Source organism: Kamptonema sp. PCC 6506 (assembly GCF_000180455.1).
Classification (GTDB): domain Bacteria; phylum Cyanobacteriota; class Cyanobacteriia; order Cyanobacteriales; family Microcoleaceae; genus Kamptonema; species Kamptonema formosum.
This window is the reverse complement of sequence record NZ_CACA01000352.1, coordinates 1-40,380: the sequence shown is the minus strand read 5'-3', so window position 1 is coordinate 40,380 and position 40,380 is coordinate 1. Positions and strand designations below refer to the sequence as shown.

37 protein-coding genes and 1 pseudogene are annotated in these 40,380 nt (G+C 42.0%); 15 read left to right on the top strand and 23 right to left on the bottom strand.

What is annotated here, in order from left to right:
* The 3 genes from OSCI_RS25035 to OSCI_RS25025 all read left to right on the top strand — a co-directional run.
* Positions 1 to 1,485: hypothetical protein (locus OSCI_RS25035; RefSeq protein ID WP_007358002.1), on the top strand; the 1,485-nt coding region annotated here is incomplete at its 5' end.
* 336 nt (positions 1,486 to 1,821) lie between these two features.
* Positions 1,822 to 5,328 carry a DUF4347 domain-containing protein gene (locus OSCI_RS25030; protein ID WP_007358001.1) on the top strand — a complete coding sequence of 1,169 codons (3,507 nt, stop codon included), beginning with the start codon at positions 1,822 to 1,824 and terminating at the stop codon, positions 5,326 to 5,328.
* A 392-nt stretch (positions 5,329 to 5,720) separates the two neighbouring features.
* Positions 5,721 to 5,963: a hypothetical protein gene (locus tag OSCI_RS25025; protein WP_007358000.1), complete on the top strand. Its 243-nt coding sequence runs from the start codon at positions 5,721 to 5,723 to the stop codon at positions 5,961 to 5,963.
* A gap of 29 nt (positions 5,964 to 5,992) precedes the next feature.
* Here OSCI_RS25025 and OSCI_RS25020 read toward each other — a convergent pair whose 3' ends face one another.
* The 7 genes and pseudogenes from OSCI_RS25020 to kdpA form a co-directional block, all read right to left on the bottom strand.
* Positions 5,993 to 7,225 (bottom strand): cation:proton antiporter, encoded by a 1,233-nt coding sequence (locus OSCI_RS25020; protein WP_007357999.1) that lies wholly within the window; start codon positions 7,223 to 7,225, stop codon positions 5,993 to 5,995.
* Positions 7,226 to 7,412: 187 nt separating this feature from the next.
* Positions 7,413 to 8,591: a sensor histidine kinase KdpD gene (locus OSCI_RS25015; RefSeq protein ID WP_007357998.1), complete on the bottom strand. Its 1,179-nt coding sequence runs from the start codon at positions 8,589 to 8,591 to the stop codon at positions 7,413 to 7,415.
* Between the two features lie 43 nt (positions 8,592 to 8,634).
* Positions 8,635 to 9,231, bottom strand: coding sequence for a K(+)-transporting ATPase subunit C (kdpC, locus tag OSCI_RS25010; RefSeq protein WP_007357997.1), 597 nt, complete (start codon positions 9,229 to 9,231; stop codon positions 8,635 to 8,637).
* A 134-nt stretch (positions 9,232 to 9,365) separates the two neighbouring features.
* The gene (gene kdpF / locus OSCI_RS25005) at positions 9,366 to 9,635 is read right to left on the bottom strand and encodes a K(+)-transporting ATPase subunit F (protein ID WP_007357996.1); all 270 of its coding nucleotides are present in this window, start codon (positions 9,633 to 9,635) and stop codon (positions 9,366 to 9,368) included.
* 62 nt (positions 9,636 to 9,697) lie between these two features.
* Entirely contained in the window at positions 9,698 to 10,300 is a 603-nt protein-coding gene (locus OSCI_RS25000; protein WP_007357995.1) for a Uma2 family endonuclease, read from the bottom strand.
* A gap of 160 nt (positions 10,301 to 10,460) precedes the next feature.
* Positions 10,461 to 12,566, bottom strand: a pseudogene (kdpB, locus tag OSCI_RS32540) (potassium-transporting ATPase subunit KdpB).
* A gap of 66 nt (positions 12,567 to 12,632) precedes the next feature.
* The gene (gene kdpA, locus OSCI_RS24990; RefSeq protein WP_007357994.1) at positions 12,633 to 14,417 is read right to left on the bottom strand and encodes a potassium-transporting ATPase subunit KdpA; all 1,785 of its coding nucleotides are present in this window, start codon (positions 14,415 to 14,417) and stop codon (positions 12,633 to 12,635) included.
* Between the two features lie 575 nt (positions 14,418 to 14,992).
* Here kdpA and OSCI_RS24980 point away from each other — a divergent pair.
* On the top strand, positions 14,993 to 16,126 hold the full coding sequence (locus tag OSCI_RS24980) for a sensor histidine kinase (RefSeq protein WP_007357992.1): 1,134 nt from the start codon (positions 14,993 to 14,995) through the stop codon (positions 16,124 to 16,126).
* On the top strand, positions 16,089 to 16,775 hold the full coding sequence (locus OSCI_RS24975) for a response regulator transcription factor (protein WP_007357991.1): 687 nt from the start codon (positions 16,089 to 16,091) through the stop codon (positions 16,773 to 16,775). Before OSCI_RS24980 ends, OSCI_RS24975 begins: the two co-directional genes overlap by 38 nt.
* Here OSCI_RS24975 and OSCI_RS24970 read toward each other — a convergent pair.
* The 7 genes from OSCI_RS24970 to OSCI_RS24945 form a co-directional block, all read right to left on the bottom strand.
* The gene (locus tag OSCI_RS24970; RefSeq protein ID WP_007357990.1) at positions 16,758 to 17,516 is read right to left on the bottom strand and encodes an HIRAN domain-containing protein; all 759 of its coding nucleotides are present in this window, start codon (positions 17,514 to 17,516) and stop codon (positions 16,758 to 16,760) included. The two genes, OSCI_RS24975 and OSCI_RS24970, sit on opposite strands and share 18 nt — an antisense overlap.
* Positions 17,513 to 17,896, bottom strand: a complete 384-nt coding sequence (locus OSCI_RS24965) for a hypothetical protein (RefSeq protein ID WP_007357989.1) — start codon at positions 17,894 to 17,896, stop codon at positions 17,513 to 17,515. The genes OSCI_RS24970 and OSCI_RS24965 overlap by 4 nt, the downstream gene beginning before the upstream one ends.
* 56 nt (positions 17,897 to 17,952) lie before the next feature.
* Positions 17,953 to 18,015 (bottom strand): hypothetical protein, encoded by a 63-nt coding sequence (locus OSCI_RS31765; protein WP_234708826.1) that lies wholly within the window; start codon positions 18,013 to 18,015, stop codon positions 17,953 to 17,955.
* Positions 18,016 to 18,022: 7 nt separating this feature from the next.
* Entirely contained in the window at positions 18,023 to 20,260 is a 2,238-nt protein-coding gene (locus OSCI_RS24960) for a tetratricopeptide repeat protein (RefSeq protein ID WP_007357988.1), read from the bottom strand.
* A gap of 244 nt (positions 20,261 to 20,504) precedes the next feature.
* Positions 20,505 to 20,975, bottom strand: coding sequence for a GUN4 domain-containing protein (locus OSCI_RS24955; protein ID WP_007357986.1), 471 nt, complete (start codon positions 20,973 to 20,975; stop codon positions 20,505 to 20,507).
* Between the two features lie 2 nt (positions 20,976 to 20,977).
* Positions 20,978 to 21,634 carry a hypothetical protein gene (locus tag OSCI_RS24950; protein ID WP_007357985.1) on the bottom strand — a complete coding sequence of 219 codons (657 nt, stop codon included), beginning with the start codon at positions 21,632 to 21,634 and terminating at the stop codon, positions 20,978 to 20,980.
* Positions 21,635 to 21,665: 31 nt separating this feature from the next.
* Positions 21,666 to 22,730, bottom strand: a complete 1,065-nt coding sequence (locus tag OSCI_RS24945; RefSeq protein WP_007357984.1) for a thymidylate synthase — start codon at positions 22,728 to 22,730, stop codon at positions 21,666 to 21,668.
* Positions 22,731 to 22,840: 110 nt separating this feature from the next.
* On the opposite strand from OSCI_RS24945, the gene OSCI_RS24940 reads away from it, so the two are divergent.
* Positions 22,841 to 23,692: a TauD/TfdA family dioxygenase gene (locus OSCI_RS24940; protein WP_019487800.1), complete on the top strand. Its 852-nt coding sequence runs from the start codon at positions 22,841 to 22,843 to the stop codon at positions 23,690 to 23,692.
* 74 nt (positions 23,693 to 23,766) lie between these two features.
* On the opposite strand, the gene OSCI_RS24935 is transcribed toward OSCI_RS24940, so the two are convergent.
* Complete coding sequence (locus OSCI_RS24935; protein ID WP_007357982.1) at positions 23,767 to 24,840, bottom strand: hypothetical protein; 1,074 nt, start codon at positions 24,838 to 24,840, stop codon at positions 23,767 to 23,769.
* 308 nt (positions 24,841 to 25,148) lie between these two features.
* Between OSCI_RS24935 and OSCI_RS24930 the strand changes: the two genes are divergently transcribed.
* Positions 25,149 to 25,658: a DUF2808 domain-containing protein gene (locus OSCI_RS24930; RefSeq protein WP_007357981.1), complete on the top strand. Its 510-nt coding sequence runs from the start codon at positions 25,149 to 25,151 to the stop codon at positions 25,656 to 25,658.
* Positions 25,659 to 25,986: 328 nt separating this feature from the next.
* On the opposite strand, the gene OSCI_RS24925 is transcribed toward OSCI_RS24930, so the two are convergent.
* Positions 25,987 to 26,448, bottom strand: coding sequence for an SH3 domain-containing protein (locus OSCI_RS24925; RefSeq protein ID WP_007357980.1), 462 nt, complete (start codon positions 26,446 to 26,448; stop codon positions 25,987 to 25,989).
* Positions 26,449 to 26,947: 499 nt separating this feature from the next.
* Here OSCI_RS24925 and OSCI_RS24920 point away from each other — a divergent pair, with 499 nt between their 5' ends.
* On the top strand, positions 26,948 to 27,709 hold the full coding sequence (locus OSCI_RS24920) for an HNH endonuclease (protein WP_234708825.1): 762 nt from the start codon (positions 26,948 to 26,950) through the stop codon (positions 27,707 to 27,709).
* A gap of 12 nt (positions 27,710 to 27,721) precedes the next feature.
* Here OSCI_RS24920 and OSCI_RS24915 read toward each other — a convergent pair whose 3' ends face one another.
* The 7 genes from OSCI_RS24915 to rpmH all read right to left on the bottom strand — a co-directional run bounded on the left by OSCI_RS24915 (position 27,722) and on the right by rpmH (position 32,708).
* Positions 27,722 to 29,230 carry an AAA family ATPase gene (locus OSCI_RS24915; RefSeq protein WP_007357977.1) on the bottom strand — a complete coding sequence of 503 codons (1,509 nt, stop codon included), beginning with the start codon at positions 29,228 to 29,230 and terminating at the stop codon, positions 27,722 to 27,724.
* A 115-nt stretch (positions 29,231 to 29,345) separates the two neighbouring features.
* Positions 29,346 to 29,852 carry a YceD family protein gene (locus tag OSCI_RS24910; protein WP_007357976.1) on the bottom strand — a complete coding sequence of 169 codons (507 nt, stop codon included), beginning with the start codon at positions 29,850 to 29,852 and terminating at the stop codon, positions 29,346 to 29,348.
* 77 nt (positions 29,853 to 29,929) lie between these two features.
* Positions 29,930 to 30,403: a protein jag gene (locus tag OSCI_RS24905; RefSeq protein WP_007357975.1), complete on the bottom strand. Its 474-nt coding sequence runs from the start codon at positions 30,401 to 30,403 to the stop codon at positions 29,930 to 29,932.
* An 8-nt stretch (positions 30,404 to 30,411) separates the two neighbouring features.
* On the bottom strand, positions 30,412 to 31,557 hold the full coding sequence (gene yidC / locus OSCI_RS24900) for a membrane protein insertase YidC (protein WP_026103850.1): 1,146 nt from the start codon (positions 31,555 to 31,557) through the stop codon (positions 30,412 to 30,414).
* 133 nt (positions 31,558 to 31,690) lie between these two features.
* Positions 31,691 to 32,083: a PH domain-containing protein gene (locus OSCI_RS24895; protein ID WP_007357973.1), complete on the bottom strand. Its 393-nt coding sequence runs from the start codon at positions 32,081 to 32,083 to the stop codon at positions 31,691 to 31,693.
* Entirely contained in the window at positions 32,073 to 32,462 is a 390-nt protein-coding gene (gene rnpA / locus OSCI_RS24890) for a ribonuclease P protein component (RefSeq protein WP_007357972.1), read from the bottom strand. Before rnpA ends, OSCI_RS24895 begins: the two co-directional genes overlap by 11 nt.
* Before the next feature lie 108 nt (positions 32,463 to 32,570).
* Complete coding sequence (gene rpmH / locus OSCI_RS24885; protein WP_007357971.1) at positions 32,571 to 32,708, bottom strand: 50S ribosomal protein L34; 138 nt, start codon at positions 32,706 to 32,708, stop codon at positions 32,571 to 32,573.
* 273 nt (positions 32,709 to 32,981) lie between these two features.
* On the opposite strand from rpmH, the gene OSCI_RS24880 reads away from it, so the two are divergent.
* The 7 genes from OSCI_RS24880 to OSCI_RS28020 form a co-directional block, all read left to right on the top strand.
* The gene (locus OSCI_RS24880; protein WP_007357969.1) at positions 32,982 to 33,200 is read left to right on the top strand and encodes a hypothetical protein; all 219 of its coding nucleotides are present in this window, start codon (positions 32,982 to 32,984) and stop codon (positions 33,198 to 33,200) included.
* Between the two features lie 245 nt (positions 33,201 to 33,445).
* Positions 33,446 to 33,991: an RNA 2'-phosphotransferase gene (locus OSCI_RS24875; RefSeq protein WP_007357968.1), complete on the top strand. Its 546-nt coding sequence runs from the start codon at positions 33,446 to 33,448 to the stop codon at positions 33,989 to 33,991.
* A gap of 217 nt (positions 33,992 to 34,208) precedes the next feature.
* Positions 34,209 to 35,417: an AAA family ATPase gene (locus OSCI_RS24870; protein WP_007357967.1), complete on the top strand. Its 1,209-nt coding sequence runs from the start codon at positions 34,209 to 34,211 to the stop codon at positions 35,415 to 35,417.
* Positions 35,418 to 35,906: 489 nt separating this feature from the next.
* Positions 35,907 to 38,393 (top strand): PAS domain-containing sensor histidine kinase, encoded by a 2,487-nt coding sequence (locus OSCI_RS28025; RefSeq protein WP_007357966.1) that lies wholly within the window; start codon positions 35,907 to 35,909, stop codon positions 38,391 to 38,393.
* Positions 38,394 to 38,505: 112 nt separating this feature from the next.
* Positions 38,506 to 38,799 (top strand): TIGR03792 family protein, encoded by a 294-nt coding sequence (locus OSCI_RS24855; protein WP_007357965.1) that lies wholly within the window; start codon positions 38,506 to 38,508, stop codon positions 38,797 to 38,799.
* 481 nt (positions 38,800 to 39,280) lie between these two features.
* Entirely contained in the window at positions 39,281 to 39,403 is a 123-nt protein-coding gene (locus OSCI_RS32140) for a hypothetical protein (RefSeq protein ID WP_267879559.1), read from the top strand.
* Between the two features lie 113 nt (positions 39,404 to 39,516).
* Positions 39,517 to 40,380 (top strand): hypothetical protein (locus tag OSCI_RS28020; RefSeq protein ID WP_019487795.1); only part of this gene is annotated, 864 nt, incomplete at its 3' end.

Genomic DNA, 40,380 nt, shown 5'->3' with positions numbered 1-40,380 from the left:
ATGAACTTACCTGTAATTTTAGATATTGTCATCGGCTTAATTTTTATTTACCTCAGTTTAAGCTTACTAGCTACGGAAATTCAGGAACTAATCGCCACAGTTCTGCAATGGCGAGCTGAACATTTAAAGAAATCAATAGAAGTGCTGATCTCAGGTGGCGGCGATACTATAAATGATGAAGCTGAATTTAACCGAATTAAAGACTTAGCTAATCTAATTTACGACAATCCGATCGTTAACGATCTAAATCAAGAAGCCAAAGGCCCCCTATCTAAACTATTCCGCAAGATCACCCATCAAATCGGTGCATTGTACCGCCGGATTACCAAAACTGAAAATGTTTTTGGCGATAAATCTAGCGGCCCTTCTTACATTGCATCTGCGAGTTTCTCAAGTAGCTTGCTGGACACTCTCAGAATTTCGCCTTTAATCAAATCTATTACCGAATCTCGGTTAGAAAGATTTAAAGATCGACAGTTAGCAGAAGTCAAGTTTATTGTAGACAATTTGAAATTAGGAGAATCAATTCAGCCAATTTTAGACATGGAATTGACCTGGCTGCAAAAGGAATTTAATAAAATTGTAGAAGACTTCAATAAAAATCAGGCTCCTCTCAGCGATAGCATCGATAGAATTTCTGAGAAATTGGGTATATATGTTCAAAATTCTCAAGTTTATTTGCCTGAAAGCGAATTAGCTGGCAGAGATTTTCAGTGGCAGATGGGATTTTTGAAATCTAGTTTGGATAGTGAGTTTGACCGAAAAGTGCTGCTAGTTGAATTACAACCAAGTTTGAGTAATTTCTTCAATTCAATTAGGAAAACTAGAGAAACTCAAGAAACAGTGCAAGAGATTGTTGACGCTAAAGAAGATAGTCCAATTTATAAAGAAATTCAAGAAATAATTAATAGTATGCCAGAGTCTTTGAAAAAAAGCCTATATATTCTCGCAAAACGTGCCGAAAACGATACAGTACAGACAGACCAAAACTTTTCTAAATTTCAGCACGAAATCGAAGCTTGGTTTGACCGTTCTATGGAACGTGCTGGTGGTGTTTATAAGCGCAATGCTAGAGGAGTTGCTCTTTTAATTGGGACTACAATCGCTATTGCTACTAATTCTGATACATTATATATTGTGGGCAATTTGTCAACAGATTCTCTCCTGCGTGCTACTGTGAATAAGTATGCAGATGAGGTAGTTACGCGCAACTCTATACCAAATCGAGATAATTTCGCACAAATTCAAACAGATGTCAATCAAGCTTTAGAAAAATTATCATTACCTATTGGTTGGAATTCCAATAACCTCAAAAATCAAGAATTTGATGGTAGGGAATGGCCTTTATTTAGCAAAAGAATTTTTGGCTGGATTTTGAGCGGTGTAGCTATCTCTATGGGTGCTGCTTTTTGGTACGATCTTCTTAACAAGATTATCAATGTTCGTAATGTGGGCAAAAAACCACCATCATCGACTGATCAGTAGAAGGAAGAAGGAAGAAGGAAGAAGGAAGAAAAATTTAGTTATCTAGGAGAGAAGGAAGAATGTTTATACAGTCAGCTTTTTAGCCATCCTTATTTAAAGAAACCGGGTTTTTTGACGAAAATACTTCGTTTTCACCCACAAATTCTCTCAAAAACCCGGTTTCTGGGATGACCTGCGTAAGTCCTAATAGCAACTTACGGTGAAAGGAAAATAATCATACTTTGTGCATAGTGCCAACTGCAACTATGATGCGCTAGGGTGTTCTCTGACAAACGTGATGTCCTTACTCAACGAGGGCTGTATCTACCAGTAAATGCCCTTAATGGAGTATCCACAATGACCTATACCGTAGCTTCAGACAACACTCTGCCTTCAATTCAAAATCTCTCTACACACTCTTTAGTCTTTATTGACTCTGCTGTAAATGACTCCGAATTACTTGCTAGTGGGGTACTTCCAGGGGAACAGGTAATTATCCTCGATCGCAACAAAAATGGCATCGAACAAATTACTTCCGAAATCAAAAAATATGCCGCAAATTATGGCACAGTTGACACCGTTCAGATTTTGTCTCACGGTAGTCCCGGTTGTCTTTATTTAGGCAATTCTCAACTTAGTAGCGATACTATTGAACAATATCAAAGCCAGTTGCACCAGTGGAAATCTGCCCTAAGTGACAAGGCAGATATCATGCTTTATGGGTGCGATGTCGCCGCCGGAGTTGGTGCGGATTTTGTACAGCAATTAAGCCAAATAACCGGGGCTGACGTTGCCGGTTCTACTAATATAACTGGCAGTAGTGGTGATTGGAATTTAGAGTTTACTCAAGGAGAAATTGAATCATTTTCAGCTCTTACTCCAGAGGTAATGCAGACTTACCGAGGTAATTTAGCTACCATTGTTGTTACCAATACTAATGATAGTGGAGCTGGTTCTTTAAGGCAAGCGATCGCCTCGGCTGCGGTTGGAGATACAATTCAATTTGCCCCTAATCTTGCAGGGCAAACTATTACCATAACTAGCGGTCAGCTCGATATTCCCGTTGGCAAAAACCTAATTGTTGACGGAAGTGGAGCTGCTGGTTTAACCATCAGCGGTAACAATGCCTCTCGCGTCTTTTTTGTCAATGCTAATGTCGTTACTCCCTCAACTTTCAGCCTCAAAAATATCACCGTTGCTAACGGCAAAACAAGTGACAGAGGCGGCGCGATCGGCACAACTGACGAAGTAACTTTAACAGTAGAAAACGTTCAGTTCAACAATAATGTGGCCGATCTGGGTGGCGGTGCAATTTTTGCCAATTTCAATAATAACCTAACAGTAACGGGCAGTAAATTCAACGATAACATTGCAACAGCAGGCAATGATGAACGCGGTGCAGGTGCAATCGGTTTCTTGAGTGCCAAAAATCTTACTGTCACCAACAGCGACTTTACCAACAATAAAGGAATTAACGGTGGTGCAATTAACAGCCTTAACGGTAAGTTAACAGTTGAAAACTCGCGATTTATCAACAACGATACTAACTCTGCCGTTTTTGCTACAGGCAAACCTAATGACTTTTTAAGAGGTTATGGCGGGGCGATTTACACCGATCGTGCTAGTTCGACTGACGAACCCTCTGGGACAATTCGGATTACCAAAACTGTGTTTCAAGGTAACACGGCTAAGGGAGGAGGAGGAGGAACCCATCTGTTTACGGGAGCGCAAGATAATGTAATTATTGAAGACAGCTCCTACAGAGATAACAAGGTTGTAGCACTTGCTGGGGGAGAAGGTGGAAATGGCGGCGGTTTGTATGCAATTAGCAATAGCTTAAATAAGGGGCTAACTATCAAGAATACTACCTTTGCTAACAATACAGCCGAAGGTCAGGGGGGCGGTTTGCGGATGGATAAAGCGCCCACGACAATTAGTAATAGTACCTTTTCTGGCAACAAAGTAACGGGGACTGGGTTTAGCAATGTCGGCGGGGGAATGGTGCTTTATGGCTCTGCTACCATTACCAATACTACTATTGCTAATAATGATGCCGGATGGGTTGGTGGCGGTGTAACGGTGGCAAGTGGCGAACAAGTTACTCTCCAAAATACGATTTTTGCTAATAATACTGCACAAAATCAATTCAAGATTCAGCAAAATGCGGCTGGGAACTTTATTAACGGCGGAAACAATCTGCAATGGCCGGATAAGCTTACAAATTTCGGCAACGATCAAAATGTTTTCCCAGGAATTACTATTGCTGACCCAAAAATCGGGCCATTGCAAGATAATGGTGGTGGCATTTTTACCCATGCTTTGCTGACAGGAAGTCCGGCAATTGATACGGGAAATAATGCGACTGCACCTGCTACTGACGAGCGAGGAGTTAGTCGGCCTCAAGATGGTGATAATAATGGGAGTGCGATCGCAGATATTGGATCTTACGAATTTTCGCTAACACCTGCACCCACGCCAACGCCAGTACCTACGCCAGTACCAACTCCTGTACCAACTCCTGTACCCACGCCAGTACCAACACCTGCACCCACGCCAGTACCAACACCTGCACCCACGCCAGTACCAACACCTGCACCCACGCCAGTACCAACACCTGCACCCACGCCTGCACCAACACCTGCACCGACACCTGCACCAACACCTATACCAACACCTGCACCCACGCCAACGCCTGAACCCACACCCACACCCACACCCACGCCAACACCTGAACCCACACCCACACCCACACCCACGCCAGTACCCACACCCACGCCAGTACCCACACCCACGCCAACACCAACACCCACGCCAGTACCCACACCCACGCCAACACCCACGCCAGTACCAATGCCAGTGCCAACGCCAACACCAACACCTGGTGCTGACGATTGCATTTGCGATCGCTTCACCCTACCCAGTCTCAGCAGCAGCAATATTACCCCCAACACAACCGACAACACGCTTGCTGGCAGCAACTCTGACGACTTACTGATGGGTAATATCGCTAACGATGCGATCGATGGACTTGCTGGGAATGACACCATTTACGGCATGGGAAATAATGACAACCTCAGCGGTAGTAATGGCAGCGACGTGCTATTTGGCAATCTGGGAAATGATTACATAGACGGCGGCACAGATAGCGATACCGTTTATGGAGGCAAAGATGACGACGCTATAATTGGCGGCGATGGTAATGATTTACTTAGAGGGGATAGTGCTAACGATACAATTTTTGGTGGCATTGATAGCGATAGCATTTTCGGCGGTAAGGAAAACGATCTATTATTAGGTGAAGATGGAGATGATAACCTCTATGGCAACTTAGGTGCGGATACCATACTGGGAGGAAATGGCAACGATTTAGTCTTTGGCAATGAAGACGCTGATTTAATCTTTGGGGACATTGATAACGATACAATCTATGGAGGAAAAGATAATGATACCCTCTGTGGCGGTGACGGCAGCGACCTATTATTTGGGAACAATAATGACGATCTTATTGATGGGTGCAATGGTGACGATACGCTCTACGGAGGTAAGGGAAATGACATCCTCACTGGCGGTAGTGGCAATGACTTTCTCAGCGGCGATCTAGGTGATGACACTCTCACGGGTGGTTCTGGCAACGATGTATTTCTGTTAACATCAGGTCAGGGAATTGACATAATTATGGATTTCCAAAAAGGTCAAGATTTGATAGGATTATCAGGTGAGTTAACATTTGGACAACTCGCGATCGCCTCTGACAGCAATTCAACTTCGATCGCTATTGCCAGTAGCGGCCAAATTTTAGCTACTCTCAAAGGGGTGGCGGCAACGACGATTAGCGCTGAAGATTTCAAGCAAGTAATAATTTAGTTAGAGTTTAGGGTGTGTTTTCCAGCTATAAGCACAACAGCAATGCGGGCGATCGCGATCGTGGCTGTATATGCAGCCACTTTCTCGTATCGCCTAGCAATTACGTCTCCATTATAGTTAGGGACTAGGGGCTAGGGGCTAGGGGCTAGGGCAATAGAATCAATGGTTTCAGTCATTAGCGAGTGTCCTAATCGCCTTGACGGTTACTATATTTCCCTCTTCCCTCCTTCGCTTCTTCCCTCCTTCCCCTAGTCCCTAGCCCCTAGCCCCTAGCCCCTTCTTCCCCTAGCCCTAGCTATTAAATTCCGTATATTCCCTGATGTGCAAACCCTGGGTTATGTAGGTAGAATAAGCAAAATGCTTGCTTAAACTTCTCACAACATCATCTATCTATGGGTATAAAAATAAACCGACTCCTACTTTTTATTGTTGCCTGTAGCGTTACTGGAGTCATCCTGGGAGGCACTGCTAGTCAAGCTCAGATCGATCGCTGTCAAAGTGTTGAGACAGTAACTAGCGAGTGTCTAACCCAAGACCCTTTACTTAAAACTTTGGAAGGCATGAGTGTAGGCTTATTTGCTGGGGCTGGTGCGGCTGTTGGAGCTACCTGGCAAATGTGGCAGAAAGAAAGTTAACACTAGCCTTCTGCCTTCAGCTATATCGACTATTTAGCAGCAGGAACGCCTTTGACGCGGCGTTCGTACCAGTTCATCAGTGGGGTCGAACTAATCCCGTGTATAATCACGGAAATAGCGACAGTTGTGTAGGTAATCCAGGCAATTTTCTCTCCTAATTCTCCTTTTAAACCTTCACCAAAGGCATAGGTTAGATAGTAGAGAGAGCCGACTCCGCGAATCCCAAACCAGCCAAATAACCAGCGGCTTGCGGGGTGAAAAGATGTGCCAATGGTACTAATCCAGGCTCCTATCGGTCGGATTGCCACAATCAAAAGTCCAGCTACCAATAGGCTTTCCCCTGCAAATGCTAGCATAGGTTTTAATCGCAGGATGGAACCCAAAATTAAGATAGTTCCTATTTCCGTTAGCTTTTCAATTCTTTCGATGAAGTGCAGTTGTGAAAGCGGTTTTTCCGGGTTGTGGTAACTTTTTTGTATCACCATTCCCGCGACAAAAACGGCTAGAAATCCGTAGCCATTGATAATTTCAGTGAGGGAATAGGTTAGCAAAATCGTGCTCAGGGCGATGAAATCTTCCATCAATTCGTCAACTGGTCGAAACTGTTGAAGTTTTTTGTCAAACCAGCTAACGCTTTTGGCGACTAAAATGCCCATGATAATACCAGCAGAGATCGCCCAAATTACATCAATTATTACCCACTCTTTAAACCAGTTCTCCCAATTGCTATCTTTTAAGCAGTAAATGCCGAAATAAACAAAAGGAAAAGCTAGCGCATCGTTCAAACCGCCTTCGGAAGTCAAGCCAAAACGCAATTCATCTCTATCTTCAATGTGAGCTAATTGGACTTCTGAGGCTAATACTGGATCTGTAGGCGCGAGAATTGCTCCTAATAAAATTGCGGGCCCCCAGTCTAGATTCAAAAAAAAATGCCCGATAAAAGCCACAGCAAAAATTGAAATCGGCATCAGCAAACCTATTAGCCGCACTGTTGAATTCCAGGCCCACATTTTGAGCGGACGGTTCATTTTCAAGCCGCAACTAAATAAAGAGACGATGACCACAAATTCTGTTAAGCGCTCTATGAATTGAGCATCAGGTCGTAATTCTATGAGTTTGACACCGTAGGGGCCCAGTCCGATACCAACTACCAGGTAAATTAAAGCGTAGGACAGGGGCAATCGTGCAATCCAGCCAGAACCTAATGTTACGCTGAGCAGGAGCAAGCCAATAACGAGTAAATCGAGAATGTAAATATCCACAGGGGCACGCTCTCCAGTATTCCTCCAAGTGCATTTTTACTAAAAAGCCGCGAAAAATCATCTTTCTGAAGTAATGAAGTAAGGGATAGTTAAGTAAATCCTTCTTCCTTCTCTCCTAGATAACTAAATTTTTCTTCCTTCTTCCTTCTTCCTTCTTCCTTCACTTACAAGCTTTAAATCATTGAAATTAATATTCGACAGTTTTTTCAGTGGCGATAATGTGCAAGTCGATGTGTTTAAGCGATCGCATGATTTGTTGAGTCAACGAACCCCGTAACAACAATTTCCAACGCGACTGCTGGCTTTCACCGAGGACAATTTGGGTGATGCGGTACTCTTTGGCGACATCTGCGATCGCTTTAACCACATTCTGGCTATTAATCCGTAAAAATTGCCCGCCGAATTCCTTACACAACTTTTCGCAAGTCTCAACGTGCAAAGTTTCAGCTTTCGTTAAAAATCGGTCAGGATCGTTGACAAAAAGCCCATAAAATGGAGCATTCATATAACTGGCAATTCTCGCCCCCCGCCGCAGCAATTGTACGGAATTGGGATAAGTGGAAACGCACACCATCACTCGTTCGTGAATGTTGCAAACTGGGCCGACTAAATTGGAGTCTTTTCCGTAGCTGGCGCGAAGTGCGATCGCGTGTTCTTCCACATTATCTGCTACTTCGCGTAAAGCCAATTCCCGCAGCGCGATTAAGTGACGGCGCTGGAAAAAGTTATCTAAAGATTGCTGAATCTTTTCTGTAGCATATATTTTACCTTCTTGCAATCGTTCTTGCAGGGTTTCCGGCGTGACATCAATCACAACTACTTCGTCGGCTTCTTCGAGAATGCGATCGGGAATGCGTTCGCGCACTATTACCCCAGTAATTCTTGCTACTAAATCATTGAGACTTTCTATGTGCTGAATATTTAATGTTGAGTAAACATCTATTCCAGCGGCGAGAATTACATCGACATCTTGATATCGTTTTTCTCGGAGAGAACCAGGGATATTAGTATGAGCCAATTCATCAACTAATGCTAGTTGAGGACGGCGCTCAATGATGGATTCTGTGTCCATTTCTGTGAGGATCTTATCGCCCCGTAGCATTTGTTTACGCGGCAATATTTCTAATCCACAACTTTTTTCTGCTGTCTCTTTACGACCATGAGTTTCTAATAACCCGATGACAACATCAATACCTTCTTCTTTAAGTCTGTGTGCTTCTTCCAGCATTCGGAAAGTTTTGCCAACGCCGGGGGCCATACCGATAAATATTTTGTGTTTCCCCCGACGGCGGATGCGCTCGTATATTTGCTCCGGTTGGTGTTCGAGTAAGTTCGGATTGCTTGTGAGTTCTCTTTTCTCAATCATTGGCAAATCAATAGTTAGGATGTTGGCTAATAACTATTTTAAACTATTGTAAACTATCTAAATCGCGATTGAGATTGAGAACGTTAACACCAGGTTCGCCAAAGATTCCTAGAAATCTACCATCTGTGTTTTTAGCAATCAACATTTCTACTTGATTGGGATTGATTGAACGTGCTACTGCTACTTGCTGAATTTGGGATCTAGCGGCATCTAGGCTAATATGAGGATCGAGGCTAGAGCCAGATGTATAAACTAGATCGGCAGTCGGTTGAATATTTGCTGTTTTGAGATTATTTACTCTTTCTTCCACCTGTTTTAATAAGTCTGGATTGCTGGGAGCGAGGTTACTAGCTCCCGATACGCCTGTAGTTTGTCCTGTGTTTTTTGGATCGCGTTCTTTTTCAGTAAAACTGCTATAATTTGTGGTGCTGGGTCGGCTTTGGAAATAGCGCGGAGATGTGAAGTTTTGACCGATTAAAGTTGAACCAATTACTTGCCCATCTTGATTGGTAATTAGGCTTCCATTTGCTTGGTTATTGAATGCAAGTTGACCGATTACTACCATTAGCAATGGATAGATGATTGCGGTGATTCCCCACAAGATTAATGTAACGCGAATTGCTCTGATTATTTCTCTCATTTTAGACCTCAGTTAATTAATTGCTAATTGCTAATTGCTAATTGCTAATTGCTACAGTTGGTAGGGTGGGCGCTACAAATATTAATACTTTTGCGTAAACTTAGAGAATAATAGCGCCCATCTTAAAAGAATTTCTAGAATCTTTCAGGCTGAAAAATCACCACAAACAGATAAACAGAAAGCCCCAAACTAACTAAGCCAAGAATGCCAATTGCCCAGGCAGCTTTCCGAGTAATTTCTTCACCTGTGGCCGCATAAACAGCAGGTGCAATTACCAAATTCAAGCACATTAAAAGAAATAGCTGTAAGGCTACGGGCTGGCGGCGACGCAGCATTTGTAATAAATCAAATGCTTCTTTTAAATTGCTAGGTAAAATCTCATTAAGCACATCATTACTTTTCATAAATTATCCATTTTTTTGTTAGAATTTACCAGGATTTACGGATGTTTTTGTGTAAGCAATCTTCAAGTTTGTTGCTGACGAAGTGCATTGCGAAACTCAAGTATGGCATCGTATTGATCCGGCATATTTGCACAGCGAACTAATAAAGCTAAATCTAACTCTGGTAGCAATTCGCTTTGCTCGACTTGTTCATATTGCTGCTCTCGTAAACAATAGAGAGAAAGCTTGCCTTTTCGCCAAAACCACACTTCAGGAACTTGGATTCTTCTGTAAATTTCTAGGACATTTACCCCACCACTGGTAACAACTACTTCTATTACCAAGTCAGGAATATCTTTCTTGCTATGTAAATTATAAGACTCATCGGGTTCTTTTCTACCTCCTAATCCGATATTGCCAATAGTTTTGCTGCCACGCGCATAAAACCGGATGCTTTTTTCTTCGAGATAAACCTCAAGTAACTTCCGAATAGTACTCTTACCATCTTCATGTTCCTCAGAAAGTGGAGTCATAATATCTAAAATTCCGTCAAGGTAGACTAAGCGCACGCCTGCAAAGCCTTCTAATGCTGATTCTATGGCTTCAAATCTCTCCCAGCTAACATCATATAGTGTGATGCACTGGCTACTATTGCTGAGAGGTTTTTCCAAAATTTGAGGATTCATGGTAATGGCTAATGGCTAATGGCTAATGGCTAATGGCTAATGGCTAATGGCTAATGGCTAATGGCTAATGGCTAATGGCTAATGGCTAATGGCTAATGGCTAATGGCTAATTGGTCAGTGGACATCTGTTAATATTGTACATTACCTGTTGCCAACTTGATTAGGCTAACCCAATAGCCGCAATCAAAACATCGAAAATTTTGATGCCAATAAATGGCGCAATCACACCTCCTAATCCGTAAATCAAAATATTGCGCTGTAATAACTGATTGGCACTCAATGGGCGGAACTTCACCCCAGTTAGTGCCAGGGGAATTAAAGCTGGAATAATCAAAGCATTGTAAATTAATGCCGACAAAACGGCAGACTGTCCACTCGCCAAACCCATTACATTTAAAGCGCTCACTGGTGCAAACATTGCTGGAATAATTGCAAAATATTTAGCAATGTCATTTGCTAAAGAAAAGGTAGTTAACGCCCCGCGCGTAATCAACAACTGCTTGCCAATTGTCACCAAATCGATCAATTTTGTCGGGTCAGAATCTAAATCAACCATATTCGCTGCTTCCTTCGCCGCCTGAGTTCCAGAATTCATTGCTACCCCCACATTTGCCTGGGCTAATGCAGGTGCATCGTTAGTACCATCTCCCGTCATTGCTACTAATTTACCCTCAGCTTGTTGCTGGCGAATCACCTCAATTTTATCCTCTGGCGTGGCTTCTGCAATGAAGTCATCAACGCCTGCTTCTTCGGCAATTACTGAGGCAGTAATGCGGTTATCACCTGTTAACATAATCGTGCGAACTCCCATCCGCCGCAATTGGTCAAAGCGATCGCGAATCCCTGGTTTAATAATATCTTTCAGATAGATAATGCCGTAGACATCGTTATCTTGACAAACAGCTAAAGGCGTGCCTCCCAACCTCGAAACTCGTTCGTAAGCGGTATCTAAATCTGGTGGCAAATTGCCGCCGCGCGATCGCACAAACCCCTTAATCGCATCTACCGCACCCTTGCGAACCTCGCTGCGATCGGGCAGATCCGTGCCACTCATCCGTGTTTTCGCTGAAAAATCAATTCCTTGAGCCTCAGAGCGCTGAAAATCAACGCTAGCGCCCTGTTTCTCAGCCAAGCGCACAATAGATTTCCCTTCCGGCGTTTCGTCAAATATGCTGGCCGCGATCGCGATCGTCGCCACCTCCCCCAGAGAGTGACCATTCACCGGGATAAACTCCTCCGCCAAACGGTTTCCTAGCGTGATCGTCCCCGTTTTATCCAAAATCAGCGTACTCACGTCGCCGCAAGCCTCCACTGCCCGCCCAGAGGTCGCTACAACGTTAAACTGAGCCACCCGATCCATCCCTGCAATGCCGATCGTCACTCAGCAATCCCCCGATCGTTGTGGGTAATCAGCGCCACCAACAGCGTAGGAATCAGCGTCACCACACCCTACAGGACGTTTTTTACGATAATTTCCCCACAAGGGCGGAATCGTCGCCACCACAATCAAAAACACCTGTGTTAACACCGCCAGCAACACCGTTAGGGCAATTTCATTCGGCGTTTTTGTCCTTTGGGCACCCTCCACCAGCGCGATCATGCGATCGAGAAATCCCTTACCGGGATCGGCACTCACCCGCAAGGTGAGCTCGTCAGAAATGATGCGAGTACCGCCAGTAACGGAACTCGCGACATCTGAACCCGGTTCCTTGAGCACCGGCGCGGATTCCCCAGTGATCGCAGATTCGTCCACAGAGGCCATCCCTGCGATCACCTCTGCATCAGCGGGAATGATATCGCCTGAAATTACTTTGATGGTGTCGCCGCGTCTCAAAGAAGTAGAACTTGCCTCCTGAATTGTGCCATCAGGCAAGATTTTGCGGGCAGTTGTTTCTGATTTAGTCGATCGCAGCGCGTCTGCTTGGGCCTTTCCCCGCCCTTCGGCCACAGCTTCGGCAAAATTAGCAAATAAAACAGTAAAGAACAGAATTGCTGTTACTAAACCGTTGAATAACCGCTGATTTTCACCTGCTACTCTGCCAAATAAGGTCGGATCGACTGTTAGTAATGCAGTCACAATTGTACCAACCCAAACAATAAACATTACAGGATTTTTGAGCATGATTCGCGGGTTTAACTTCGCGAAAGCATCTTTAAATGCTCTTTTGTAAAGCCCCTGTGTATTTACTTTTGGCGTGTGTCTGCGACTCTCGCGGGGGCCGCTTGCGCGTCGGGTTTCTTTGGAATCAGAGGAATTGAAAACCATAGAGATTTGGGTAATGGGTAATGGGTAATGGGTAATGGGTAATGGGTAATGGGTAATTGCTAATTGCTAATTGCTAATTGCTTCCTGTGGGATCGGCGTTGCTAGAGGTGCAGAGGGTACGTTTTGAGATGCAGGTTGCAATTGATTGCTGCTAATTTGATATCCTTCCGCAATCGGGCCTAAAGCTAAAACTGGGAAGAACGTTAGCGCACCTAAAATCAAAATCACTCCTGCTGTAACGCTAGTAAATAAAACCGTATCTGTTCTGAGAGTTCCAGTAGTTTCGGGCACTGGTTGTTTATGAGTCATGCTATCTGCTAACAACAACAGGGCGATAATTGGAATATACCGACCTGCTAAAAGGCTAAAACAGGCGCTCAAATTCCACCACAATCCTGTAGTTGCAGGTTGACCATCTGCTAAGCCTTCAAAACCAGAACCATTATTAGCAGCAGCAGAAGCATATTCATAAATTACTTGCGAGATACCGTGAAATCCTGCATTGCTAATACCGCTCAGACTATCAGCAAAAGCGAGAGTAATAGCACCCGGAATTAAAATCGCAATTGGGTGAACTAGCAACACAACGCTGGCTAAAACAATTTCGCGCTTCTCAATTTTTCTCCCCAAAAACTCTGGCGTTCTTCCTACCATTAAACCAGTAAGAAACACGCTCAAAATCAAGTAGATAAATAGATAAGCAGTTCCCGTTCCCTGTCCACCCCAAACGATTTGTAGAAATAAGTTAAACAGAGTCACAAAGCCGCCTGGAGGCATCAAAGAATCGTGCATTCCGTTGACAGCACCGCACATTGTCCCAGTAGTACTTACAGCCCACAAAGCAGTCTGTGCCCAGCCAAATCTAACTTCTTTGCCTTCTAAATTAGGGGCGGGCACGGGGGCACCGCCCGTACTGTCTAATAAACTATTGACTTGAGGGTTGCCTTGGTACTCGCCAAATGCTGAAACCCCAATTAGGACTATATAGATAATAAACACCATCCCAAAAATTAGCCACCCCTGTTTTCTATTATTAGCAAAGATTCCGTAGGTATGAATCAGGGCGGCGGGAATAGACACCATTGCTAGAGTTTCTAGCAGATTAGTAAAACTGTTAGGATTTTCAAATGGATGAGCAGAATTGATGCCAAAAAAACCTCCGCCATTCTCGCCTAGCTCCTTGATAATTTCAAAATGGGCAACTGGGCCTCTAGCAATTACTTGAGTTGCGCCTTCTAGGGTTGTAGCTGTCGCTGGCCCTGCGAGGGTTTCCGGTACACCAGCAACGATCAAAACTATTGCGCCGATGATAGAAATAGGCAGTAATATTCTGGTGATTGACTGAATTAAATCGACGTAAAAGTTTCCCAGTTGTCTCCCAGTTAACCCTCGGATAAAAGCAATCCCTACTGCCAAACCCGTAGCGGCTGAGGTAAACATTAAAAACCCTAGTGTTAACTGAGATAAATAACTAAAAGTTGTCTCGCCTGAGTAATGCTGTTGGTCAGTATTCGTTAGGAATGAAATAGTAGTATGCAGCGATGTATCCCAAGTTGGTGCTGCTAAGTTGGTAGGATTCAGGGGTAATATTCCCTGAAGCGCGAAGATCAAATAAACAAAAATTCCCATCACGAGATTGCTGTAAAGCAATGCACGGATATACTGCCAACCTGTCATCGAATCTTGGCGAATACCGCCTGCGTTATAAATTACTTCCTCGAAGGGTGTAGCAATGGGGTCGAGAAATGTATTTTTTCCCAGGAATACCCGCGCCATATAGTTTCCGAAGAAAGGCGAGATAATTGCTAAGATAATTAGCGTGAATGCAATCTGAATTAATCCTTGCAACATAACTGTGTAAAAAAGTCCTCGTTAGATTTATAGACTGTTTCACTCGGTAATTGGCTTCTAAAAGAAGACCACAAAACCGGATGAGTTTTCTTTAAGGTAAATTCTAGTTCTGGTGCAAAGGCTGAAAAAAATGCCACTGCTAAAATGTAATCTCCGCAGGAGATCGTCGGGTTCTCACTGGCTAGTATTACTTTTTTATTTCTTAGTAGCCCCAAGCATTGACAGTTATTAGGCAATTGTAAGCTATTCAAATCTATGCCGCAATAACAACTATTGAATTGGATTTGGACTTCGATTGAGGTAGGTTTTACAACGCTCATAAATAACTGCGGTTGGATCGACAGCATGGTTTGCCTTTAACGATCAATATACTGACTTAGAGTGGTTTTGATAATTAGCCTGAAGATATAAACTAGGGTTGACTATTTGTAGCTATATTGCCTATATTTTGAGCTATAGAATAACGTTTAGACGGAAATTAAAAACTATACTTGGAGATATAGATGTAGTCTAAACGCTAATTGTTTAGCTTACAATAGACTGTGATAGTGGCACTTATGTACAACTAAACTCAGATGTTACATCGCTTATCGACTATCAAAAAAACACTGGTAAGTCACCAGTCGTACTTGAATTCACGCTGGCTAATTGTTGGCTTATTCGTTATTGTCGCTGCGCTGGAGTTTGCAACGCCAGTCGAGTATGTATTCGGTTACTTATACACGGGCCCGATTTTATTAGCAAATTCCCGCTTTAGTCGGTTAGCTAAGTTAGAAGTAGTGCTGATCGCGTGGGCGTTAACGCTATTAAATTTGTTTGTTCCCCACAGACACCCGATACAGCTAGCGACGGCGGCTAATCGTCTGATCGCGGTGATGGCGCTGGGGGTGACTGGGTGGCTGAGCGATCGCAACCAGCAGTACCAAGAAGCGATCGCTCAAGCTAAGGCGGAATTGCAATCTCAACAGCGGCTAGCCAGTATGCGAGAGGATTTTGTCTCGACTTTAAGCCACGATCTGAAAACGCCGATGTTGGGGGCGATCGAAACTATCAAAGCTTTTCAGCAAGGGAAATTTGGCGCTGTTGCGCCTGCTGGGGAAAAAGTTCTGGAGACGATGGCGCGATCGCACCGCACAACTTTACAATTAGTGGAAACGCTTTTAGATGTCTATCGCAACGATAGCGAAGGATTAAATCTCAAAATTGCACCTGTTAATTTAGTTACTTTGGCAGAAGAGGTAATTACCGAACTCAGAGATTTATCAGCATCGCGGCGGGTGTATATTGATATTAGTTATGGAGCCTCAGATTTTCGCCGTGCTTTGTGGGTAAATGGGGACGCTCTGCAATTAGTTCGCGTCTTTTCTAATTTACTTACTAATGGGATTAATCATTCGCCTCGCGGCGGTAAAGTAGATATTATCATGGAGTCTGATTCAGCTTATCAGATTGTTAAAGTAATTGATATTGGAGCGGGAATTACCGATGGCGAATTGCCTTATTTATTCGAGCGTTTTTATCAAGGACACAGCCACCGCCAAGCTAAAGGTTCCGGTTTAGGGCTATACTTATCTCGGCAAATTATTGAAGCTCACGGTGGTATAATTTGGGCAGAAAACAGATTGCCTCACGGTGCTTTATTTGGATTTCGGCTACCTGCCATCCCACCTTATGAAACCTGCTCACACTCTACGAATTCTACTGGTTGAGGACGATGAATTATTTCGCCTGGGACTCCAGACGAGGCTGCAACAAGAACAATGCTTGCAAGTGATTGCTGAGGCGGAAGATGGCGAAACGGCTGTAGAATTAACTCAGGAACATTTGCCAGATGTCGTTGTTCTTGATATCGGATTGCCGGGAATTGGAGGGATTGAAGCTTGCAAGCAAATTAAGCAACACCATCCAGAAATTCCCGTACTGGTGTTAACTTCTCATTCCCAAAAACCCTTAATTGAGCGGTTAATTGCAGCGGGTGTTCAGGGATATTGCCTAAAGGGAATTGCCGCAGAAACTTTAGTTTTGGCAATTCGTTCAGTGGCGGCGGGTGCTTCTTGGTGGGATAAGGCCGCAACTACGGAAATTAGGTCAGCAATTACTAATAATGAGTCAAAATTTGTGCCGAAATCTGAATTAGAAAATCCGCTAACTAAGCGAGAACAAGAAATTTTGGCACTGGTAGCGGCGGGTAAAAGCAATCAAGAAATAGCTCAAATATTGTACATTGCTTCGGGGACGGTGCGGGTTCACGTCCATGCGATTTTGCAAAAGTTAGAAGTGCGCGATCGCACTCAGGCGGCCGTTGTTGCTATTCAGAAAGGATTAGTGGCGGAAGAATTGTTAACTATTGAAAGTTAAAGCGATTGGAGACTGATATTCACGACTTGAAAAAGGAATAAATTCATTAGAGCATTGAGCAGTTATGTTACACAGTAGGCGAAACTGAAGCGGTGTTGGTGGTTGATTAACTATTTCTACACGCGACTTTTCTAAACTTGAATTACTTAATAGTGCCAAAATTTCACTGTTCAAATATCGCGGACAATACCCGACAATGTAGTGATCTTCTGTATTTAAAGTTAATGCTTGAGGATCGTGCTTGTTGTGAAATTCGTGAGCTAACCACAACTCTTCACCTACTTGTAATCGGTTAATTCTCTCAATTGTACATTGTGGTAAATACCTTAGTCCATGTAAAAAAAAGTGTAGTCTATATTTGCCTTCTGAATCTGGTTCTGGACAGGGGAAAACGGAGAGTGTATCTGTTTCTCTATGCCCCCCAGTCCGGGCTAGGATACTAATTGAATCCTGTTCATGAGGGGAAAGATTAAGCCATTGAATAAAACTTAAGTAGTCGGGTCGATTTTTCGGCATTAACCGATTAGCAAATACGGGAAACAAGTAGGTTGATGTATAGACTTTTTCTACTTCGGGGAATGAGAGCAATGGCTGAAAATTGCACTTTTTTTGAGCTTCTTCAGCGCCTTGGGTGTAGGTAAATTGGTAGTTGGTTCCGTCGAATGTGAGCTTACCAATGGGGAACCAGGATCGACTATGTGGGTCTTGCCAAGCTAAAAATAGAATTTTCAATTTGTTCATGGTAGCGTTTCCCTCAACTTAAGCAATCTGTGTTGGTTGAATTCAATAATTCTTTGGGCAAAATTGGCGGCAATAGGCGAGATGCGAGTGTTAGGAATTCGATTAAAAATATTGAGTATATTTGCTTGTGAGATACTTTCAAGCCGGTTTAACCATATAGAGGCTGCTTCAGGATAGTAGCGTGCAGCCCGGTTAAATACATCAATAGTATGGTGGCGATCGCCGTTGCCAATCCACGCATCCAACAGGAGATAGCCGACAAATACTTCAACAGCTTTTTGAATGCCTCTGGGTGCTATCCAACCAATGGGTAAGTTCACAGATTCATTAGAGATTACTCTCAACACTATATCAATTGTATGTTCAGACACTTTAAGCATTTTACTAAAACATTGATACACAATGCCAAAATAGCAAAATCCGAATTTCAAAATTATTAAAATATTTCAAAATTATTAAAATTCCTAAAGCCAAATCCATAACGTTTTAGCAGCTTCAATTTGTTATTAACTCAAAAAGGAGTTAATTTCTAGGATCTTATTGTTCACTGTTTGAGAAGATTCTAGGATCTTCTCTACGGCAAAAACCTCCAACGCTTTCCTGTAGGCTTCAATCGCCCGTTCACAGTTACCTCTTTTGTCCTCCACTTCTGCAAAGGTTCGGTAGGCATCTCCCAAGTTGTTCTGGGTCTGAGCATAGTCCATCGGGACTGTTTCGATGGTTCTGATTTTGAGGGCTTCTAAGTAGGCTTCAATCGCCCGTTCGCAGTTACCTTTGTTGTTCTCGACTTCTGCAAGGGTTCGGTAGGCATCTCCCAAGTTATTCTGGGTCTGGGCATAGTCCATCGCGAGCTCAGGAAATTTTCTGACGCGGAAGGCTTTTTTGTAGGCTTTAATCGCCCGTTCACAGTTACATCTTTTGTCCTCCACTTCTGCGAGGGTTCGGTAGGCAACCCCTAGATTATTCTGGGTATTAGCATAGTATATGGGAAATTTATCAAATGTTCTGATTTTGAGAGCTTGTAGGTAGGATTTAATCGCCTCTTTACAGTTCTTTCCTTTGTTCTCTATCTCTGCAAGGGTTCGGTAGGCAGCTCCCAAGTTATTGTGGGTTTTAGCAAAGTCATTTGGGACTTCTTTGCGGGTTCTGATTTCGAGAGCCTCTTCGCAGGCAGCGATCGCCTTTTTACAGTTTTTTCTCTTGTTCTCCACTTCAGCGAGGGTTCGGTAGGCAGCCCCTAGGTTGGTCATGGTCATGGCATAGTCCATTGGAACTTCTTTGCGGGTTCTGATTTTGAGGGCTTCTCTGTAGGCTTTAATTGCCTCTTCACAGTTAGCTCTCTTGTTCTCGACTTCAGCAAGATTTCGGTAGGCAGTCCCCAAGTTGTTCATGGTTTTGGCATAGTCCATTGGAACTTCTTTGCGTGTTCTGATGTTCAAGGCTTGTTCATAGGCTTTAATCGCTTTTTTACAGTTATCTCTCTTGTCCTCTACATCTGCGAGAGCTTGGTAGGCATTCCCCAGATTGTGTTGTGTCATGGCATAGTCCCTTGGGAAGCGACTGGGTGTGTAGATGATTAATGCCTTTTTGTAGGCTTTGATGGCGAGGTGTTGGTAATGAACTTTATCGCTGTCGATCTTACCCAAATCGTATGCACGATCGCCTAGCCTAATCAGTGCATCTGACTCTTCTCCAAAAGGTTCAAGCGTTTCATCCATCTCTTCTAATCGATTTCTGGACAATTCAGGCTGAATAATAGTTTCATCTTCTAAATAGACTTCTTCTGCCTCAACACCTTCACCTCTTGGTCTTAGAGTTAGGAACTCAGCATCTGAGAGTTGCTTAAACCACTCTATCCACTGATAGTCTGAACTCGACAAGTTCTTCACTTCTGACAATTGCTTAATCCACTTCGTCGGGAAAAATTGATTCTCTTCGTAAATACCGCAGCGATAAAGTTGACGCAGAACGCGCAGAATAGTTTTCAACTCTATGTTACAACTCTCAAAACGACCTTTCATCACACCTAATTTCATAAATATAGAACCGACTGTACCGTTAAACCTAACAACATCCTTGTCCCAGTCTTTGTTTTCTTTTTTGGCAATATCTTCAGCATCTTCGCGTTCTATGTCTTTTAATGATATCCTTTTAGGGAAGAAAGTTCCATAATCGAGGTTCTTAGCAGTGAAATAGTTTTTGACTTTAAGTTCTTCCTGACTAGAACGGCAGGTTGCAACAACTATCAAGGATTTTTCCGTCAGATCCCGCAGGAGGATGTCAAAATTTTGCACCTCTATCCACCGTTGAAGATCGTCGAGGATAACAATTTTCTGTCGCCAAGGTTTGAGGGTGAAGCGTTTAGGCAAGATAAAGGTTTCTGGATTGATATCAACCAATTTAGGCAGTAGGACATCCCAAGGCTTATCACGAATTGACTCATAGACCATTCGAGTCTTTCCACTGAGAGGCTTTCCAACAATCACAATACTTTCCTCTTGGTTAATCGACTCCTCAATTTCTGCTACTTCCCGTTTCCTCAGATAGAAATGGGGAAATGGTCGCAGAGAGTCAAGTAATTTTTTCCTCAGCGCTTCATTCTGTTTCAGGCTAGAGGCTTTTTGCCAGATGAGTAAATAATGGGTTGCCAGCTTTGTCTTTCGACTGTAAAAATGCCCGATGGAGGGAATTGCTACGGTCACAATTACGGGAACACATACACTAATCAGACTAATCAGATCCATGTTTTTTAACAAAAATACTTTTAAAAAAGATATTAAGCAAAAACACTTTGGACAGTTTTTAAGCAGCCAGAGTACGATATGAAAGGACTGAAGGAAAGTTAGCGGGACTTAAAACCAAATTTGGATCTAAATCTAACTTGTAAATAAAGTTTGAAAGCATATACAGATTGAGTTCCAGACGTTTATAAGAAGCCATCGCGTCCCTATTTGAAAACTGTCCGAACTATTGAAGCAAGTGAAAAACCTATAACAGGTAATCATTCCGCTCCCGAAAGAGAACTCGAAGATTAACCGCTCGTCCCAAACGTATCCATCCTGGACAACAGGGAAGATGTCCTTCCGGCGCATTTATATCAAAGGTAAGATCCGAGTATTTTAACCAAGAATTATTCACTTTCCAACCAACGTGCTCTCCAAATATATCCCAATCTTTACCTATGCTATCATAAATATGTTTCTGAATACTAAAACCAAATTTTCCCTCGCTATATTTCTCCCAAACTTTACAAATGGTTCGTAAGTCAGTACATGGAAAGTTGAGGATATCCTCATTTTTGAGCCAGCCTTTCTCATCTCGATTGCTGATTGAGCATATAATTCTTGATGTTTCTTGATCTGCCTCCTTAAATTTTTTAGCATTTAAAAGCTCTTGCAAAGGTTGATAGTTTGCTCCTACATCAGAGGATAAGACTAATTGAGTGTGTAAATAATCCATTTTTATTTCTCCTTTTTTTTAGCAACAAAAGCTCCATAATGATGTTGATGCCATTCATCTTTAAATACATGAGGAGCTTCTTCAATAATTCCCACATCTAAATCTAGTATAATTTTCCATTCAGATGCCTTAAAAAAATCTAAAATTTTACCTGGTTTTAAATAATGCTCATACAAAAAATGCTTCTCTTTTATTGGCATAAAATAATCAGCTAAAAATAAACCATCTTTTTCAACAAAACTTTGCATTTTATCTATTATTTCTCCGAAAGAATAACAGAAATTTTTTTTGTAGTGCCAAGAGCAGCTAGTCAGAACAACATGATATAAATTGTCATTTTTTAAATCCATGTAATTTTGATGTACTATCTTACATTGTGAATTATCATAGCCCTCATACTTCAAATTATTGATTAGTCCTTCAACCTTAATATTTTGCCCTTGGAACTCTACTTCTCCACCATAAAGAGCTATAGAATCATTATCTACCGCAGTCACTCGATAGCCTTCTTTAAGAAATGGAAAAACATATTTTCCATCAGAACATCCCAAAACTAACACTTCCAGTTGGGTGTCACTATATATATTTTTGATGATTTTCTGAAACTCATCAAAAGATGTATATGTTTCTTTCCATAAGCTTTTTTGATAAACTTTCATGTTTAAATCCTCTCTGTTAATATACAATATCTCAAGATTTATTGGCAATCTCAAATCTTTTTTGCATATACTCATTATGCTGATTACTTACCAAAAATATAGAGGGAAGTACAAGGCTATTTAAGAGTTCTTGTACTTCTTCTACAGAATGAGTCATGAAAAAGCCTTGTATGGCAAGGGTAATAAGAAGATCAGACCAATAAGGATGATTATTTTGTGTTATTTTATCAATCATATTGTATATCTGACTAATGCTGAAGAAACCTACTTTTTTTCTAATGCCAGCTTCTTGTTGAACTAACGATAAACGACAACCTGCCGTAATTTTTGGCATAGAAGGCATGGATTTGCTGAAAACATCCTCAGTGACCAATTTGGGTGCTTCTGAAATATCATCCGATCCACGCAGGTGCATAGAAGTAACAATATGATAGTAGTAACCTAGCTCAATATCAGTGTAAGCAGCCATGAATTCTGCTAACATCGTGAGTTCAAATAAGTCATAGCAAAGTATCCGATAAACATCGTTAGCTCTCATATAAGCTGTTGTATGAAGTTTACCGTTACGAGGAGAAAATATGATACTGACAATACAGGGAATATCCTGCGACTTTCTACCACAGTCATTGGGTTGATAAATAGCAAGTGTCACTCGCTTTGAACTTTTTTTTTCTCTAATTAGATGAGCAGATGCTTCAAATTGATCAATACCAACTACAGGGTAGAATATCCTAGAACCATGCGCTCCTGGCATAATTATACCATCATCTGTGTATCTTCTAGCACCGTTTGAATAAAAGGCAATATCTTCTATCTGATTAGATCCTGACAGGAGATAAAAGAATTTAGCTACTGCCAAACTAGGATTGAATATCTCTGGTTTTATCTGTGAATTAAATAAACGATCGCGAGGGTTTGTTAAAATACTTTGTATATTTAAAAATTCCCTATTAATTCTCCCTGAACTTGGAGAATTTTCGGGTTCTGTAAAATCTTCCCCATATTTATCAACGCTAAAAATCAAGTTCCGAATTAATTGATTGGCAGAACCAGCGATGACATGAGGAATGTGTATATCATCTATGTTATCTTCCATATTTTCCAGAGTAGTTGGAGATTTACTATGATATAGTAAACACATTAAATATATAGCTGTAAATATATAGCTGTCAATAGGGATATATCAAAAACCAGCAGTTATTGTTTATGCTTATAAGTCCTTGCCATTTAATTAGTAAAGCTAATATGCTTCAGAATTCAATTGACTTTTTAAATAGAGTTACTTTAAGAGTTTTGTCTACATGGAAAATGAATTATCATGACAAACAAAGATTCTTTAACATATTTAATCAGTTTGGTTTTGTAATTCTGGAACACAACCCTCCTTGTGAACATCAATGTATAAAACAAAATTTACTATTTTTATCTGATTTTTTTGGAACCGTAAAACAGCATAAAAGATCAAATAAAGATGGTATTAGTATTATTACGCCTTTAGAGGGTTATCCAGACTATATTGCTACGACTAATAAAGCGCATCTGCTTCATACAGATGGAACTTTTGAACAAGATGCTCCTAAGATAGTTGCTTTACAGTGTGAAATTCCTTCAAAAGAAGGCGGATTATCCCAAATTATTCAAGCAGAATCCATCTATGAATACTTATCTAAGAATGATCCTCAAGGATTACAAAAATGCTTTATGACTGATGCTTTCACTATAGTCAGACACGATCAAACAGCAACAAAACCCATATTTAAGCGAGAGAAACAAAGAATTTTAATGGAATTTAGATCAGACTCGACTGCTTTTATCCAAATTAAACTAGAGCTTAAGGAGACCTTTAAATTAATTAAGGAGTATATTAACAATCCGAAAAATCAATTTATATTTAAGCTTCAAGCTAATCAGATCCTTATAACTGACAATACAAGAATATTGCATGGTAGAACATCTTTTCCTGACTATGAAGTTCGTAAGCTAAATCGATTGTGGTTTAATGGAGAGTCAAAATATTCTCACCTGATAAGGTTAGGATTTTTAGCAAAAACTTTTTAATATCAATTTGTAACTGATATGTAAAGCAATAAAGTTCAGATATAAGAAAAAATCTCATTAGTTAAGATCAATTATCAATAACTATTAATTGTTGTTCTAATTTTTATCTCTTCCTCAAGAAGTATTTGTGTATAGAAGCGAGGAAAGTATTTATGCCTTGAAAGAATATTATATAGTTTTCCTTCGCCCTTTCTAATAATACCTAAATTTTCTTCATGTATTAGTCGTTTTACCAAATTTAATTTTAATTGATATAATTCGTTATTCAGATATAGATGATCGCCTATTATAAAATTTGAAGTGATATACCTATCAAAAATTAAACCGTTTATAAACTTTCCAGTTTCACTAACTTTAAACAAAGGATAATGTATTAAAAAAACTTTTTCTATATTGTTTACTAGACAATCCCATGAATATTCTATACCATCAAAAGTATATCTATTAGAATATAAACCAGCACTTACTCTCGGCTTTATTCTTAATGAGCTAAATTGCATAGGTTGATCATGACAAACATTAAATCTACAAGTTATTTCAAATACTTCTTTTTGAATTAAATAAATACCTACTTCTTCATTTTTATATTTTATTTTGATAAACCACTCGATTATATTAGGATCAGAAAAAAATTTTATATTTGAGATTAAATGCTCTCGCTCTTCATCAAATAAGGGTAAATTTAAAATTTTATTAATATTATTTATGTCAATCACTAATACCAGATCAATGTCAGAATTGTTTTTTATACTAAAGTAAAGAGAATGCACTAAGCTTCCACAGAGAAAACCCACTATACAATATGGTTCTAGCATCTTGCCAATTTCAGTGGCAAGCCGATTAAGTTTGTAGCTTTGGTACAAAGATTCAACAAGAGATGCCTCTCTCCTATCTCCCTCGCCAAATGCGTTACCATCTGTGTAAAGAGCCGATATTTCTGAGTATGTCTTTCCCCAAAAAGTTCTATCTGATGTTGCCTTTTTAACCAATTTTAAGCTTTCTTTATCTTTAATTAAGATATACTCAACAATAAGATTTTTAAATTCAATTCTTTTTTGTATTTGTTCAGGTGTTGCTAGGCCTCGCCGCGAAAGTTTGGCTAATTTACAGTAATTTTTATAAAGTAACTGGAATTGTGTGAGTTGCATTTCTATATAATATTAAATTAAATCAACCTGTAACAACCTGTAACACCTCAGCAATAGATCCCTCCTCCCACCAGCGCCCCCACAATATCAAAAACACAGCGAAACCCCTGTCTTTAAACAGCTTGTAGGGTGCGTCAGATGAAGTTATGGATTGAAAGAATCAGGGGTTGGGGCTCTGGCGCACCCTAACTAATCGTACCAGTGGGCTTTAGTCCTATGAAAGTTAAGCCCCTCAAATATAATTATCCTGCCAGTTTAAAAGTAAACTGTAGAATTATACAATTAAGAGAGACGAATAGGAAAAAAATATGCGGCGCTTATTTTCAGCTTTAGCAATGACAGGTTTCTTGTTGACAGGCTTACCTGCCATCAGCTTAGGGCAAGGGATGCCGGGATTCACCATCTTTGGCGGCCCGGAACGGCAGAATCAGTTGAGCTTCCGCTTGGACTACGGCACAGTCGGAATGTGGGATCGCTATCGCTTGCGGATTCCCGCCAAAAAACTGCCTTTAGCGATCGCACAATTAGCGATATCTTATCCCAACTACTACAAAGGTGAATTCGATCCCAAAAACATAGAAGTGCGCGTCAAAGGCAAAGCAGTCCCGCTGCAAGAGGTACTGTGGAATAAAGAAAATAACTTGATTGAAATTTATCCCATCGAACCAATTCCGGCGGGTAACAACGTTGAGATCGTACTCTCCAATGTCAAAAATCCTACTAATGGCGGGATGTACAATTTCAACGCTCGCATTCGCACCCCCGGCGACGCACCCTTACTTCGTTACATTGGCACTTGGATTTTGAGCATTCAGTAAGCCAAATGCTAATTGCAACCGCTTTCTGCGGTTAGGGGCTAGGGGCTAGGGGCTAGGGACTAGGGAAAGAAGGGAAAGAAGGGAAAGAGGGGAAGAAAGTCAATAGTTTGGGCCATGAGCGCGTGTCCTAACCGTTGTGGCGGTTGCTATAATTGCAACGCTGCCCTAGAAACCGGGTTTTTGAGAGAATCTGTGGGTCAAAAGAAGTATTTTCGTCAAAAAACCCGGTTTCTGTGGTTGGGTGCTTAAGTCCTGTAGTTTTGCGATCGCAGCAACAAACAAAATTTCAGAAAGATTTTACTCTGAGTACAACTATAAAAGAGGGTGATTACTCCTCAGTTTTCTCAGTATTACCGCCTTTTACCCAACCTTCGCGATCTTCCTGTTCAATACGTACCCGCTGCCACTGTTTATCAGGGGTTTCTTCCACAACTACTACCTTTTCCTTATAAGCAATACCCCCAATCCGGTTTGAGTCTCGCGTCGGACTATCCCTTAGAATCAACCCAATAGGCTGAGTCACGATCGCGCGGTAAGCGCCTGGTTCTAGCGGTTTCGGAGAAGGGGAGGGGGTATCGCTAGAGGCGGGTTCTGGATTTGAGGCTGCTGTTAACTTTGGCTTCGCGATCGCAGTCTGGGTCGTTTTTGCCTCATTGGAGAATGTCGGTCTTTCAGGTAGAGCACTCAGTTTAGCAGCAAAATAAAGTGCAGCCGCCACACTCGCACCAGTCAGAAGCACAATCGCTAACAGAAAACCGACAATAAATTTGAATAAGCCAGATAAACTCATAAAGTTGTTAGTGGTTCGTTGTTAATTGTTGGTTGTTAGTGGTTAATAATTTTTTAATTTTAGTTGGTTGGATGGTTGGGCGTTTTTCTTCTAAGCTTAATTTTACATCATTGGGTTGAAGTTTGCGGCGAGTAGCGATCGATTAATGCCAGAACTCGCTAAATCCTTTTGATCCAGAACTTATACCAATTCAGCTTAAATACCCCCTTGGCCTACTGAGTCTCCGAAAGTCACATCTTCATATAAAGCATCAAGGCTAGTCCGAAAGTCGATGCTTACTAGGTGAATGTTACTACCGGGATAGTAAAATTGCAATACCAAAAATCCCTCGGCGTTAGGGCGAAAACAGTCTAAGCGTTGGTGCTTTTGGCTAATTAAGTAGCAGTCTAACTGCTATTTTTTAACTTTTGTTACAACCTAAAAAAATCTCAGCTACTTCTCTAAGATAGTATATGAGATGGATGTAGACGGCGTTACAGTACAGTCAATACTATTAATTATGAAAAAACCTGATAATTGGAATAGTCTTATAGATTCATTTAGTGATTGCAATTGTCCTTATGCTTATATAGTAGGTTATTATCTTTCAAGATTTGACAGGGATGCTTATCAAAAATTAGGTTTCGGTAATATGACTGAAACCCATGAAACAATAGGTTCTATACTTGAAATTTCATCTAATACAATTAAAAATTTTAGAGATGCTTTTGATCCTTATCATAAAAATAGCCGTAAAGGTTGGTGGCAGAGAGAGCTATGGCATTTTGAAAAAGAAATTTATCAAGGATTTCAAGCATATTCTGAAAAAGAACTATATGATTTAGTTTGTAAGATTTTAACTAACCCAAAACTGAATTTTGAAGATATTTTTGATTCTGACGATGTAGCAGATGATACATTAATATTTACTGATGAAGTTGGAGAAATAGAACTAAAAAGAATTTTCAAAGAAGGTGCTGTTAGTCAAGTAACAGTTAATTCTTATGAAAGAAATAATCAAGCTCGAAAAAAATGTATTGAATACTATGGAAAAAATTGTTTTATTTGTAGATTTGATTTTGAAAAAGTTTTTGGAGAAATAGGTAAAGGTTTCATTCATGTTCATCATTTAATCTCTTTATCTGAAATTAATCAAGAATATGAAGTTGATCCAATTCAAGATTTACGTCCCGTATGTCCTAACTGTCATGCAATGATACATAGAAAAAATCCTCCATTTACCCTAGAAGAAATTAAACATTTACTTAATCTAAATAATTAGAATTATAGCTGTTTATCCCTGAATCCGACGACTTAAACCGCCATATCGGGAAGCTAGGCGAGCTTTGCCGGCGGCGGCCCAATCTTGCAGAAATTGAATTTGTTCTTGCGCGGTTCTAGCTAAAGGAACCATCTGACTAGCAGATTCTAATACATCATCTGTAGTAAAATCGCGATTTTGACTAAAACCAATGTGCATTGCTTCAATCAAAGTTTGCTCGATTTCCGCCCCGGAAAAATCGGGAGTTTCATAAGCCAAGCGCTCTAGATCGTAGTTTTTTAAACTCTGTGGCCTCAGCCTAGATAAATGCACTTCAAAAATAGCACGTCGCTCTTCTTGATTCGGCAAACCCACGAAAAATATCTCATCAAATCGACCTTTTCTGAGCATTTCTGGCGGTAAAGACTGAATGTTATTAGCAGTAGCCACGACAAAAACAGGAGAAGTTTTTTCTGCTAACCAAGTAATAAAAGTCCCGAACACCCTGCTAGTTGTTCCTGCATCTCCTTTACTGTCGAAACCGCCAAAAGCTTTGTCAATTTCATCGATCCAAAGTACGCAGGGTGCAAGCGCTTCTGCTAACTGAATCATTTGCCTAGTGCGAGATTCCGACTCGCCGACTAATCCCGCAAATAGGCGGCCAACATCCAATCGCAATAGGGGTAAATGCCAATGGTGGGCGATCGCTTTTGCCGTTAGAGATTTGCCCGTTCCCTGAATACCTACTAACAGTAATCCTCTCGGATGCGGTAAACCATACTGTCGGGCTTTTTCAGAAAAAGCGCCTCCGCGTCGCAGTAACCATTCTTTGAGATTATCTAAACCGCCGATGTCTGAAATATTTTCATGGGCTGAGTAGAAATCTAAAATTTGAGTTTGGCGGATAGTTTGGCGCTTTTCTTCTAAGATTAATTCTACGTCATCGGGTTGAAGTTCGCCGCGAGTAGCGATCGCCTTCGCTAACACCCGCCGAATCCTTTCGATAGAAAGTCCTTGGCAGGAACGCACCATTTCATCCAACAAGCGCCCTTCTAGAGGCTGTCCAGTAGCCATTAACAGGCGTTCTACCTCAATTTTGATTTCCGCAGCCGTTGGCAGCGCAAACTCTAAAACTGTCAATAATTCGCCCAGGTCATCGGGAATAGCAATCTGAGCAGAAATAATGACAATATTTTTAGGTTGAGATTTCAGGGATCGGGCGAGATTGCGAAGCTTGCGGGAAATCGAAATATCTTCTAAAAATCGTTGGAAGTCCCGTAAAATGAAGATTGCCGGAGCGGAGGCGGGCAGCTTTTCGAGAAATTCCAAAGCTTGTAGAGGATTGCGTTTGCCAAAGCCGAGATCGTTGGGGTTGCCTTGGTAGCCATCGACAAAATCCCAGATATAAACGGCTCGGTTTCCTAAATTTTTAGCAGAATGCGCGATCGCGACTTCTGCCCGCTCTTCCTCCCGCGTGGGAATGTAAATTACAGGATAGCGCGATCGCAGTAGCAGTTCAAACTCGTTACTAAAAGTGGACATTGTTAATTGTTATTTGTTAGTTGTTAGTTGTTAGTTGTTAGTTGTAATTTTTTAATTTTTTAGCTATGGGCGATCGATTGCCACTAACCACTAACTACTAACAATTAACAAAATATTATCCAGGTAATTGCTTTTTCAGAGCTTCTAAAGAAGCCCATCGAGCATCAGACAAAGGTTGCGATTTATCGACATCTGTGAGTTGAATGCCCCGGCACTTAGAGTCACACAACTTTCTCAGTGGCATTTCCAGACATATTTGCTGATATAGCCAATCTCCCGCCTCAAAATAGCCGTTAGGAGATAGAGTTTCTACCAAATCTTCTAAATCGACTTCGATTTCTCCCGCTTTTGACTCTACTGAACTTGCTGCTTCATCCAGCCAAATCATTTCCGAAGTATTAACTGCCAAACGGTGATTGTATTGTTTTAAACATCGATCGCAGGTGAGAGTAACAATTGTTTCTGCCTTCGCCCTGACATCCAGATAAGTCCCTTGGTGCGTCACTCGTAAATAGCCTCTTACAGGCGTAAGAGTTTCTAGATCCGGCAGTAACTCTTCAAACTGAATTTCCTCTTTCTGCTCTGTTTTTTTGAGTAGATGGGGGATATAAATTGCATCCATCTTAATACCTCGCCTTCCTCTTGCGATTTAGGATTTGGGATTTGCGATCGCTAGCAAATCTCAAACCCCAAATTAACTCAGCGCAACCGCACGACTAAGCGACGGTCTGGCTCTTGTCCTATGCTATAAGTTTCTAAATCGTCGCATTCGCTCAAAAGGCTGTGAACTTGACGACGTTCCGCAGAAGAAAGAGATTTGAGTTCAAATTGTTCTCCCGTCTGCCGCACTTGTGCTGCTGCCCTTTCTGCGATCGCTTGCAATTCCTTGAGACGACGCAATCTATAGCCATTCAGTTCAATTGTGTAACCCGTTGGTTCACCTTGCTCCTCAGAGATGTTGACAATGGTGTTACATAAATATTGAATTGCATCGATTGCCATACCCTCATAACCGATTAGAATTTCAATCTGAGCTGGTGTCAGGCTACTGTCATCAATAGTCAACCAGTAGCCATCTTCTTGATGGCTAGGGATGACGTTTGAGGTAATCTTGGACAGGCTGAGTAGTTTTTCTAACCATTCCTGTCCGCGCTGTATTTGATTCTCACTCATGGTTAGTATCAAGCCTTCTTCTTAGTACGTCCCGGCTCAAAAGGAAGTGCATCTTCTCCCTTATCTTTCTTTGCTTTCGCCTCAGCTTCATCTACTATTTTCTGGAGATTGTCCGGTAATGGTTCCCGTGACAAAATAAAAGCCTGAACGGTTTGAAAGATGTTAGCAACCAGCATATACATCAACACACCTGCTGGCAGGGGAAAGAACAAAAACATCCCAGAAAATATCACGGGAGTGAGTTTATTAATTGTCGCCTGCTGGGGATTATCATTCGGCCCTTGAGTTTGTCCAGAAAGGGTTTGGTTAACATACAAGCTGATACCAAAGCCCAGAATCATTACCAGAATATCCCAGTGAATCTTGCCGTCTGGATCGATCGCGCCGACACGGCCGAGGGCTTCAATAAATAGGAAGCCTTTGTTTGTCGCCAAACCAGGGATCGTACCTTGAATCGTTGCATCTCCGGGTTCTAGAGCTGTAATGTTCCCTTGTTCATCCACTTGCACCCGCTCTTCCCCTTTGATTACTTTCCAATGGGGGACGAGCGTATTTTGATCGTATTCTGCTGCTAGAGCCGCTAGCGGTTTGCCCTCAACTGTTTGAAACTCTAGATGGGTTTTTTCGCCAACTCCGAGTTTGTCTCCCCCTGGAAGTAAGCCGATAATCGGAGCGTGAACGCTATCGGCGATGTAAATATTTTGAGGAGGAGTTGCAAAAGCTTGCGGTTGTACCCGTTCGATCTGTTCTTGGGGTAGGACTTGGAGGTTAACGGTATAGTTAACATCAGAAAAAGGCGAACCTCGCAAAGTGGCAAATAAGGCAAATAGCACTGGCATTTGCACCAATAGCGGGAAGCATCCAGCTAGGGGATTGCCAAATTCTTTGTATACTTTGCTCATTTCTTCCTGCTGTTTGGCAGGATTGTCTTTATGTAGCTTCTGAATTTGCTCAACTCGCTCTTTCATCAATGGCTGCGCTACTTTCATGCGGCGCATATTGCGAAGGGAGCCTGCATTTAGCGGGTAAAGGGCAAAGCGAATTACAAGCGTCAGAGCTACGATCGCTAAACCGTAACTAGGCACGATCCCGTAGAAAAAATCTAGGATCGGTAGCATTAGGTTATTGGAGAGAAACGAGATACCAAAATCCATTAGCTTTGATTTAACTTAAGTGCTCTGAGTTTTCTAATTTAAAGTAGCTACAATCCTTGGGGATTAGTAGGTTTTGAAGTGACAGAAGGTAGGCGGTTATAGCCTAAAATTAAGGGTTTTACCTTAAAATTTGTCACTTAGAGGTTGTGAGGCTAGCTTTTTGAGCTGCTGGAGACAGTTTTTCATTTATGTAATCGTAGATTTCACGGAATCTAGGAATTGCCCGAAGTTCTAAGCGGCCACCATTTTTGAGGGTGACGACCATATCTCCGTAGGTGCCGAAACCGCGTGGTACTTTTACTATTTTGACAATTTCTGAGTAAACTATGTCCGTGCGATCGCCTCCCATCCAGCCGCCTGTCACTGAGATTCGGCGGTTGGTGATCCGGTAGCGCAGCCACAGCGATCGCACGATCGCTCCTACGGCTAGGGGTAAGCCAACTACGGTCATACCTAACAGTAGGTTAATCATCAAGTCTGCGATCGCCGGCCCGCCTTCATAAAAGACTTCCTCTTTAATTCCCATTTAGCACCTCCGCTTCTACCAACAACTGCTCTAATTCTTGCAGAAATTCACCATAATTGCACTCTTGGGCTGTAGGCCGAACTACAATTACTAGATTCCACCCAGGAGAGATGCGGGGCAACATCTGCCGCAGGGCGGCCCGAATCTGTCGCTTAATTCGGTTGCGGACGACTGAACGCTTGCTAACTTTGAGACTAATAGAAATGCCGATGCACGTTGCAGGCAAGGATTTCAAGTCTTTTTGCTGCTGAGCTAATTCGGCTTTATTTGAGTGCCGCAGAGCTCTTAATGTCAGATGGTGGGAATTGCGGCGAATTCCTTTGCGGTAAACGGCACTGAAGTCTTCTTTGCGCCGGAGTCGGTTGGCTGGGGGCAACATGGGGTCTGGTGGCAGAAACCTGGTTTCACTGAAGGCAACATTTAAGCTGCGTTTGGCACGAGAAACCGGGTTTCTGGTAAGGCGTTGCCATTCGCGAGGGATTTATTTCTAGACTGCTAAGCGATGACGACCTTTTTTGCGGCGGGCGCTAATTACGGCTTGACCGTTTTTGGTTCGCATTCTGGCCCGAAAACCTGATGTTCTTTTGCGTTTGCGGCTGGTTCCATGTAAGGTTTGCTGTGTCATCCCGATTCCTCCCGGCGAGCTTGTTTAAATTGCGTTAAAAGTCACAATCTTTGATTTTACTCTATTATGGCGCTACTTTCAATACTAAAAGTTGTAATTTACTTGGTTAGAGCCTTTGCCAATAATGTTGAGTTTGCTTGTATTTTAATGATTTTATGGAAAAATTAGAATTTAAGCAAGTAGAGATATTGCAAGTCATGGCGATCGACCCAGCAATTGCCATTAACTGGGATTGTTTAGTTTCACTCCTAACGACATTATTTAAATGATTTTATGTCAACTAATCCTAACTCTGACCCGACACTGGTAAATGTGATTGAAAAGCTAGACAAGCTATCAACTGATGTTGAGAGGCTATCAACTGATGTTGAGAGATCCAATGACAAATTCGATAACTATCAAAAAGCTACACAGTGGGTTGTGCAACTTGCTTTCAGTCTGATTGCCAGTGCTACTATTACTATAATTATTACTTCAATTCTCCGTAGGTAGCTGATGGCTTGGCGACTTGCTTCAACCTACGGATAGATTTTACTCCAGCTTTCCCAAGCGGATGTTCGCACAAAACTCCTCGCCTTGAAGGAATAAGCGATCGTTCACAATTTAATATAAAACTCAATCAAATAACTTTCTCCCCGCTCTTGACACCTTCGTACAGACCATGTAGTATATCAAATACTACACAAAGAAATTCTGCTTTTTTTCAGAAAGGTTAAAGGGAGAAGGAAGAGCAATATATGAATAACTCTCGGTTAGTTAAAATCAGCAAATATCTCAGTAGACATCTTCGGCACACACCAGAGCGCTTAGGCATAGAACTCTCTCCTGGGGGCTGGGTTGCTGTCGATCGACTCCTAGCTGCAAGCAGCGATCGCAATTTCCCTATTCAACTGGCAGAACTCAAAGAAGTAGTCGCAAAAAACGACAAACAACGTTTCTCATTTGACTCCACAGGTACTCTAATTCGTGCTAACCAAGGACATAGTATAACAGTTGATTTACAATTAGAGCCTGCTGTTCCTCCTGATGTGTTATATCACGGAACTGGAAAAGGCGCAGTCGAGTCTATTCTCAAGAGTGGAATTTGCAAAATGTCGCGACACCACGTTCATCTATCTGTTAATATAAAAACAGCGCAAAAGGTAGGAGCAAGGCACGGTTTACCAGTAGTTTTTACTATCGCCGCAGAAGCAATGCACGATCGAGGTTATACATTTTACTGTTCTGAAAATGGAGTTTGGCTTGTCGAGTACGTTCCGCCTGAATATCTAAAGCTAACCTGAGCCACAAAATTACTCCCGCACCTTGTAGATTAGGGGCTGCCATAATCTATATCGCGAAGGAAAGAAATATTCTACTAATCGCAGCATTCAACTACTGACAGATTAATAGTGTAAGGCCGCCACCCTAGCTGTAAAAAAATATCCAGAGGGCGGCGTTACCAAGAAGGGTGAGAAAGTCATATTAAATTTTAAAATTTAGTACCGAGGATTGGAAATAATGGGTTCAGGATACTTTAGCGATCGCCAAGACAATTCCCTCCAAAACAACCCTCAAAGTAGAGGGCTATTAGGCGCTGGTTGGCGACCATTATATAGAGAGTTTAACTTGAGTTACCTGTTGCATTTAGCAGCTAACGATCCCTTAGAACTCACTCAAAAAACTCTGGATATCGCCAGCGATGTCGCTGATGCTCTCGGTCGCAATCAATATAGTTGGTTCGCAAATATTTTAAATGTATTTTCTGAAAACACGCGCTATGAAATTGACGAATTTTGGAACTATATTACCCCCCAACCATTAGGCCCAGATTATCGGTACAAAGACATTCTGAGTATAGAAACTCCTGTTACTCAATTAGTGAGCCGCGATAGTATTCCCATCGATTACGTTCTCAACAAATTGCAGGAAATTACAATTTTCAAGGTTCTGACTTTGTTGGGTAAGCCCGAAATCGTTACCCAGTGCTTTATGGAGCGGCATTTTTATTACCCAACAGAGCGATTTGTAAGCTGGGATCGTCTGGAAGTTTTAGGCACTGTTTATGCTTTTTGGCCGCAACGCTCCTGCTGGCTGCAAATAGATGACTACGATCGCGGACGCAGGCGCTATACTTTGATGTCGAAAGATATCGCGCCGATGGTAAATAAAGCTACTTACAATCTGGCCGTCATCCTCAGTGGTTACAAAAGCCGGGTTGGACAAGTTCAGAGTCAATATCCAATTCGGACATTTCCCCCTGATATCCAAAATTTTACTGATACAGTGCAGCAGGCGGTACTCGATCGCAGCCAATTGGCCGTACTCGTCAGCGGAGAACCAGGGACTGGCAAAACTGCCTGGACGCAAGCTGTAGCCAAGGAAATTCTAATGCCTTTGGGGTATGTAATTTTTATCTTGGATCACGATGCTGTAGAAAATTTCGTACCGCCTAGCTATTTGGAGCGAATTTGTATTATTATTAATGAAGCTGATAATTTGGCACAAAATCGTGCCAGCGACGCAGCTCAGCGCAATAGTAAAACCGAGCACATTCTGAGTTTACTCGACGGAACCTTATACCAGAGTGTCATTGATGAAGATGGCATTCAAGTTCAGCAAAAACTCGTAGTTTTGATGACGTGCAATACGACTGACAGACTAGATCCAGCAGTTTTACGGAAGGGAAGGGTCGATTTTACCAGTGAATTTACCTACAAATTTGTCTGAGTAAAGAGGGCTATTTTCCCAGTAAATTTACTGAATTTTTGTGAAGCTTTGGTTCTCGAGTTTTGAGTCTTAATTCAGGATCTCAGTAAATGCCGACGCGCAAAAACATCAGGTTGCATCTAGGCGGTTTTCTCAGACGACGCTGCAAACAAGCACTGAACGGGAAAATCTGCCGACCTGTTTTGCTGCTTATTTTCAACAATCTATTTTTGATGGGCTTTAGTTCTACTTAATTCACCGGAAAAGCGTTCGCGAACTGCGTAACTGCTCAAAGGCGAGTGAGCTCGCTTTCAGTATTTCGATGGTGACAACGATGGCGAGGGCAATTGCCATCGGGTTTGAGAGATAAATCAGACCAAATATCCATAGACAAGCTTATGTCGGAGATGCTATTAATAAGGGGTTAGACCCCCTATAAGTTAAACCCATCAACTCAGTGACCAGAGAAAGCTGGGGTGTCTCAATTAACATCCCAGATAATTTTTAAACATGACCGACAAGGAGGGCATCCCAAAAGTGCACACAAACCAAGCTCAGCCGACAATTCCGGTATTGGCGACTTACACCAATGGGAAGACCCTGACTGCGAACCAACCTCCAGAGATGGTCATGTCTGAGAGTGAGGACAGATTTCGCCGATTTGTAGAATACATACCCGCAGCCGTTGCTATGGTTGACCGCGAAATGCGCTATCTAGCCGTTTCTCGGCGGTGGCAAAAAGATTACGGCAACAGCAGCTACGATGCGATCGGCTGCTCTCATTCCGAACTCTTCCCCAACCTCCCCGATACTTGGTGGCAAAACGCCCAAGCTTGCCTAGCAGGAATCCTCCCGGAGTGCGAATCAGAAACTTTCATCATACCCAACGGCAAAATTGAGTGGGTGAAATGGGTATTTCAGCCTTGGTATAGCAGCGACGGTGCGATCGGCGGCCTGATACTCTTCACCGAAATCATCACCGAGAGCAAGCACCTAGAAGAAGCGCTACAGCTAACTCAATTTGCGATGGATCGCGCCGCCGATGCCGTCTTCTGGATGACCTCAAACGGGCAACTTTGCTACGTCAACGAAGCCGCCTGCCATTCGTTACAATACTCCCGTTCAGAACTGCTACGACTCAGCATTCACGACATTGACCCCGAATTGTCAGCAGAAACATGGCCAAACCATTGGAACTTAGTCAAACAACAAGGTTCCTTCACCTTTGAATCTCGCCGCGAAACCAAACGGGGTCGCAGTTTTCCCGTAGAAGTAACTGTCAACTATTTAGAATTTAATGGTATTGAGTATCACTGCGCCTTTGCCCGCGATATCACCGAGCGCAAAGCAGCACAGGCAGCACTTTTAGATGCTAAAGAACAACTCCAAGCAGTATTAGATGCTGTACCGGGATTGGTTTCTTGGGTAAGTTCCGATTTGCGATACTTAGGCGTAAACAAGCATTTAGCCGCTGCTTACAAATTATCAACCCATGCTTTTGTCGGACAAAAAGTAGGGTTTTTAGAGACTAGCCCCAAATTTAACGATTTAGTTTACGAGTTTTTTGCTAGTCCAGATTGGGCTAGTTCTAAAGAAGTAACAGCTACTGTTAAAGGAGTGTCCCGCACTTATTTAATCGTCGCTCAGAAGTACCATCAAGGTAGGGCTGCGGTATTTGTCGGTTTAGAAATTACAGAGCGCAAAAGGATGGAAGCCGCCATGCGCCGGTCTGAAGAAAAGTATCGCGCATTGACTAGGAATTTCCCTAATGGCGCGGTAATTTTATTTGATTCTGACCTCCGCTTTACTCTTGCTGAAGGGACGGAATTAGAAAAAATTGGTCTTTCTCAAGAGTTAATGGAAGGCAGAACTCTTTATGAAGTTTTCCCTCCCGAAGTTTGCGAACAAGTTGAGCCTCAATATCGAGCTGCACTGGCAGGACAGCCAACGGTTTCAGAAATGACTGTAGCTAATCAGGTTTATTTAGCTCATACTCTACCTCTGATTAACGAACATGGAGAAGTGTTTGCAGGGATGACCATGACACAAAATATCACTGAACGCAAACAGGTACTTTTAGCTTTGCAGGAATCGGAAGAGCGTTTTCGGCACCAAGCTGAGGAGTTGGAACAGACGCTTTCAGCATTGCAACGTACTCAAACTCAATTGATTCAGACTGAAAAAATGTCTTCTTTGGGACAGTTAGTTGCAGGTGTTGCTCATGAAATTAATAATCCCGTGAATTTCATTTCTGGCAATCTTACTCATGCAAGTCACTATACTCAAGATTTGATTAGGTTGGTAGAACTTTACGATCGACACTATCCAAATCCGGTGGAGAATATTGAAGCTGAAAAAGAAGAAATGGGTTTGAATTTCTTGAAGAAAGACTTGCCAAAGCTGCTGGATTCGATGAAAGTGGGGTCAGAACGTATCCGAGATGTAGTGAGAAGTCTGCGCCATTTCTCCCGTTTGGATGAAGCTGATATGAAGCCAGTGGATATTCACGAAGGTTTAGATAGTACGCTGCTAATTTTGCAAAATAGACTCCAAGCTAAGGCGGGACGACCGGGGATTTCTCTGATTAAGGAGTATGGAAAATTGCCGCGCATTGAGTGTTATGCAGGGCAACTAAATCAGGTGTTTATGCACTTGTTGACTAATGCTATTGATGCTTTGGAGGAGGGATTTACAGTTAATGGTAGCAGACGTGGGAAAGAAAACTCACCGCTAAGCCATATAATTGAGATTCGTACTGAAGTTGTGAATGATCGGGGGGTGGCGATCGCAATTAAGGACAATGGGCCGGGTATGACGGAGGAAGTTCGCCGCTGCATTTTTGACCCGTTGTTTACTACTAAGCCTACTGGGAAAGGTACTGGTTTGGGGCTATCTATTTCTCACCATTTGGTGGTTGAGAAACATGGCGGCGAGTTGCAATGTTTTTCTGAGCCTGGACAGGGTACGCAATTTGTGATTACAATACCTTTTAGGTAATTGCTAATTGCTAATTGCTAATTGCTAATTGCTAATTGCTAATTGCTAATTGCTAATTGGTAAATAACAACTAACAACTAACAACTAACAACTAACAACTAACAACTAACAAATGATAATTGAGTGGTTAAAATTTAGAGTTCCTGCTGAAAAATGTGAGGCTTTTATTCAGCGAGACGAAGAAGTTTGGACGGCTGGATTAAGAAGCTTCCCTGGTTTTCTAGGCAAAGAAACATGGGTAGATCCAGAGCGAAATGAGGTCGTATTTATGATTCGTTGGGAAACTAGAGAACAGTGGAAGTCTATTCCGCAAAATAAAATAGATGAAATCGACCAATTGATGGGGGATTTGCAGATGCCGATTGTTGAAGTTCGTGAGTATCAGGTACGGAAGTTTTTGCATTAGACTCAAGGAATATAGCAATTTTAGATGAATTGTGAGAATAGATTTTACTCAAGCAATCTTCATGGGTTTAAATTATCATCATAAATAATGACTTAGGTTTGCTATAGTTTTTAACCGCAGATACAAGCAGGTGAGTATAAAATTATCCGTGCAGAGTTGGATTTATCTGCGGTTAAAAGGTGAAATTAGGCAAATTTTTCTACTATGCGGATGAAAAAATTTACTGTTAAATAGCTTACTCCTAATACAAGAGCAACAAAAAGAGTAATGCTGAAAATAGAGCGAATTTGGTGAAGATATTTGTTATTTGAGTTCATTTTTTAAGTGCTGATTTTCAATTGGTATCAGAAATTGACATCATATCATATCATTTTATTTTAGTTTGTGCTGGCGTTAAGCGCGATCGCATCTCGTCTCCTCTCCTTCGTTAACAAAAGTCACGCGCTATAGTGTGGTCAGGGGTATCCGGGAGTTAGATTATTTGCAGTACTCTGTCAATGGCTACACTCAGGATTTTGCGGCGGGGGAGGGTGTGCTAGTCTGGCTGTCTGGCCCAGGCGCGGAATTTATAGATGCGATCGCAAAAGTGGTAAAATCCTCTTAAAGTCCCAAACAAGCTAAACGAGCTGTAGTCAAGCCTCATGCCAAAATTAAAATAATCAAAAAACTCTTGGGCTAACCCCTAGCGAGTATATGAGTTAATAAGGATAGAACCCGATGATCCCCCAAGTCTCGCAACAAGTTTATCAAAGACGGGAAGACACTATGACTCCTAAAGCCGTGCGGAAGCTCGACCCCTCACTCCCAAAAGTGAGACCAACTTCTCACAAAAGGCACTGGCTGGAGTTGGCTGAGTATGCTTCTCTCGGTGCATCTGCTCTCGGTTCCCTAGCTGTGGCGCTTTCGGGTCAAGCTTTTTATGGGGTGGCTCCCCTGACTTTGGCGCTTTCCCTCTCTGTTGCTAACCGCTATCGTTTTGAGCAGCAGAAGGTGGTTTCTCAAGATCCAGAAATTGCTGAAGTGCGGCGATCGCTAGAGAAAATGGAAAGAACAACCGTCGCGATCGTAGTTAAACTTCGCCAGCAATTATCAGCAGATATTGAGTCTCTCCGCCAGCAAATTGTGGCGATTCCTCGTTCAGAAAACTTTGACTCTATAGATTTTGAGCAACAGATTCTCAGTCTGGGTCAGTCAGTGTCTTCTCTACAAGAGATTGTAGCATCAGCTTTGATCGAAGTTCGACAGCAAGTAAGCGCGGAAGTGCAAGCTCGATCGATCCCAGAAGCCGCAGATATAGAACCGATCCGGGAAGCGATCGCGCAACTGCAAAGCATGACTAAACACTTGACAGAAAATGCACTCACCCAAGAAGATTGGAAGGTTTTAAATACCAGGTTTTTATTAATTCAAGAAGCGATCGCAACTCTCCAGAATGATGTGCAAACTATCTCTCCCCAAACTGGAGAAGATTTATCGCTGATCGCCGCCAAAATTAACCGTTTAGAACAAGAGCAGCAAGAAGTTTTGAAACCTCACCTCAAGCGGTTAATTTATGTTGTCAAGCAGTTGCAGCAAACAGAA

Excerpts from the sequence above, each read along its gene's own strand:
- OSCI_RS24940 (WP_019487800.1), top strand. The coding sequence starts at position 22,841 with ATGCTTATAAGTCCTTGCCATTTAATTAGTAAAGCTAATATGCTTCAG.
- OSCI_RS24975 (WP_007357991.1), top strand. The coding sequence starts at position 16,089 with ATGAAACCTGCTCACACTCTACGAATTCTACTGGTTGAGGACGATGAA.
- OSCI_RS24950 (WP_007357985.1), bottom strand. The coding sequence starts at position 21,634 with ATGAAAGTTTATCAAAAAAGCTTATGGAAAGAAACATATACATCTTTT.
- OSCI_RS24980 (WP_007357992.1), top strand. The coding sequence starts at position 14,993 with ATGTTACATCGCTTATCGACTATCAAAAAAACACTGGTAAGTCACCAG.
- OSCI_RS24960 (WP_007357988.1), bottom strand. The coding sequence starts at position 20,260 with ATGGATCTGATTAGTCTGATTAGTGTATGTGTTCCCGTAATTGTGACC.
- OSCI_RS25015 (WP_007357998.1), bottom strand. The coding sequence starts at position 8,591 with ATGATTGAGAAAAGAGAACTCACAAGCAATCCGAACTTACTCGAACAC.
- OSCI_RS24915 (WP_007357977.1), bottom strand. The coding sequence starts at position 29,230 with ATGTCCACTTTTAGTAACGAGTTTGAACTGCTACTGCGATCGCGCTAT.
- OSCI_RS24880 (WP_007357969.1), top strand. The coding sequence starts at position 32,982 with ATGTCAACTAATCCTAACTCTGACCCGACACTGGTAAATGTGATTGAA.
- OSCI_RS25000 (WP_007357995.1), bottom strand. The coding sequence starts at position 10,300 with ATGAATCCTCAAATTTTGGAAAAACCTCTCAGCAATAGTAGCCAGTGC.
- kdpC (WP_007357997.1), bottom strand. The coding sequence starts at position 9,231 with ATGAGAGAAATAATCAGAGCAATTCGCGTTACATTAATCTTGTGGGGA.
- OSCI_RS24905 (WP_007357975.1), bottom strand. The coding sequence starts at position 30,403 with ATGAGTGAGAATCAAATACAGCGCGGACAGGAATGGTTAGAAAAACTA.
- rnpA (WP_007357972.1), bottom strand. The coding sequence starts at position 32,462 with ATGTTGCCCCCAGCCAACCGACTCCGGCGCAAAGAAGACTTCAGTGCC.
- OSCI_RS24965 (WP_007357989.1), bottom strand. The coding sequence starts at position 17,896 with ATGCTTAAAGTGTCTGAACATACAATTGATATAGTGTTGAGAGTAATC.
- yidC (WP_026103850.1), bottom strand. The coding sequence starts at position 31,557 with ATGGATTTTGGTATCTCGTTTCTCTCCAATAACCTAATGCTACCGATC.
- OSCI_RS24870 (WP_007357967.1), top strand. The coding sequence starts at position 34,209 with ATGGGTTCAGGATACTTTAGCGATCGCCAAGACAATTCCCTCCAAAAC.
- OSCI_RS24895 (WP_007357973.1), bottom strand. The coding sequence starts at position 32,083 with ATGGGAATTAAAGAGGAAGTCTTTTATGAAGGCGGGCCGGCGATCGCA.
- OSCI_RS25025 (WP_007358000.1), top strand. The coding sequence starts at position 5,721 with ATGGGTATAAAAATAAACCGACTCCTACTTTTTATTGTTGCCTGTAGC.
- OSCI_RS24910 (WP_007357976.1), bottom strand. The coding sequence starts at position 29,852 with ATGGATGCAATTTATATCCCCCATCTACTCAAAAAAACAGAGCAGAAA.
- OSCI_RS24855 (WP_007357965.1), top strand. The coding sequence starts at position 38,506 with ATGATAATTGAGTGGTTAAAATTTAGAGTTCCTGCTGAAAAATGTGAG.
- OSCI_RS24955 (WP_007357986.1), bottom strand. The coding sequence starts at position 20,975 with ATGGATTATTTACACACTCAATTAGTCTTATCCTCTGATGTAGGAGCA.
- OSCI_RS25030 (WP_007358001.1), top strand. The coding sequence starts at position 1,822 with ATGACCTATACCGTAGCTTCAGACAACACTCTGCCTTCAATTCAAAAT.
- rpmH (WP_007357971.1), bottom strand. The coding sequence starts at position 32,708 with ATGACACAGCAAACCTTACATGGAACCAGCCGCAAACGCAAAAGAACA.
- OSCI_RS24935 (WP_007357982.1), bottom strand. The coding sequence starts at position 24,840 with ATGCAACTCACACAATTCCAGTTACTTTATAAAAATTACTGTAAATTA.
- OSCI_RS24970 (WP_007357990.1), bottom strand. The coding sequence starts at position 17,516 with ATGAACAAATTGAAAATTCTATTTTTAGCTTGGCAAGACCCACATAGT.
- OSCI_RS24920 (WP_234708825.1), top strand. The coding sequence starts at position 26,948 with ATGAAAAAACCTGATAATTGGAATAGTCTTATAGATTCATTTAGTGAT.
- OSCI_RS24945 (WP_007357984.1), bottom strand. The coding sequence starts at position 22,730 with ATGGAAGATAACATAGATGATATACACATTCCTCATGTCATCGCTGGT.
- kdpA (WP_007357994.1), bottom strand. The coding sequence starts at position 14,417 with ATGTTGCAAGGATTAATTCAGATTGCATTCACGCTAATTATCTTAGCA.
- OSCI_RS24930 (WP_007357981.1), top strand. The coding sequence starts at position 25,149 with ATGCGGCGCTTATTTTCAGCTTTAGCAATGACAGGTTTCTTGTTGACA.
- OSCI_RS24875 (WP_007357968.1), top strand. The coding sequence starts at position 33,446 with ATGAATAACTCTCGGTTAGTTAAAATCAGCAAATATCTCAGTAGACAT.
- OSCI_RS24925 (WP_007357980.1), bottom strand. The coding sequence starts at position 26,448 with ATGAGTTTATCTGGCTTATTCAAATTTATTGTCGGTTTTCTGTTAGCG.
- OSCI_RS28025 (WP_007357966.1), top strand. The coding sequence starts at position 35,907 with ATGACCGACAAGGAGGGCATCCCAAAAGTGCACACAAACCAAGCTCAG.
- kdpF (WP_007357996.1), bottom strand. The coding sequence starts at position 9,635 with ATGAAAAGTAATGATGTGCTTAATGAGATTTTACCTAGCAATTTAAAA.